This is a genomic window from Bradyrhizobium sp. UFLA05-153 (assembly GCF_054185185.1).
In genome coordinates this window covers 57,672-115,342 of the sequence record NZ_JBBIAM010000016.1, presented here as the reverse complement: position 1 = coordinate 115,342, position 57,671 = coordinate 57,672, and the positions used below count along the sequence as shown (strand labels likewise).

The following is a 57,671-nucleotide window of genomic DNA, read 5'->3' as shown; positions in this document are numbered from 1 at the left end:
GCAGCAGTTGATCGGGCGTCACCACCTTGCTGACCAGCCGGCCGGCGAGCGCTTCCTCCGCCGAGAATACCCGCCCGCTGTAGCACCACTCCAGCGCCTGCGCGATGCCGACAATGCGCGGCAGGAACCAACTTGAGGCCGCCTCTGGCACGATGCCACGCTGGGAGAACACAAAGCCAAAGCGCGCGGCTTCAGATGCAATACGGATATCCATCGCGAGCGGTATGGTGAGACCCATACCGATCGCCGGCCCGTTCACTGCGGCGATTATGGGCTTCAGGCATTTGAAAATTCGCAAGGTCAGCCGGCCACCGCCGTCGCAAACGTGGGGATCGCTGTAATCCACCGTGCCATTGGGTAGTCGCTTCACCGGCCCACGCTGCGCTTCGATGTCAAATATGTCGGCGCCTACGGAAAGATCGGCACCTGCGCAGAAAGCGCGGCCTTCGCCGGTAACGATCATGGCCCGGACATCATCATCGTTCTCGGCCCGATCGAAGGCGTCCACCAGCTCCCGGTGCATGGTGGCGCTGAAGGCATTGAGCTTCTCCGGCCGGTTTAAGGTAATTGTGAGGATCTGCTCGGCGAGCTCATATTTGATTGTCTCGTAGGCCATGGGGTTTCCTATTCTGGATGAACAGCAGGGCTCAGGTCAGTGCTGGCCTGTTTCAGTGTTTCGGCCAACGATTCCTCGAATATTTCAAGGCCTTGATTTAGTGTCTCAGTGTCGATCGTGAGTGCAGGCAGGAATTTTACGACCTGATCAATGGGTCCGCATCGCTCGACAATCAATCCTTTCTCAAATGCCTTGCGTGTCGTAGCCTCTGCGACTTCGGCCATTTGGCAATCAAACCCCAACGCCATGCCCCGCCCTCGAACAGCACAAATGTTTCCATGGTCTGATGCAATGGCCTCTAGTCGGCGCCGCATCAGTGCTCCCATACGCTGGACCCTCTCCGAGAAAGTACGGCTCCGCCAATAAATATTCATTGCTGCGGTTGCAGATACGAGTGCAAGGTTGTTTCCCCGAAACGTGCCCGTGTGTTCTCCTGGCTGCCATGCGTCGAACCCTTCTTTGATCAACAACATTGATAATGGGAGACCGTACGCACTTAGCGATTTCGACATTACGACAATATCTGGTGATAACTCTGCGAACTCGAAGCTAAAGAAGTCTCCCGTGCGACCACAACCCATCTGGATGTCGTCAACTATGAAAAGGGCACCAATATCTTTTGCAATGGCCTGAATTGACTGCAACCATTCTCTGCCAGCTATATTTATACCACCTTCCCCCTGCACAGTTTCGACGAGAATGGCAGCCGGACAATCGATGCCACTGCTCTCGTCCATCAATACCTTTCGCAGGTAGTCAGCCGTATCAACACCTGGTCCAAGATAACCATCATAGGGCATGAGAGTTGCGCCAGACAAAGCAACGCCGCTGGCTGTGCGGTAATAGCGATTACTGCTTGCGGCAATCGCTCCTAAACTCATGCCATGATATCCTCGCGTGAATGAAATGACGTTTTGACGTCTCGTGACTTTGCGTGAGAGCTTTAAAGCTGCCTCGATAGCGTTAGCACCTGTTGGTCCCGTGAATTGAAACCGGTATTGCAGATCCCGCTTCCGGAGTATGACAGAGCTGAAAGTCTCCATAAATTCGAGCTTTGCAGGAGTGGCCATGTCAAGCCCGTGGACTACGGCATCCGATGCTAGATACTTAGTAATAGCAGCTTTTATCTCGTGATTGTTGTGGCCGTAGTTCAACGTTCCAGCACCGGAAAGGAAGTCAATGATCTTTCGACCACCGTCCGTTAGCAGAATGGAGCCGCGCGCTCGACTGAAAATAGCCGGAAACGAACGTGAGTACGAGCGGACGTTCGATTCTAACGCGTCAACGTTCTGCATTTCACGCGACTCGCTAATCACCCCACCCATGATCGCCTCCTCCATAAGCTATTCAATTAACAAGCACCCTTCTCAGGTTGCGTGAGCTGTGGACATAGAACGTGCCTCGCATCTTGGAGGGGCCTTATGTTTCACGAGGCGCGTCTCCCAGAGCGGCGTCAGTCACTTACCTGAGAACGGGGAATAACGAACCTACCAACGCCAGTAGTATCGAATATGTCCTGGTCGTCGGAGCAATTGCCGAGAACAAGCCTTTGTCGTCTGGCCGCATCCAGGGCCAAGGACCGCTACTGCGCTCTCGTCCATGAACAGCGATCGGTTTGAGCAGGCGGTCGCCACCAGCAGTGCTTCCTCCTTGCCCAGCGAGCTTACACTCTGGTCCGGGAGACGGTTCTTCGCTCAGCGCTCGCTCCAGGTTGCCTTCGACAAACCGCCCCTTGGTCCGGTAGGCCGTCGAACCGCCAACCCCAACACTTGCAGCGATGTCCTCGTCGCTGACGCCGGCGTTGGCAGCCAGCAAGATCTAGGCTCGCTTGAGCTTGCGCGCCCCCTGCTTGCCGCCGCTCACGAGGTGCATGAGTTCTGCGCGCTCGATTTGGCTCGATCCGACCCGATAGCGTACATTCATCCGTGCCTCCTCGTGTTAAGGCACGGATCACCAGCTGAATCGGATGGCCGGCGTGAGTCGTTCGGGAAGAACCTTCACCACCAAGCAGGGCCAATATATGGCCTATATCCACCTGTACACGCGGTTACACCGCGGTCCCCCGGCCGAAACCGACATGCAGGAATACTTCCGCGGCAGCTCGCCATCGGTTCATCAGATGGTGCTGCTGACGCTCGAACGGGCAGGACTCATCCGAAGGCAGCCGAGGGAACCCCGCAGCATCGAACTGCTCGTTGATCCCAACCACTACCGGACCCACTCGGATCCAGCGCTCAACCGGTCAAATTCACTGTGCAGAGGTACTGGACAACGGTTACCTGCGGTCGGACTCGCCGGCAACGTCACTGCTGCAAGCCGCAGTCCCGGCGCTCAAGAAAGCGCTTTTCCGCCAGCGAATGCTGATGCGCGCCAACACGGCTTCTCGAAACATCGAATACAATATCCCTCACCAGAGTGGGTAGTGTCTCCATTCGTTGTTAATGCTGTACAATCAGTTGGCGACTCGCTCTACTCCGACGCCGCTCATCACGATAGCTAAGAGTGCAGCAATGACAAACGTAGTTAACGCGTTGCAAGTCTCACGATTCCTTCATTTGTATGATGATGCCGCCGCCGAAAAAGGCATCAAACTTTCGATAGGGTTCGATTTTAATGAGTATATCTCGATCACGGAGACGGCTCCAAACAAGAGGCGAACATATCCAAATTTCCGGCCAGATCGCTCACCAATCAACACAGGCGAGGGGTATTGGATCATAGGCGTCGATAAGAAGAACGAGCTCGCGCTTACAGATGCTGCTCGACTGTATGACCTTTCTCACAGCAACTTTGCAGAACATCTTCAATCCCTGAAAGCGTTTTACGCTACTCCGGCCATACACGCACATCCTGAGGATCGTTGTACTTGCAGAGCCCCCAGCGCGAAGAAGATGACCGGGAAAGTGGCCTATCACGGGGATCTTTGGATCCGCAGAGACTTTAGAGGACAGGGCCTAGCGAAGATTACAGCAGGAATAGCACACGGTGTATCTTTTGCCATGTGGGCCCCAGACTTCTTATGTTCGCTTGTGGCACGCTTTTCAGTGGATAAGGGGCTCATTGCGCAATACGAAATGCTGCATCATGAACCAGGCGGGTCGATATTGCAGCTGGTGGAAGAGGATATTGTGGACGACGATTGGCTTATTTGGCTTACAGGCGGGGAGTTGAAGGACCAAGTAGAGCGCCACGATAGAACCGAGTTGCTTCTAACCTTATCGTCTTCACCGTCACGAGCGAGCGGTACTTAACACTTGGTGCACGGGCGCAAGGCGGCCAAGACTTCGGGCCGACGACGGATGCTCGCCTCAAGAAGCGCGTTGTCGAGGTCGTGGCCGATATAGACAATGCGGCCTCCGAGATCGTCCTCATCGTCCACTGGGTAGGCGGCGTTCACAGCGAGATACGCCTGCCCGACGCCGGCGCGGGCGGCCGCGTAACAGCACCTACACCAACATCATCGAGGCCGTGCGTCAAGCTGGTGCTGATCCGCCAGCGATGATCAGATTGCCGGCCTCCTCAACCGCAACGGTCTCAAGACGGGCGATGGCAATCGCTGGACCTGCGAGCGCGTCGATCACTGCGCTCGAACTATCAATCCGAGCTTAATCCAAGTTGAAGTTCGCTCTGACCCAAGACAAGGGCCAGAGCATGAAAGCGCACCCGGTTTTCGGAAGAGCAGCTCATCGGGATTTTGAAGGAGCACGAGGCTGGCGTTTCCGATCTGCGCCGGAAGCACGGCGTCAGCGAGACGCTAGTATCTACAAATGGAAAGCCAAGTTTGGCGGGATGGAGGTCTCGGAGGCCAAGCGGCTGAAGATGCTGGAGGACGAAGAACACGCGGCTGATGCGGCTGCTGTCCGACGCCATGCTGGACAACGCGGCGCTGAAGGACCTATTGGGAAAGAACTGGTGACGCGCGCGGCCAAGCGGAAAGCTGTCGCGCATCTCATGGATGCCTACGGGATGAGCGAACGGCGGGCGTGTAAAGCCATCGGCTATTGCCGCATGACCATCAGATACCAGACGACCCTGGCGGCTGATGCCGCCCAGCGGCAAAGCATGAGGGCGATCTCCCAGGAGCGCAGTCGCTTCGGCTACGGCGCTTGCATCTTCTGCTAAGGAGGAAGGGCTATCTGGTCAGCCACAAGAGGCTCTTCCGGCTCTACCTGGAAGAGAGGCTCGCGGTTCGGCGCCGTGGCGGCCGCAAGCGGGCGATCGGGACGCGGGCGCCGATGTGGCGCCGAATGACCGCTGATCGCCCGACTTCGTATCGAGTCAGCTCACTGACGGCCGCCGCTTCCGCATCCTGACCGTTGTCGACGATTGCACGCGCGAGTGGCTGGCGTTGGTGGCCGACACCTCGCTTTCGGGCATCCGGGCGGCACGGAAATTGGAGCGGCTGGTGATTGAGCGCGGCAAGCCGAAGATGGTGGTCAGCGACAACGGCAGCGAGTTCACCAGCTACGCCAACCTGACCTGAGTCTATCAGAGCCGCGTCGCATGGCATTACATCGCGCCCGGCAAGCCCATGCAGAACGCGTTCATCGAGAGCTTCATGTACAGACGGCCCCGATGCAATGGATTTTGGCAGCACTTCGGATCACGGTCCGGTGCGTTCACGTATACGGCCTGTTAGTGCGACCGATGCCATGGCCGCTGGCCTTGATGGAGATCGCGGATCGAGGCCTCATCAACCGGTCGCGCTTGTTGTGCTTAAAGCTCTTCGGGCTTGCTCGATCCGCAGCTCCGCCGGTTTCCTTCATGCTGTCATTTGTCCTCACATCTTTCAGGTGGCAGGATACGCGGCAGCTCAGGCCGCGAACTTAGGCCGATAGAATTCCCCGGTCGTCATCATCGCCCAGACGATCCGAGCTAACTTGTTGGCAACAGCGATAGCGACGACCAGGGGCCGACGTCGTTCGAACAGAGCTTCGATCCAGCTGCCTCCGACCCGCGAGCATGCTTTTGGAAACTGAACGACGTTCGGCGCTCCGATGACAGGCAAGTGTCTGAGATAGGAATCGCCCTGTTTCGATATCCGGCCGAGCCGGTCCTTCCCGCCGGTGGAATTCTGCTTAGGCGTCAGGACCAGCCGCCGCGAACTCTCGTTCGGAGCGGAACATGGTCGGGTCCGGCACGGTCGCGGCGAGGGCCGTGGCCGTTATGAGGCCGATGCCGGAAATCGACTGGGATTACTCTCTGGATGTGAGCCAGCTCCCGTTCGATAACATCAATCTGGAGCGGGGCCGTCTTTCCTATCAACGGACTGCTGCGGGGCGAATTATTGAACAAGACGCTGTTCACTTCGCTGGCCCAGGTCCGCGTCACACTCGGATGTTGGCGGGCCGTTACAACAACACACGACCGCACTCGCAACTCGGATGGAAGACCCCATCCGAGTTCGCCATCACCTGCCAACCGCGCCGGGATCTGGCGCTGCGCTATGCCGAAGGCTCCGCGCCAGCTCCCGTCTCTCGTTCCGCCCAACCGGGCAAATCCAACGGCTTGAGCGAACTCAGGATTGGATAAAACCTAGGGGCAAGGTCACTTGGATCTTCGCCCGCGCCGCTCTCACAACGTCGGCTGCTCGATACATGACGGAACCGGCGCCGCTCAACCCAAAATACCCCGCAGGATCGCATCCCGACCAGCAAAACCTCTTCTCATCAACCAATAGCCAGATGGGTGTTCCGATGCACGATTGTAGACCTCAGCAATGAAGCTGTTGATGCGGCGGCGGGCGTAGTTGATGTCGAAGGCTCTGCCGTTGATCTCTTCGGTTCTTGAGGGCTTCATGAAGTTCTCGGCCTTGGGGTTGTCGAAGGGATTGCCAGGTCTGCTCATGCTAATGATGATACCGTGTTCTTCGAGCCGCTAGCGATAGCCGCTAGAGGCGCCTTGGGCGCCGCGATCGGAATGATGGATCAGGCTGCCGCTGACCTTTCGGCATTCACCACCAGACCCTGACGCCTGACGGCCGCTGCGGCCCATCAGCGAAGTGGCGGCAGTCTCAATGAGGTCCGCTCCGTGGTGCGAAGCGGGCTCGACTTGCTCGCGTTGAGTTCTTCGCATTTTGACCCGAATGAGACTGGCGCGGGACTTCTGTCCCGCGCTTAGGAACACGGCGGCTCGCCAAGTGCAATTGCTCGCAAAGGTGCTGAACGACAGATTGACCCGATCGTCAGTCTTGATCTGCTTTTCCTGCTACCATTTGTTATCCGACTAGGTAGCACACATGAAATTGGGGGGACGCGATTGGACCGCCCCACCAGATGCCGAGCGGCACTCGCCTCGACCGCCGCTTTTGACCGATGCTGTCGAAAAAGTCTTTTGCGGGTAACAAGCGAATTTTCTAAAGCTCCTGATGCGTTTCGTGCGCGGCGACGTGAGGGACCACATCGTGTCTTAGAAAAACGACAATGGACCTTCGTATCGGCACTACAGAGCAACGCAGCGGCGGAGTAGTCCAAAAATCACCATTTGCGAGATTTTTGGCGTCGTTCGACTTTCGACTTTTTCGACAGCATCGGCCCAGAACGGCCTAATGCGAGACGTCCGCTTCTCATGATCGTACAGTAAGGCTGCCCTAAATTCAGTTTTGAGCGTGGCCCCGTCAGTTAAGCTGTATCACAGGCTGGGCCAGTTGTAGGCGTCGGTGACTGAGAGACCAACGCGCTCCCGCCTGAGACGAGAGGGAGCGTGCCATGATCGACCAGCCTGATTTCGATTCATATTCAATCCAAGCACGTATCTGCCTTGGCGTTGCGATCTTCGGCGCTGCCCTCCTCGTGTGCTGTGGCGATGACGAGCGTCTACCTCGCGTGCCGCAAGCGGCTGCCTGAGAGCTCCACTTCAGTTTGTTCTGGCGTCGCTCCTATCCCGGGTGCATAATGGTTCCATCACCGTACGGCACCGTTGCTTCGGGCGGTGATGAGAACGCCGGTTGCGCTCCCGCCCAATTCACGTCGGGAAAGGAGAGTGCTGACGTCGCCGGGCCTATAACCTGAAGAATGAGGCCGCCTCAGTTGGCGGCCTCTTTCGTTCTCGTGATCCTGCTATGTCATCTGCTGGGCCGTCTGTAGCCATAGAAGCGGTGCTTGAGGCAAAGGCGCTGGATCAGATCGCGCAGTTCGCACTGATCCGCCTCATCGTCGCATCCGGCGAGGCGCCGGTAATAGGTCGCGCGCGGCAGCCCTCAGAGCCTGGACAGCCGCTGCACATCGGCTTGTGAGCCGGTTGCTTCTATCGCTATGGCTTCGATGATGCGGATGCGAGCTTGCCTTGCGTGATCGGCCGCTCCAAGGCGCAAGGCTTTTCGAAGAAAGTTGTTGTTCAGCTGCTCGACCAACTGCTGCAGCTCAGCGACGCGCACGTGGGCCTGAGCGAGCGCAGATCGCTTTTTTCCATTTTCCGGTGGCGGCTTGAGCCCGCGCTTGAGATTCAATTCCCCTGGCCAATGGGCCTTCCACGCCTTGATCCAGTCCTGCAGAAGCTTGCGGGATATCCAAGCTTGCGGGCCAAAGGCAGAACGCCTTCGCCTCCTTCAGCGCGCTTGATCGCCCTCAGTTTAAACACCGTCGGAAATTGACGGATCTTTCCCTTCGCTGCCACAGGTCATCCGGGAAATGCTTGTCAGAAATTATGGTGTCTCAGTCCAGGGGTGCAGTCCAATAGCGTCAACTACCAATACAGGCAATTGAATTAGATAACAGGACCATGTCATTCGTCGGTTCGATGGGTCGTTGGGCCAGTAAAACGTCACCAAGAAGTTCGAGTATGCAACATCGAGCACAATCTGTTGTCGCCAGACAACGAGTACAGGAACGTCGTCGCAAGGCGCCCTCGTCGAGGTCGTCGGTGACTGCGAAGAGTCGACCGTTCAGGAACACTGCTCTCCTTTGCGACCCGGCGCCCTGAACACGGTAGCGAGGATAATCTAATTCAGAGGTAGATACGACATGCGGCGCAGTGATGATATGAAGCTTGGACTGTTCCTCGGTCAGGCGGGATATAATGAAGGTGCATGGCGCGATCCGAGCGTGCCAGCAAACGGCGGAGTGGATATCGACCATTATGCTCATCTGGCAGAACTTGCCGAAGGCGCGGCATTTCACTTCGTATTTCTCGCCGACAGTCCAAGCGTAGCAGAACACGATGACGCAAGCATAGCTCGTGTAGGCCGAAACGATAGCTTCGAGCCAATCACACTGGTCGCGGCGCTTTCATCGAGAGTACAAGACATTGGCTTTGTCGCGACCGCGACCACGACGTACTATCAGCCTTATCACCTTGCACGCATGCTCGCCTCACTTGACCACCTATCGCGGGGACGTGCGGCCTGGAACATTGTCACCTCGGGAGGTAGGTTCGAAGCTCCAAATTTCGGCGAGACGGAGCTTCCAGATCATGACAGTCGCTATGCTCGAGCAAGAGAATTTGTGAAAGTTGTAAAGGGTCTTTGGGACACGTGGGAAGACGATGCTTTCATTCGCGACAAGCAAAGTGGCATTTTCGTTGACACCACGAAACTGCATTTGCTTAACCACCGAGGGGATCACCTGTCAGTCAGGGGCCCCCTGAACATCGCTAGGCCGCCGCAAGGGTATCCCGTCTTGGTTCAGGCTGGCGCGTCCGAGGCCGGAATTCGCTTCGCTGCAGAATTCGGTGAGGTCGTATTCACTGCCGAACCGATACTGGAGAACGGAAAACGAAACTACACAACTCTCAAAGAGAAGGCGCGCGCACTTGGGCGGGACGACGATCAGGTGCTAGTCATGCCCGGCATCATCCCGATCGTTGGGAGAACGCAGCAAGAGGCGTCTGATAAGCTTCAAAGGCTGCAATCGTATACGCATTTGGATGTGCAAATTGGACTGGCCGAACGTTGGCTGGGGTTTGTCACCGACCTGCGTTCATTGAATCTCGACTCATTGGTCCCCGACACTTTACCGCAAACGAATTTCATCCAAAGCCGCCAAAAGGTCCTCCTCGAGCTGGCCGCGCGCAAAAAATTCACCTGGAGACAACTGATCCGCTTGGTATCGGACAGCCGTGGCCATCTGATGGTTGTCGGAACGCCGGACGAAGTTGCCAACGCTATGGTGGATACATTTGATCAACGTGCGGCTGACGGATTTAACGTAATGCCGTCGACCTTTCCAAGCGAACTCAAGGATTTTGTCGAGTGCGTAATTCCCGAATTGCGCCGACGAGGCAAATTTAGATCCGGATATTCCGGACAAACACTAAGAGAGAACCTCGGTCTCAAGAGGCCACTCAATCAGTTCACCTAGGCAGGTGTAAGATTGATCGGGATGGGGGACCCTTGGCCCCCTCTCCCATCGACGGGCATACGGGGCCCGGAATATAGAGGCGGGGAAGCGAAAGCCTGGTGAACGCTGGGTGTCTGGATCCTCTGGGTTAACCGGCCACGACGGCCGTTGCGAATTTCGCTACGGGGCGTCGGCGCAGTTCCGTAAAGCAGTTTTGACGGCAAATCGGCCGATTGGGCCAGGGCTGAAGGATCCGAGGGTTTGGGAGGAAGTCATCAGCAAGCTTCGTAATTCGCTCGGAGGTTGTTTTTTCAGAAGGCGTGCAAGCACGCCCGGCCCACGCAAATTCGTACTAAGCACCGCAAGGCCGCGCGAAAATCAGCCTACGCGAGTGGGCCCATGCTTAGGCCTACAACACCTCAAAAGAATGTACCGCCGAACCACAATGATGGCTTCACCGCGCTTCAATTGGCATCCCCCTCCACGGCGGTCTCGGTTTGCGCCATAAATCAGCAGATTCGGCTTGGTCCCGAAAAACATCTTGAAGCTCCAATCTAGCCGATCGGGGCATTGATGGCCACGCTGTGACGTTTCGGATACGATCGTTCCGTCAGGTCTTGAACCGTTCAGGAAACAAGCCAGGGGCGGCAAATTCACCGACCGGTAAACGGCCACTAGGCTGTTCACGCTGCAACAGGCCAGTCGGCAAATGTGCACCGTCGCCCTTGCGTCCAACGGCAATCGCGATCTCAACTGCGAAACCTTCGGGCACTTTAAGCACGGTGCACGCCTTTTCCAAGTCAAATCCACTCATGCCGTGTGCGGCCCAACCTGCGGCCGTTGCCCGATTGGCAAAATTGGCCCAGGCAGCACCGCTGTCGAAGGAATGCGTGCGCGAGAATTGCGACTCGGTCTTCCCCGGTGAGATGAAGTCATTCCTTGACAACAAATAGATCAATGCCGCCGCGTCTCGCGCCCAACCCTGGTTGAACTCGATCAAAGGGGTAAGAAAGGCTTCGAATTATGACTGACCGCGCAGGGCATAGAGAAAGCGCCATGGCTGGGAATTAAAGGCGGACGGGGCCCACCGCGCGGCCTCGAAGAAGGTGTTCAAAACTCCTACCGGGATCTGATCCTGCGTGAAGCCACGCGGTGACCAGCGATCCACGAAGATTCGGTCTGCGGGATATTCGGAGACACGGATTTTGGAGCCAAGCTCTTGAATGATCACTCGCCGTCTCCTTCGTCTTTTTGGCGTTGGGCAGCGCCCGCCTGCGGTATCAGTCGAAATAATCTGGCAGGTTGAAAACGCATCCTAGAAGCGATCCGCGCGAATTGAAGTCTAGACTGTCGGCGATTTGCCGGCCGCGAGATAGCGCGCGCCAATGGTTGTCGGAGTTACACGCCTTCACCACCACGACATTGATATACTATGGTGCATCGTTTTCAGCTCAAAGTTGTTGGCTTTCACAGCGAGTTTGTCGTCCGAGGCTCTATCACAAGCGGGATAGTCGATTGGCGCTGAGGAACGGTATGTTCTGGCCTGGCACGCGACCACGACGTGCGGACCTTTTTTGGTAGAGGATGTCACGGGGTGGCGCCTCGGCCAAATCCGTCACCTGCGAGATCGATTTCCATGTTTTCGCTGCCCCACGATGCTCATACATCCAATTGAAGTCGCCTGGTAGTTTGAGATATGCTCCTCGTGGATGCAGCAAAAGCGCAGACACTCGACCCTCCTCAATCGCGCCGGCATATCAGGCCAGGCGGGTCGTGCAGGCCATCTGCGGATTGGCGGGAATATCGAGTTCGATTTCACGCGAGACCTCGACGACGGCTTCTCGGTGATGGCCATTCTCGAACAACGCGTATTTCAACGCTTCGGCGCGATTCGCGAACAGCCCGCCAAAAATACCGTTCCGTTCGCGAGCAACCCAGTCGCCACGACGATTTCTGCCGATAAACACAGTCGGTGTTACGCGGCTGCAGGAATGAGGTTCGACGAGCTTCACGTTCGTAATCCTTCCTTGGCCGACGCCTCCAAATTCTGTTGGGTCATTTGTCGCAGATCGTCGACTTACCGCGATCAAAGATCTGTCCCGTCGTCGAATATGGACTCGACGGTAACAACATCCTGATCTCAGAAGAGCATGGAACACCTCGTGGCGAATGTTCAGCGGCTCGGTAACTGGAGCGTCTGCGCGCCTTCCCGAAATTCGTGATCTTCCTGGATAGCACGCGCGCCGCATGCATGCGTGAGGAGGCTTTTCTATCGCGCACCATCGCTCGACCAGTTCCTCGGGGCGGGAGGCTCGGCGAGAGAAATACCGAGAACGGGGCGCTCCTTGCGTGATTTGTCTGCGAAGCTGTCCATTGCGCCGGAGTATTCTGTTTAAAAAGCGATAATGATCTCCTTCGGTTGGTGAAGTTCGCGGCAATCGCGTAATTGATGATCCCCGTTATGACAACGCGTCGTCGCCATTGGGATCAATCGAGTAAGCGTCATCGTTAGCTCCTGGAGCGATCGGTACTCTTTGGCGACGGCTCATCCTTCCTGATCCTAGCAATCGGCGTGCCATTTGCGGCATCCGCTGCGCGCCGATTGGACGAGAAAAACACGCGTGCGTACAACTTCCCCGTGGAATGCCTATGCCGCTCTTGTCGGCTTTCTAACGTGAGGGTCTTCGATCGGACATAGATGGCTCAACGAAGATGGAGGAAGATGATGCCGGTCGGCTCTCGTGCGCTGAGAATGACGGGCCCTGTGGTGTGTTCACTATGACGCGCTCGGCATCGTGCATCACCTGGCATCAGACGTCTCGCGATCCCATGGTGCCGCGCAGCAAAGGCCGTTGATGGTCAAGCCGAAAGACGTTGAGACCGCGATTGAGATCGACATTCCAAACATATACGCGGAGATTCTAGCCACGAGATATTGGAGAGCAAGGATCGGTGCATTAACACCTGCTCAGTGAGGATTGTATTAAGGCTCGGCCAACGGGGGCGATCGTAGCCAACTACGGGCGTCGCGCCGAGTTCGATGTCGGGGAGGAGAACTTCGCGTTAGATGCGACGTTTCTTGTTCTGGCCGTGGCACTATTCCTCGGGCGCACCCCCGCGAAAGCTACTTATGAAGCTCACCTTCACTGTGAAACATTCGCGCGGCATTCAACCCACTGGCTCTAGACCTGCCCGCCGGCCCACGATCTAGAGGCCGATCAATCCCGCTGCAGATGACATCAAGTCATTAGGGTGAGTCTGCCAAAGACGCTCGTGCTACCTCAATGGCAAGAGGAGCGCCGATAGCTTCAATGCCAACAAGCGCAACTAACTGCGCCGATGCGAAATCGTGCGGGCTCGAGAATTTAGATCGCTTCTTCCGGTATTCGGCGTCTCTATGGCATCGAGTGGATCTGAAACCTAAGAATGCGTTGCCCTTACTTCAAGTCAGCATGAACAGCGTAGACTCGCATTCTCGTCGGAACTGCGTCTCCATCGGAAAACAAGAAACGCGACGCGAAGTTGAACGAGGATTGAAGCGCCTTCACTAATTGATCCCATACTTGGATCGCGTATTAGGAATGGTCTGAAACGTCCAGGCGCGGGTGATCCAGCGCGTCCGGATCAATGACTTTCGATGAAGGGTCGGTGCCGTCTTCCTGAGAATGTCGTTCCATTGCTGCCTGGACATTTGAGTTGGAACGTCGTAACCAGCCTTCCACGCATCTAGAAAGCGTTCAGGGGTGAAGTTCTGCTCATGGCGAGCCTCCACGTAGCAATATTCGGAAAATAGCCCCTCCGTGTCGACCGCATCCATTATTTCCGCAACTGAAGTTTCAATTCTCTTGAGATCGGATACTTCACGTTTCACCATTTCCTCCATCTCAAGCTGAAGTTGATCTCGTCTTAAGTCTCTAACATTCCAGATAATTGTCAGGAAGCCGTACTCTTTGAGAATTCGGTGAGCTTCTCTGAACATCTTGGATGGATCAACAAGATGATACACGTTAGCAAGAAGCACCCAATTTACCGAATCGTCGAGCAATGGGCACGACTCGGCGGTACCTGAAACCCACTGGAATCGAGTCTCATGGGGAGCTAGGTGCCGGGCAACAGCGCGCATGGCGCCACTGGACTCGACAGCATAGCCATTAACTTTTTGGCTGCCGAATGATCGTAGCAGATTGCCGGTGCCAGCGCCAAGTTCGGCGACCAGCGCATCACCAAAGACGCTGGTAACGGTTCGGGTTAGCGAAGCTAGTACGATCCCGGAACATGGGAGCCGTTTGCCGTATTCGGTTGCATTGATGCTGAAATGGCTTTCCCTCGCCGCAAGGCGGTTCGAAGCTTCTGGCATTGAAACTCCGTTGATCAGCCACTGGAAGCTCCCGTTCAAAACGAGTTCGAAGCGCGAAGGCAGGGAGAGATGGTGGCTGGTAGAGCGTCTCCAAAATGAGTACGGTGGTGAGAAGTTTTAATTGTAGCTCCGCGCGGGAGAGTATCTAGGCGTCCTCCAGAATGAATTCGTCACTCCTTACAGCTCGACCACTCATCTGCGGGTAATATGCGGTTCAAAGTGGCAACCAGACCTGTGCAATAGAAGGGGTCTGGTTCGCGGTCCCTTTCGCGCGTGAGCAAGAATCGCTGACGGGCGCGGGAAGCAAGCGCGAAATTTTGTCTGGAGCCTCCTTGGCATCGCGGTATCCGAAGGGGCCGGAGATCGACAGGCCCGGTGCACATAGGCTTTGGGAATTCTGCGAGCTCTGGGGATCGTGCGGGAGATTCCATCCTACATTTCCATAAGGGAGGAGAAGTCGCTGCAGGAGCACACCCGGGCTCTTAGGCCTTCCGCGAGTCCCTGTATCGATCGTGGCCGTTTGCGAGAAAAGACTGTGGTTGATGTTGCGGTAATTGTCAGTCGATCGTTTCCATCTGTTCTTCATCAGCGGCAACTACTAACGGTGGTAGTTGACTTCGGCGTGCTTTGTACCTCGTTATGGAAGACGTCACTGATGCTAACGCCGCTCACCGCGCCGGGTACACAACGAAGTCTGCTGCGTGAAGACAACGATAGTTCCAATGATCGCAGCTCGGCGCTAGGAGGATCTACCAGGCCCGCGATACCAGCTCAGCTTGAGGAGTTCAAAGCATGCGATGCCGCTCAGGGCTGGCTTCGCGAGCTTACTCCACTCGAGCGCGGCCTAGCCTATCGAATTCGGTAGCTGCCCGAGTGACCTCGCCGAGGTTAACCTTGGGTGAGCTACCAAGGCGTCCACTACCAAGGCGTCCACTGAGCTCCACGCAGCCCGGGCGGATTTCGTCAAAACGCGTGACCTGCCTTCCCATTTAAACGGTCCGGTGCGCATTTGTGGCGGACCGAACGGAGACTGAAATGCAAATGCAGCAGCATACCGCGAATGATGGTCGCTCGACCGGACATTTTCGGAATACCGCGTATATGGTCAATAAAAGCCGCCCGTATTTCGATGCGGCGTATGACGCTGGTCTCATGGCCGTCCATGGACGTTCGACGACCGGACGCGCCTTTGTTTTGGGGGCAGGTCCACTTGACGGTCGACCGGAGATAATCGATTTCGTGCGATGCTCATACCTAGGGTTAGACAACCATCCTGCAATTGTCGCTGGCGCGATCGAGGCAATCGAGGCGCATCAGTCGTTGCACTGGTCGTGCGCACGAACGCGGCTCAATTTTGATCTTTTAGCAGAGCTTGAAGACGCCCTGTCGGAGATGTTCTGTTCACGTGTAATTACTTGTTCTACCGTCATGCTCGCCAATCTAGGCGTGATGCCTCTCCTTGCTTCGGGCCAATTGACCGGCGGAAGGAAGCCGGTCGTCGTCTTCGATCGCATCGCGCACATATCGCTTGCCTACCACAAACCGGTCGTCGCTGATGAAACGCAAGTGGAAACGATTTCGCACAACGACATCGATGCCCTTGAGCGCTTGTGCCGCGAACATCCAGTGGTTGCCTACGTATGTGACGGTGTTTACTCCATGGGAGGGAACTCGCCCATCGAGGAGCTGCGCCAGTTGCAGGAACGATATGGTCTGTTTCTCTATATCGACGATGCTCACGGCATATCGATCTTCGGGCGGAAAGGCGAAGGATTTGCTCGTTCTCAATTTCCGCCGGTACTAGGTGACCGGACAATCATAGTAGCTTCCCTGGCAAAGGGCTTCGGGGCATCGGGTGGCATGGTGATGCTCGGAACGGCCGACCACGAGGCGCTGTTTAGACGGTACTCCATTCCATATGCGTTCTCGGTGCCACCCAACCTAGCGGCGGTTGGCGCGGCGCTTGGCTCTTGTAAGATTCACCGCTCGGCAGAGCTCGACGAACGGCAGAGGCGGTTGGCGCAACGGATTAAGTTCTTTGATCGTCGTGTTGCGACCGCTGAGCAAGGCAATTCATTTCCAATCAGAATGATCGCAATAGGATCGGAGCCCAAGGCAATTGCAGTCGCTAGAGAGCTTCTCGACGCCGGCTTCTATACTTCGGTCACGTTCTTCCCGACTGTTGCGCAAGGAAAAGCAGGGATTCGGGTGTGCATTACGGCCGCTCATGAAGAACGCGATATAGAACGTCTGTGCGATTGCATTTTGGAATGGGTGCCGGACACGGCCAAGCCACGCAGGGAAAGGCTCTCTCCTGAGGTGATGACGGAGAGTCAGTGAGGAAATTCATGGAGCCGCCCTGTGCGACCAGGTTATCTCTCCTGCGGACATCGAGGACACAAGCTCACCAAACCCGTTTTCCGTCGGTGCACTTTAGGAGAGCATGCGATATCTGGGGCATTGGTCGAGGCTCAGACACCAGTATTGCGCCCCCGAGCGACGAGCGTTGGTCGCTCGACGCGACACACCCAAGGGAGCATCAAGAGCGCGTCTATTGTCAACACGATGGAATGCTCAAGCGTTGCGTGGCGCTAGAATTGTCTGGCAGTTTCGATCGTAAGCTCACCTTATTGCATGTTCGAGTACCGTGCAGTCAAAGTCCTCTACGAGAGGATGTGCCCGGCCAGTGCGCTCGAGGACCCGGTACCGTTTGCTGCATCGGGCAACGACAATGATATTTCCCCTGACTAGCGCCCCCCCTTTGCTTTCTTGGCGCAGTGGGATCGCTCGTCATGCCATTGGAGAGGCTTTGACGACTATGATCGCACCACAAAACAGCCGTTGTCGAACCAACGAGCGCATTGCTCTCGTGACCGGAGGAGCGCGCGGGATTGGACTGGAGATCGTCCGTCGGTTTTTGGCCGATGAATATCGAGTCGCCTTCGTCGCGACAAAGGCGGAACATGTGGAGCGAGCTCTTGACGTTCTCGGGCACCCGCAGGATCAGCTTTATGCAGAGAAGATCGACGTAACAGAAGACAACGCGGTGGCGGGGTTTCTTGACCGAATCCGGACACGGTGGGGCGAGATTGCAATTTTGGTGAACAACGCAGGAATATCCCCCAAGCGCGTCGACCAGGATGCACCGTGGTTTTCACAGACATCGTGCGAGGAGTGGGCACGGGTTATGGATGTAAATCTCACTAGCCCGTTCATTCTCACACGGCTTTTGTCACCAGCAATGATTGCGAGACGCTATGGACGGATCATCAATGTTGGATCACTCGCGGGTCGGGCTATGCCAATGATTGCGGGTCCGCATTATGCCGCATCGAAGGCTGGACTAGTCGGATTGACCCGGGCTGCTGCGCGGGATCTTGCTCCGTACGGTATTACCGTCAACTGTATCGCCCCCGGGCGCATTCTGAGCGATTTGACCGGACCACCCACCGCCGCCGTCAACCGCTCCGCTCTCGACCGAATTCCGGTTGGTCGCTTTGGAACTGCTGAAGAGGTGGCGCATCTAGCAGCATTCCTCGCTTCGCCGATTGCCGGATTTATCACCGGTGCAACCATCGATATCACGGGCGGCGAGTTCGCTGCCTAAGTCCAATGCATATGCACATCGTTCTCTTTAGGGCGCCTTGAATGTGTCCTTTGTGGTCGCCCTGCTCGATCTCGCAGTGCTTGTGGCTGCAGATGATGATACTCGTCCATTCGGGCTTGCTCAAAAGTAGGTATTGATCAAAAGTAGGGTGTTCATGCTTGGCGGAGACTCCAAAGCGCGCGTGAATATGGCGAAGAACGGCAGCGTTCGCTCTCTCTTCAGCTTTTATCCCTGCTACTTTCGTTACGGCCTGGTAGACCAGCAGAGTCGGCGGGTGGGGCTCGTGGCGCTCGGTATCCGTCGACCCGGCCCATCGCGTAGAATAATTCAGAGAACGAGTAGCGGGGCTCTGTGCCAAGAGCCCGGTCGTGTCGCTTGCTTCGACGCTCGAAAGCGAGAGCGTCATCGATCCCGTGGAGATACGGCGTTCGATCTTGGCGCATCTGTGCCAAATCCCAAGCGCCGCTACTCGTGCCGACGGCAAAACGCCTTTGTATCGCTACCTGGTAAGCAGAGCTGCGCTCCCGGATCATGAGCGTGGGTGAGAAAAGGAGCCGCCATGGGAGTGTTATCGCATCTGAGGGTCGTCGAGATTGGTAGCTCGGCCGCGACCAGCTATTGCGCGCGATTGTTTGCTGATTTCGGCGCAAATGTTCAAAAAGTGGAGCCGCCAGCAGGAGATCCACTTCGCCGCGCCGCGCCAGTCACGCGGAGCGGCCAGAGCGCATGGTTTGCATTCCTGAACTTCAACAAGTCAAGCCTGATCGTCGATGCCTCCGACCAGGACGCGATCACGCGGCTGACGGCACTGATCGAAGATTGCGACATTTTGGTCGATGGCCGCGATATTGATCCCGCAGATTGTCCGTCCATTGATATCGCGGCGATCCGGCAGCGACACCCCCGTTTGACTTACGTCGAAGCAAGCTGGTTTGGTCGCGAAGGGCCCTATGCAGGTTTCGTCGCAACCGATTCGACGGTCCGTGCGCTCGCTGGTGTCATCAAGCTGGCCGGACCTGCCCAGGGCCCGCCATTACACGCACCGGATTTCCAGACCGGTATCCTGGCCGGTCTGTGGGGCTTCATCGCCGCCGCTTCTTCGGCGCTTGCGGGAGTACATGGGCGTTCGTGGTCGCTCAGTGTGTTTGAATCGAGTCTAGCTCTCAGCGAGTATCAGTTGTTCGAGGCGTATGAGCGCGGGAGCGTCATGCACCGGATTGGCATAAATCGATTCTGGCCAAACTTTCCGATCGGAATTTACAAAACTAAGAAGGGGTGGCTCGGCGTCACGACGATCACTCCGATACAATGGCGCGCCTTCTGCGACATGCTCGATCTAACCGAATTGCGTGACGATCCGGCTCTCGTCCTCGGCGCCGACCGTTTGCAACACGTGGAACAGATCGAACGATTGGTCATCGCGAGGCTGAAGAAGCGGACGGCGCAGCAGTGGTTTGCAGAGGGACTAAGACGCAAGGTTCCAATCGTCCCGGTGCCCGAAATATCCGATCTGCTGCAGGATGCGGAGAAGACGAAACGTGGTGCAATCGTGCCCGTCCTGGTTGGCAAAGAAGAGGGCTCGACGGTTGGCTCGATGCAGAGGCTGACATTGACGCCACCACGCCGGGGAGGCAAGGTCCCGGCTCCGGGCGAGCAGCAGACTTTCGCGAGTACCCGAAGGCCGTCGATCAGCCTCAAGTCGGCATCGTCTGGCCCCAGCGATGCTGGCGGGCCGCCATTGCAAGGAGTTCGCGTCGTCGACTTCTCGATGGGCTGGGCGGGTCCATTGTGTACGCGCACACTCGCTGATCTCGGTGCGGACGTCATCAAAATTGAAGCGATCCAGTATCCGGACTGGTGGCGGGGCGTTGACCGACGAGCCGCTTACATCGAGGATCAGATGTATGAGAAGACGATGCGCTTCTGCATGGCGAACCGCAACAAGCGCGGCATCACACTCGATCTGACCCGGCGGCGGGGTCGTACTCTTGCCAAGCGGCTTGCAGCGGGAGCCGACATTGTCGTCGACAATTATTCGGCCGATGTGCTGCCGAAGCTCGGGCTTGGCTACGACGTCCTTAGAATACTCAATCCTCGGCTCGTGATGATGTCTATGTCAGCCTTTGGCACGAACAGCGTCCATCGCAATTGCCGGGCCTACGGTTCGACTCTGGAGCAGGGTTCCGGGTTACCAAGTGTGGTCGGAAATGCCGACGGGCCGCCTGCGATGAGCCACATCGCATTCGGGGATGCCGTCGGCGGATTGAACGGTTGCGCCGCAGTTCTGGTTGCGCTGATTCACGCGCGCGCGACCGGGCAGGGACAGTTCATTGATCTCGCGCAGATCGAATGCATGATGCCGTTCGCTGCACCATGGATCACCGTCCATTCGATCGACGGTGCGCCGCCGGTAAGATACGGCAATCGTCATCCGCAATTTGTACCGCATGGCTGCTTCCGGTGCGCGGGGGAGGACAACTGGATCGTAGTAGCCGCGACCAACGCGGATATGTGGCAGAGGCTTGCTAAGCTTATTGGTCGATCAGAGTGGGCCACGGACGCGTCGCTGAGATATATTGAAGCTCGCCGCAGCATTGAGGAGTTGATCGAGAGAAGCATCGAAATTTGGACGCTCACCCGCGATGCGGACCAAGCTATGTCCGAGTTGCAGGCTGTAAACGTTGCAGCCGGCGTGGCGCGCTTACCAATTGACCTACTCAAGGATAGGCATCTCAGGTGGCGTGGGTATCTGCAGGAAATCGAGCGGGCTTTCATTGGCTTGCACCCGCAGCCGTCAATACCGATCTGGGAAGGTGGGCGGCCCTATGGAATCCGTACCGCGGCCCCGACGCTTGGACAGCATAATAGAGAGATCTTATCAGGCCTTCTGGGGCTGGCAGATGCCGAGATTGCCCATTTGGCGAGGGAGGGCATCATAGGTACGAAGATGCTCTCGGAAGCGGAGCTCGTGAGAACAATCAAGTAGTCAGAGCAAAAAAATCAAAGCAATGGCCCAGATTGACGAGCTCTCAGCGCTTTACAGGTGGGTCTGTCCGCTGTCTGAGATTCATGGTGGCGCTCGGCTCATCTCCCGCCAGTGGTACGGCGCAGCACCCACTCCAACGCACGGAGTGATTAGCGTGACCAAGGCGGAGTGCTGGCGTCAACATCGCGCGGACAGCTAGATGGCGTCAAACCGGTGCGCGACTTGGCAAACTTTTGTCCGGCGCGACCTCACTGCTGATGTGTGGCGACAGCGCTCTCAGTTGTCAAAGCATCGTTCTCACCAGAGTAGGTAGTCGTTTTGATGCAGTGGCCGCGTGTACGATAAATTTGCAGTCGCCGTACAGGCAATGATGCGGCTCATTAAGGACACTAGCATGGCCCACGGTACCCGCTGGGGCGGCATGGTGCCCTCCCGCTACCCGAGGCTGCTGTGGCATTGCTTCTGCGTGAGGTGTGCATACGGCAGCTCTGCTACTGCCGAGGCGTTGTGCCGAGCGACGTTTCGGAAGTTGAGGACGCTGCTCCAACGTCAGCGGTTCGACACGGAATCAGCTAATTACACTTGTGTCCTATTCTCAAGTTCAGGTAAGCGCTCCGATGCTCCGATTGGCTCGAGATCACTTTGCTGAAATGCTCTGGCGCTCCGGACAACCCGCCGAATTGCAGGCGTTCCGAAGGTCGTTGGCTCTCCGAAGGATAGGATCGGCTCACTCAGCATAAATGGCAAAGAAATCGAAGAGGATACCGTGAACGAGAGGCTTGCAGGTGTCTCTGCGGCGGCTGAATTTCGGCTCGTCGGGCAGAGGTCTAAGGACAACTTTGACCGGGCGCGATTAGTTTTCCCTGATGGGACGTCGCGAGCAACCATTGAACGAGATCCGACTCCGCTCTATATCGAGCGTGGGACGGGCAGCTATCTATTCGATGTCGACGGCCGTCGGTTTCTCGACCTTAATTGCAACTTCACGACGTTGATCCATGGTCATGCCTTCGGGCCTGTGGTGGAAGCACTAACGGATCAAATCCAGTGCGGCAGCTGCTTCGCAAATCCGACGGAGGGCGAGATCGAGCTCGCTGAACTACTTTGCGATCGCATTCCGCGAGTTGATCGTGTTCGCTTCGTCAATACCGGGACTGAGGCCGTGTTGTTTGCGATTAAGGCTGCGCGGGCTTTCACCGGGCGATCAAAGATTGCCAAGCTCGAGGGCGCCTATCATGGCGCCTACGACTGGGTCGAGGTCAGTCAAGCGGCGACACCGGACAATTGGGGTGACCCCATCGCACCCAAGTCTAATGCTTTCTATCGCGGGATGCCCGCGAGCGTGCTCGATGAAGTGGTTGTGCTCCGCTTCAACGATGTCGAAGGCGTGCGCAGGTTGATGTCATTGCATGCACACGAGCTTGCCGCTGTGATTGTGGATCCGATGCCAAGCCGCGGTGGTCTAGTTGCGCCGAAGCCTCAATTCATTGCTGCTGTGCAGGAGGCTGCCCGCAATAGCGGTGCTCTGGTGATTGCTGACGAAGTCCTGAATCTTAGGCAGAGTTTCGAGGGGGCTTCCGCCCGCTACGGCCTTATTCCGGACCTCATCACGATGGGCAAGATTATCGGGGGCGGTTTGCCGGTTGGAGCAATCGGCGGCCGCGCCGACGTGATGAGAGTCTTCGATGCTTCAGCGGGGCGGCCACTTCTTCCGCAAGGAGGTACATTTTCCGCCAACCCTCTTTCGATGACGGCTGGGCTCGCTGCGATGCGGCATCTAGACCATGCGGCTTTTGCACATCTGGATAGTGTTGGAGACACTGTCCGGGAGGGAATTGGCCGGACCATTGCAAAATGGCGCGCCCCACTGTGTGTGACCGGAGCTGCCTCACTCTTTCGCATACATCCGCTGGCAGAAACCCCGAACGACTATCGCGAGATCTATCCTACCCCTACCGGAGCAACTCTAATGAAACAGCTCACGCGCTTCTTTGCGGAGAACGGCATCATCCTGCCGCTTGGCGCTGCTGCTTCGCTCTCGACGCCGATCATGCGCGCCGACGCCGAGTTCATTGTCAACGTATTCGCTGGCTTTATCGAAAGCCATCAAGGCATGCTGGAGGCGGTAGAGATGCGTAAATTGCAGAAATAACATCTGTGGTAAGCCTCACCCGTGCTTTGCAGCAGAGATCTGGGCTCGCGATCAGCGCAGCGGTTAGCTGGAGCAGCAGACCGGCAGCGCTGCTCCGGCCGGATGGGCGGTCACAAGGCGATTTCGGGCAAACATGCCGTCTGGCTGTCGGGAACGTCGATTTGGCATTATTTCAATTAAACGTTATCAATCTAGGCTCGTCGGTGTCGGGGCTTTCGGAACGGGCGGCGTATTAATACGATAGTGATCGCTCTTGTACGGACCTTCGGGCTTGACGCCGATATAGTCGGCCTGGTCCTTGCGTGGTCAGCTTGGCACCAATTTTGGCGAGGTGCAGGCGTCCGACCTTCGTGCGGCTTGATGTTGGCGCACTGCGGATTGCGCAGAGACGCGATGTGGATGTCGTTGTCGAAGTGACCGATTTTGCAGTAACGATGGCCCGATTCTTCATCACGCTCATTTGCTCGATGATGATGTCCTGGGTGTGCCGGTGTCAGTGACGAAGGTGCGGACGCGAGGCGCGGCATCTTTCAGTGTCACGACCTCGTAGCCTTCGCTGCCTGCAAAGCGCAGATCGCATCAACTTCCGACGCCATCACGCGGGAGTGCGCAGCGGCGTGCCGCCGCCTGCCAATCGAACAGCTTTGCGGTGCTGTCCCAGTGTTCGTCAGCGTCTCGCCCTTCACGGCGAAGACGGGGATGCCCGCCGCGGCAATCGCGGCGGCGGCACGATCCTGCGTCGAATAGGTATTGCAGGAGACCCAGCGGATCTCGGCTCTGAGCGTGGCGAGCGTCTCGATTAGGACCGATGTCAGGATTGTCATGTGCGGCGAGCCGGCGCGAGTGCTCTTCGGCGGCTGCTTCGGGCCGAACTCTTCACGAGCGGCCATCAGGTCGGGCGACTTGGCCTCGTCGAGCGAGATCTCCTTGCGGCCGAAATCGGCCAGCAAAATGTTCTTGGCGATGTAATCGGTGAAGCCGGGGTTCGCGTGCATGTCGAGCTTCCTGCATTATCCGGGCGCTCATGAAACGCGCGAACCCCGAATCCATAGGTTGGAGATTCCGGGTGAGGGCTCGACGATGTCGCGAATGGACGAGACGCCCTCGACCAGATGCTTGTGCGAGACCACGATTTCGGCGCACGCGACCGGCTGCCGTTCTCGTATTGCACGGTCACTAGGCTCTTGGAGTCCGGCCCAAGTCGTTCTCGCGACCGGAACGGCGCGCCTCGGAGATGAGCCGCAAGATCTTGTGGGCGTAGAAGATCGGCGCCGGCATCAAGTCGGGCGTGTCGTCGGTGGCAAGGCGAACATGAAGACCTGGTCGCCCGCGCCCTCTTCTTTGACCTCAGCCCGGCTCAAGCGCATCGACGCCCTGCGCGATGTCGGCCGACTGCGGGTGCAGGAGGATCTCGATATCCGCGGTCTTCCACTGAAACCTTCCTGCTCGTAGCCGATATCCTTGATCGCGCACAGCGCCAATCTGTCAAAATGCATCGGGGTTGTGGCGCATGAGAGCCTATTATTTTTGGTCATCAGGTTGGAGATATCGCGCTTCTGCTCGGGCGAGTTCGTCGTACCCCAACAGGTCGAAGACCTCGTCGAGGGTCGCAATATGGGGCTCAATACTCGCAATGCCTTCCTTAGCCATGATGCGACCGCAGACGCGGCGCATGGCGACTATTGCAGCTCGCATGGAGTGGTTGCCCCAGATCACCGTGGAGATGCGTGCGTCGCGGAATGCAGAGACCGGTGTTCGATAGTACTTTGTTGGGATGATCACGATGGGCAGTCGATTCTGCCAGGCACTCGCAAATGCAAGGATCTCGTCCGCGGTGCTCTTCCGTGAGTGAATGAGGATCGCGTCCGCGCCCGCATCAGCATAAGCGTGAGCGCGCGAAATCGCTTCGTCCATTGAACGACCAACAATAAGCGATTCGATCCGTGCCACGAGAACCAAGTCTGTTCCAACTGCCCGCAGACGGCCCGAGAACTCATCGATGTCGGCGAGGGCATGCCGCTCGCCAACAAATGAGTTCATTTTCGGAAAGCGGCTGTCCTGGAGCGCGAGCCCGGCGGCGCCACGTTGGCGGACTTTGCGTGCGAGGAGACGCGCATTACTGAAAGTTCCGACGCCGCTATCGCCATCAACGAGCACCGGCAGATCGGTCGAGTCCACGATGCGTTCAACCACGTCGACGAGTTGGCTCCATGAAGCCTCATTGGCATCGCGGTAGCCGAGAGAAGAGGCAATTGACAGGCCTGAAGCCCACAAACCTTTGAAACCTGCGCGCTGAGCGATTGCTCCTGAAAGCCCATCATGAGCTTCCATGAGAAAGGAGAGGTCGTCGTTCAAGCAAACAAGAGGTAGAAGCAGATCGGCAGGCGGCGTGTTCGCGGCTCGATCGGGTCCGTCTCCGCGAACAGATCCATATTGCATGCCGAATTCCTTGAGGCGTAACCCGCGCGGCTTTGTTTAAGCATTTGATTGGCACGTCTCCGTAATCTCAATCAACTGCTAACGTTGGTAGTTTACTCGAGAGCAAGGCTTTGGATCTCGACATCCGAGGGGCAGAGAATTCCAAGCCTTGTGCTGGTCGGAGACCATCATGTCTTTCGTCCGAAATGGATTGATGCATGCATCGTCCGGCGCGCGATTGGTGAAAGTGGTGATCGCTCGCGACCATGCGGCACCCAGCTTCACGCGGTCGGATTGCCAATACGCGAGGAGGAAATCGTATGCCTAGATCGCGAGGGTCTTGAGCCAGATCCACGCATAGTTGTGGCTGGTGCAGACGGCGTTGTCGTAATTCCGACGTATGTCGCAGTGCTTCAATTCGGTTAAAGCTTAGCAATCCCTCGAAGTTATTGTCTCAAAAACTGAGTTTCGCGTGGGTGCGATTGGTATGACACTTGCTGCTCTCATCTCAGTCCCTTGGAAGATTCTTGGAGAAGCGCATGCACAGCGTCATCTGCATCAAACAAGTTCCCAAATCCGCTCGAATTCGCCTGCGGCCTCCCACCAACATCAGCGAGCGCCAGAGCGATGACCATCATCAATTGCCTCGAACGGCTCCTGCTCGAAGGGAGGCTGGACTTGAACGAGGAGTTCGATGCCGAGATCATCGTCCTCACAGTAGAATCTGCAGACGGATCGGAGTCCTTACCCAAGGCCATGTCCCTAGCCGAGCCCGCCGTGCTCTTCGCAGATCCCGGGCTCGCCGACACGAGCTCACTGCCGATCAGCTATACGCTGGCGGCTCCGATCTGCAAGAATTTGCCGCAGATATAGCCCGGCCATGCTTATCCTCGCTCTCCAACAGATCGTCGAGGTTGAGTTCAAGCAGCTGGAGCCCGGCATCAGGCGGACCTGCGCACTGCTGCTCACGTAATTGCCCAAAATCGGGACGCAGAATCTTGCCGCACGGGCTATCGAGCAGCCGGCTGACGCGTGATGGGCGGATCATGGAGAGGACCAAGGGCATTCGGTGTGTGCGTAGTACGGATGCAAGCGTTTCCCGCGCGATTCACCATCGTTGGGGCGTAGAGAGAACCAATCTGGATACCGTCGTGCAAACCGGCGGAAACGCGCGGACGTTCCGATGTCGCCTGTATGGCCACCGTGTGCAGCTTTCAGCTACGCTGACAATCGCTTTCGTTCCGCAGGTATCACCGCATTCGCCCGGCCGCAATGTATGCTGGAGCAGTGCGGGAATACAACCAACCTCGGTCTGAAACAAGTTCAGTCGAACGGCGCAATAGCGGCCTTCTGCCGATCGCGTGAGGCGCCATATGAATCTCTTCAGCTTCGTCGAATGCGCCAATCAAACGCAATCTCTCAAAGCGCTGTTTGATCTGCTTGTGAGCTGTGCAAGCGAAGAGGGCTTCACTGAAGTCGCTTACGGAGCACTCACCTTCGCGGAGCCGCTTCGTTTGCCGGGGTGCCCACCGCCTCTGATAGCCATGAAGGTTCCGCCAGACTGGCGCCAGCGCTATTTAGAACGCAAGTACTACACGGTCGATCCGGTGGTCCGGCGGACACCAATGTATACAGGGCCGTTTCTATGGGACCAGCTCGCCAAAGAATACCAGCTTCAGGCGTGCGAGCAACGTGTACTCGAGGAGGCCAGAGAGGCAGGCCTCAAGCATGGTATCAGCGTGCCACTATTTGGGCCATCAGGCCGTATATCCGTAGTATCGTTCGCGTCCCGCTTTGAAGATGCCGATCCTCAGGGGAATGTGATGCGGCTCAACGCTCTGGCTTGGCATTTTCATGTTGCGTTTGCGGAGGTCGCAAGACCTTTGGACAGCGCTTGCGATAGAAAAGTGACCTTATCAGAGCGCGAGAAGGATTGCCTGCGATGGGTGGCGGAGGGCAAATCGTCCTGGGAAATCGGGAAGATACTGAGCGTGAGCGAAAATACGGTGAATTTCCATCTTAAGAACGCAATACGAAAGCTCGGGACAGCGAACCGGACTCAGGGTCTTGTAAAGGCCCTTCGTCTTGGTCTTATTGAATTTTCGGTGACTGCAGCGGCAACACCGATGGTCGCGTAGCTAGTGTGGCGTCCGCTCGCAGGACCACCTTGGCATCTGCAAAGGAGCGGGCCTCGCGGCGGTATGGCCTCAAGCGGCTGCGCTTGTTGCCATGAATATCGCGAAATCTACTGCGTCGTGACGGAGACTGAAAGGCGATGCTATTCCATTGGTCGTTGCCGGCAGACCAGCTCTGCCTCGGCCGGTGAATACCTGGCGCGCTCGACAAGATCGCTTAGCGGGAGATGCATTAACTGATTCTGATTGGTCCCATCTACTTCTACACAAAGGTAGGCGCGTGCGAATGGCTTTTGAAATTGATTACCAAGGTATTCATTTACTTTGCGAGAGAAGCTTCTGCAGAAAACTGGGACTTGAAAACCGCGATAAAGCTGCCGCTTTTGCCGCTGAATCCAGTCTCAGCATGCCTTGGTACATGACTTATTGGGCAGCTGTTGCCGAGCGCGACTTGGCGCAACACATCGAGCACAAGGAGCATCGGCAGGCCGATCGACCTATGCTCGGTTATTTCGGTCTTCATGTGTGCAAAATGTGCCTGCGCGATGTCAGCGATTTCGCTGAGCGACGCCAATCGATGATGCTGCCGAGAAATCGGCGGCGCGATCCATCTGATTTTCGCGAGCCATTGAGCAAGATACCCCTCGTAGTAGCCGAGCGCTGCGGGGGACATTGAGAGGCACGCATCATCGCGACGTTCCAGATCATGCCGAAGAGTGGTGTAGGAGTGGTGCCTCGCCGAGCACAACGGGAGATTGCCTGCCTCTCACGGCGCCTTGATTTCCGAACGCCAAAGCATTGGTGTTCGAAGCTTTCAAAGTCAAAGTCGGAACACGGGAGCACGGGGGTGGTTTAGGCGATGGTTCGAGACATTGGATCACTGAAGGCGAGACGAATCTACGGTCTAGACCGAAAATCTTCCGAACCGATCAAACGCTGGCGATCTGCGCAGTCGGTGTCGCTCAGCACTGCCTCACAGACGCATCCGTGGGCCGTCAGAACGACCTGAGTTACGTTAACGCGGGAATTCTCGCCAGCACAAAAGGTACTTAGGTGACCGTTGCCCGCAGACGAATGTCTCGACAAAGAACCCCGGCCAAGGGCCGGGGCTCTCGATCGCCGATTGAAGATCAGGAGATCCTTACTTGAGAACCAGCGGCCAGCCAAACTTGTAATTGACCCGCGCGGTCACGAGATCAAAATCCTGGCGGATGCGATCGTTCCCAAGCGCACCACCACCGGCGGCCGTGAAGTTCACGTCGCTGGTCGGCATGAACACGTGGTCGTACTCGACGCCAGCTGACCAGTTCGGCGTCAGGTTGACCTCAAGCCCGGCGCCAACGGCGCCCCCCCAACGCGTAGTGCCCGCGCTCCCAAGCTGGGTCCCTGAGGGAACGGAGTTGATCTGATAGCTGCTGCCCACGACCGCGGCGCCCCCTTTGGCGTATAGCAGTACGTTGCTGACGGCATAACCGATCTGACCAGTGAGTAAGCCGAACGCATCTATCCTTGTGTGATTGCTGTTGGTCGGAAAGGCCGCGCTGACATTGGAGCCGTTGAAATCGGCCCAGTTGCCTTGGCCTTCGATGCCAAGCACTGTCTGGCCGATCTGCCAGCGATATCCGATCTGCCCACCGACCGTGCCGCCGCTTGCATCGTGGGATCCCTCAGGGGGCGTGCCTGCGAAGTCCCAGGAGTTATGGCTCGAACCCCAGCCGCCGTTGATGCCAGCATAGAAACCGCTCCAGTCGTAGGCCGCGATCGCGACCGGTGCGGGTTGCGGCGGCGCCTTGGTGTAGACAGGCTGTGCAGCGAGATCGGCGGCGAATGCAGGCGCCGCAGCGCTGAGTGCGACGATGCTCGCAGTCATAAGCAACAAGTTTTTCATTTCGAGCTTCATTTCCTTAGAGTGCCCCGCCTCGCGCGTCATAACAGCACCAACACAAATTGCTGTAACTGCAACGCAACATTCACTTCGAAAGAATCGACTTGAATCTGACGTTGCGTGAAGTTGTACGCTTGAGCGCCAATAGCAACGCACGCATCGAGACTAGCGGGCGGATCAATGCGACAACCGGAGTAAATGGCTGTGTGTCGAAGCTCGTTAATCGAGGATGGCCACGTGCATCCCGTCGCTGATGGGATCAGCAACTGGAGTCGGGCACTGGTCGCCAATAGATGCGCAAGACGAGAAAGACGTCTTCCTGAAAGCTGTCGTGTTCATGCGAGCGAGAATAAGCGCGCAGGAATGCTGCCTTGGCAAGTTCTCCATGGGGAGCGGCACGTCCATTTCTACGACTTCTCAGGTGCGGAAACTGCCGGCGCGCTGAAGCAATTCGCTAAGCTGGGCCTGATACGCAGGTCGGTCCGGACGGCTCGCGACGTCCGCACCCAAAAGATGGAGCGTAAAGATGAATAGGTGGTCGAGCGCATCTGAACGGTGCCAAATGACGGACGTCGATGCAATGCTAGCCGAACTGCGGCTGTGCGAACTGCCGCACGATGTGGAGGTGTGCGGCATGCCCTTACACATTCTGCCGGGCGTTCTGTCACCACGCCTAAGTCACGGTCCGGACGCCTTAATGTCGAAGTGGCGCATCGAAAATGACGCAACGGTACTCGATCTCGGATGCGGATCTGGTGTGCTGGGGCTTGCCGCGCTTCGTGCCGGCGCAGGGCGCCTCGTGGCTCTCGATATAAATCCGCAAGCCGTTCGCACGACCGAGATAAACATCGAGCGGCTAGGTTACGCGAGCAAAGCCGACGTACGCCATAGCGACACCTATTCTTCACTGCAATCCGGTGAGAAATGCGATGTCATTCTCTTTGCTGCCCCCTATTGGAATCGCGAAGCAAGGGATGACCTGGAGCGCTCGTGTTTCGATCAAGATCACCAGGTCATGGCAGCAGTTCTCGCAGGAGCGCACCTCCGCTTATATGATAAGGGCGTAATGTATGTCCTCTTCTCTGACCAGGGAGATGTTGGGCGCGTTGTGAACTTGATCGATGAGAGTAGGCTGCGTGTCAGAGATATGCATATTTTCCGACCAACGAGCCCAGGGGGCCACGTCCGGATCGTTTGGGAACTCGCGCTCCGATAACGTCATTGAATCTCATGCCGAGTTGCTTCTGATGATGCGCGGTTAGAATATTGCCGCTCCCCGATCGGAGCTTTCGCGATATGGCTCAAGTCTATCGCGCCGCCTCCGTCGCTTGGATGGTTCATGGCAGGGGGTGCGCGAACAGGCCATCGCAGCTCGTTCATTGGGGCGGACTTGCATCGGCTATACATTGCTGCATGGGGCGAACTGATGCCGAGAAGCGGCACCTTCTCTGACATAGAGCTGCTGGGGGTGGGTGTTTCGCCTTCAGATCCTACGGAAATCAGGAGCTCGGTGACGCACGGTCGGAAGATATGAGTATCTTCCCCTCTCGGCTTTGATCGTCTACCCCGATTTGCGCCAGGGGATGAGCATGGAGACGTGCCTTCTGTATTGGCGATACCGGTTCCCGAACAGATGAAGGAGGTCCCGCTCTTCGAAGAAAATTCCGACAAAGATGTAGCCGGTGGTCCCGATTGCAAAGAACAGATGCCCGATCGTCATGACGGGCGCGGCCCAGAAAGCGATGATAAAGCCGAGATAGATGGGATGGCGCACGAATTTGTAGTACAGCGGAGTCCGGAGTTGCGGCTCCGGTTGGCCGCGGCCCGTGAGATTGGCCGCGACTTGCCGTAGTCCGAACAAATCGAAATGATCGATCAAGAACGTGCTGGTAAACATCAGCGCCCAGCCAATGAATGCTGCTGTCCCAATCATGACCGACACATCGGGGTCCGTAACTTGCCAAACGATTGCCGGTACGGAACGCCACTGCCAGAACAGCAACAGCAAGCAGAGGCTCGCCATTAGCACGTAAGTACTCCGTTCAACGCATTTCGGCATATATCGCGTCAGCCAATTCTTGAAGCCTTTCCGTGCCATGCCGGTGTGTTGGATGGCGAACAGAACGATCAAAAGCGTATTTATGGAAAGCGCTTCGGCGAGCGAGGTGCCAGGCCCGGTGTCAATCGTTTTCGGTACGACTAGGCCGCTTACGAAGCCTACCGCATATAGAATTACGAAGAGGAAAACCATGTAGGCGAGGAGGCCGTAAAGAAATGCGGCCCATCGTGACAATCGACCCTGGGAAGCCGGGTGGCTCGTGGGCTTTATCTGGAGCATGGTCTCTCCGCTCGCGGTAACGGCTTGCCCCACGCAGTGGGGCGCTGAAGAATCCGGAAAGGCACGCGGTCAAGGCTTCGTGGCCCGTCCGCAGGCGCCGAAGATGCAGCCGGTAGCTTTCGCACCGGCAAATGTCTCGCTGATCGCGATCATCATGAAAGGGTCCCTCGATCGTATGCGCAAGCCAAGCACCGCGGCCAAGGGGAGAGCTGGCCTTACTAGGCGCGGAGTAATGTGACAATTAAGCGAGTTTCATCGTGAACTCCTAGCGTCGTCGGCTGCGTGCAGTCTCGTGCCGGGCTTTCGTTCTTATCTCAGCAAAGGACGTGCCGACCACGGCATACGGTGCGGACCTTGCTTGTCGCGAGAACTCGCGTCGCTAACGGCGTGCCATTCGGAATCATGCTGCCAGTTGTTGGATTTCTGACATCGCCGTAGTGACCGGGACACGTTGGCAAGATGGACGTCTCTATGATGCCAGCCGCCCCTTGTACCGGGTTTGCACGAGACCTTGACGATGATGCGTTCTCCGAGACCCGGTCTCTGGAGCTCGGCTATCTCTGTGTGAGGCCACGCATTCCTGCACAGGATCCTGCAGGATTGCGCCCGGCGAGGACTGGGGCGAGCGATCTGGCTGCTCAGTAATGGAATCAGTGCCCTAAATTTAATTTGGGGCCGGCTCGCTCGGAGTTCTGCGCGTCTCACCACGATGGCAACCGCGCCTACCTTATCAATCACTGTCGGCCACGGTGCGCTTATTCATAGGCCCGAATAGATACAGAGGGTGCTTTTTGAAAAGCGATTGGAGGTCATGCGTTACATAGGAGGTCGGACTTGCATGGAACGCACGACGAATCCGCCGAAAACGCTCCCGATGAATTTATGTCAGAGGCAAATGTCGACGTTTTGCGGTGGCACAACACTCTGGACAACCCCCGTTGCTTCGCAGGTTTGGTGCAGATAGCGTCAAGTTGACGCTGAAGAAATCAGAATATCAAGGGAGTTCGTTGCGCGCTTAGCGAAAATCCAAGCCAATAGGTTCCTACCACATCAAGCGGTTTTTAGGAGGGGCGGGCTTTGTTAGAGTCAAATCCAGCGCGTGAGGGGGCTAGGCGGATAGGAAGTCTGCCCGTCGGCGATCTCACATAATGTGGCGATCTGAACAAACTGGATTGCCTGCAGCCTTCTTCCAAATGCGGAGATGCGTCCAGGTTCTCGGACCGAGCAAAGCCCCAAGCCGCGGACAATTGCTGCGCAATTGTAGTTCAACAGAATGAGCTTGAATCTAATGCCGCGTCAGGTTGCAGGCTGGGAACAATATGATGCGGGCCTCGATGGCGTGTCAAAAGTGCGGTTGATGCAGATATTGGAGTGAACGGTGTCTAAAGCGCGCACGCCGTCAGGGCTAAGGGGTGGAAAGCCAACGCTTTCCGCTCCTGATGATGATCCCTATCTCTGGTTGGAGGAAATAGAGGGCCGGGAAGCACTCGAATTTGTCGAGCAACAGAACGGCAAAACTCTGCAGGTGTACGGGGGCACGACATTCACGCGGGATCGCGACGAGCTGGCTTTGATCTACGACCGGCCGGACAATATTCCCCATGTCAGCCGGCATGGCGAATATCTCTACAACCTTTGGAAGGATGCCAAGAATCCGCGGGGTCTCTGGCGTCGGACCACTCTAGAAGAATTTCGCAAGTCTGAGCCATCATGGGAGCCTTTACTTGATGTCGATCGGCTCGCGGCGACAGAGGATGAGGACTGGCTTGTGAGCTGGACCGCGGTGCTATCCGGTAGCTCGCACGTCATGATCGCTCTATCGCGGGGCGGCAGCGATGCCGTGATGCTGCGCGAATTCGACCTGGCTACGAAGAGCTTTGTGGCTGACGGTTTTATACTGGCTGAAGCGAAGAGTAGCGCCAGTTGGGTTGATCCCAATACGCTGCTGTTGTCCAGCGCCTATGGCGAGGCCATGGCGACCGTGTCGGGCTATGCGCGGACCGTGCGATTGTGGCGCCGCGGTGAACCCATCGAGCGCGCGGCCGTGGTGTTTGAGACGTTGCCCGATCGCATGGGCGTCAGCTGTGGGATCGATCGTACCGGCCAAGAGCAGCGCGTCTGGTACAGCGAGCAGCTGGATTTCTTCAATTTCCACGTATGGCTCGGAACCGAGTCAGGGGCGCATGTCAAGCTCGACCTTCCGACCGATATCTGGCTGGAGACGCATCAGGACTGGCTCACGGTGAAGCTCCGCTCAGCTGCGACAATTGCCGGCGTGATCTACCCGGCGGATACCCTGATTGGCGTATCATTGACCGCTTTTCTTGCCGGGAAGCGCAATTGCGTGGTCCTTTTTGTGGCGAGGCCGCGACGAGCACTGCAGGGATTTTTCTGGGTCCATGGCAAACTCGTCCTCTCCATCCTCGACGAACTGCGGCCGGTGTTCGAGATCTGCACGCCATCCGCCACCACCTGGAGCCGCGAGCAGCTCAACGCGCTTCCCGATATCGGCGTCGTTGATGTCTGGCCACTTGATCGCGATCCATCTGAGGGCAATGGTGACCTTCTGGCCACGATCCAGGATCCGCTCACGCCTCCCTTCGTGATGCTCTTGGAGCGGGGCGTCGCCAGTCCAGCCTTACTGAAGGAGGCGCCGAAGACCTTTACCGCTGATGGTCTCGTGGTCACCCAGCATGAAGCGATCTCAGTCGACGGCGAGCGTATTCCCTATGTGCAGACCGGCCCCAAATGTGAAACCGGCGAGGCGCCCGTCCATATGAGCGGTTATGGCGGGTTCGGCATCTCGGTGAAGCCTTACTACAATTCCGCGCTTGGAAAGCTGTGGCTCGAGCGTGGGGGTACCACGGTGCAGGCACATTTGCGCGGCGGTGGCGAGTTCGGCACGCGATGGCACGATGCTGGACGCCTCGCCGGCAAGCGGCTCTCGCATGATGATTTCGCAAGCGTCGCGGCCGATCTCGTCCGCCGCGGTGTCACACAGGCAAAGCGGATCGCGGCCGAGGGCGGATCGAACGGCGGCATTCTCATCAGCAATATGCTAACGCGGTACCCTGAGCGTTTCGGCGCGCTGTTCTGCACCATCCCGCTGATCGACATGCGCCGCTACACCAAGCTGCTCGCGGGCGCGAGCTGGATTGCGGAATTTGGCGATCCCGACAAGCCCCAAGAATGGGAATGGCTCAAGACCTATTCCGCATACCATGTTGCCAAGCCAGGGCAAGACTATCCGCCGATCCTGATCGCCACCACGCGGCGGGACGATCGCGTCCACCCCGGACACGCCCGCAAGATGGTCGCCAAGCTTCAGGGGATGGGGTATGAGGCTTACCTTTACGAGCCGGTCGGCGGCGGCCACGCCTATGGCAGGGACAACAAGGAACATGCCGGCTTTCAGGTGCTGGGCTTCCAATTCCTGAAACGCAAGATTGGCTGGCTGGACGAGAAGACTTAAAGCGAGATTCCCCCCGATCTCGCAAACACCACGGCTGAAATTGCTGGCCTCAATTTCGGCGACCTCGACCAGCGCAAGATCGGGACCGAACGCAAGCTTCTCGTGATAGGTCTTGCCAACGCTTATACGGCATTGCGCTCGTGCAGAATCAATCGGTTGCGCCAGATTTCTACTTACGGATGATATATTCGCCGCGGCCCAGGGGCGAGATTAGCTTCCATCTAGGGGCAGCACTCTTCCAAGCTCAAAGTAAACTTTGGGATACTTGAGTACATCGGTACATCCAGAGTCGTTGTGCATGCAACCCACGCGCGCTTGGCAGTTTCATTTCATTCCTGCTAGATGTGCGTCAGAATGCCAACGGAGTTGTTATGGCCAAGACGCAAAACAAGAAGGTTGTCCGTCGCGAGTACACGAAGGCGGACGTGAAAGAACTACGCGCACACTCGAGGGCGAGGACACCCGTTACGAAAATTTCAAAGCTTACAAAGCGAAGCGTCGGTTCATTGCGTCAGAAGGCCCTAAAGTTAGGCATCCCGCTCGGACATCGGCGGTAGTGCGCGCACAGCAAAAAGCAGCGTACGGAACTACCGGAGATCGAGTACTCAGCAAGAGGAAGCCTCAGCCACATCGGTTCGGCGTCAAATCACTCCATCGTCACCATCTCGGGCTGCGCCCCCTTGGGCCAGCCCGTGCTGCACCTTAGGTGTGCTCTAAGCAACCGTTTGATGGCCACAGGTTCGGCGGCATCGTTGAATTGCCGCCGAGATCTCACCAGTTGCTCATCGCGACCGATTATGTTGACGAGGAGCCATCTCGCCGGAAAACTCGCGTCCTGTCGTAATCTTCGGTCGGGTGCGCGGCCTTTTTGTCGAATCAAGCGCGAGCTCAGGCGCCACTTCGCCATCGAGCCTGTAGATTGGTCGCATGAAGGCCGACGGCCATCTTGGCCGCTGACATCTCGAGCGCTATGAGGCTGGCGTGACTATGTCATCCTCGCCACCATCGGCTAAAGTCTCGGCCTCGTCTTGGCCTGGCTGGAGTTGCTGGTGCGCTCGGTCCTCAACGATTCGCGCGGCTGGTCGTCACTTGGGCCGCGCTCACGACGGATTTTTAATGGCCAGACGTTAAAGGTCATCCCACCGGAGTGCCGTTCGGGTGCTCAAGCTCGAATGCATGTTGGGGGCATGTCGGAGCTAGCCAGAGAATGGGCGTATCTTACCAGTTCGAACCATCAATCTTCGAAAGATGCGCGTGACGATGATCCGTACAGCTTGGCATGCAATTTATCCAATCTCGCTAGCCCGTCTTCAATTAGACTTGTCGGGAGATAGCTGAAGCACAGGCGTACATAATGGCCGCTTCGTGGGCCATAATCACGGCCGAGGCTAAGGTGCACGTCATGCTCGCAGCGCGCAGCCTTAATGAAAGTCTCAGCCTCAATTCCTGCAGCTAGCCGTACCCAGAACGAAAAACCTCCGTTTGGAAGAAGATAGTCTAAATCGCAAAAGTGGTTACGCTGCAGCAGCGCATGCATGCTGTCTCGCTTGGCACGATAGTGCTGGCGCAATCGCACGATGTGCGCATCAAGCGCGTCCGATTGCAGTAACGATAAGACGATATTGCTGACGATAGGGCTGACGCCGCCGTCGCATTTGAGGCGCGCCAGTCTGTTGATAACATCCGAGTCTGCAAGCACCCAGCCTACCCGTAACCCCGGTCCGGCGACCTTGGAGATGCTATGAATATTAATGACGTTGCTGCCCGGCGGCAGCCAATCAGCTACACCATTGTACGGCAACTCCGAATAGACGAGATCCTGTACCAACGCCACGCCATACTGGGCTAGCATCGCTGCAAGGCGGGCCATATGGGGGCGCGACATCTGGCGGCCAGTCGGATTGTGAAATGCTGGCGTCGTGTAGAAAAGTTTTGCGCGGGCATTATGACGCAAAGCCTGTTCAAGCTCGTTCAGATCGACGCCATCGGCGCCCATCCCAAGCTGGAGGACGGTTGCTCCCGCGATCGAAAAGATGCGCAGTGCACCCAGATAGGACGGGTCCTCGGTCAGGACGACATCACCGGGGTCGAGGCAGACGTCGCCGACCAATTGCAGAGCCTGTGAAGCACCGGCGGTCAGGATAATCTGGTCCTGCTGCACATTATAGCGTTGTGCGAGCCTTGCTCGGAGCTTGGGCAAACCCACAGCGTCCGTATACTGCAGCAGATCGGCGGTGGCGACACCGGTATTTTGGCTCAACGCATCAGGCCAGGCCAGCTCTGAGAACATTGCCGGATCTGGGAGCCCATACCCGAAATGGATGGCGTTCTTTGCAGTTGAGTAGCTAAAAGGCGCAAAGCTCTGAGCCAGAGAGCTGCGGTTAGAGACAGGTGGTTTCATGGCTTTGTCGTTCAAATTCCGCTATTCTGCTTAGGCCGGTCGGGGCGAAAACGTTCGTTGTAAGCTGCGATGAAGTTCGCGGGTATCGCCGTGCTGACACGCGGGAAGTCCACCTTTGGTGGCAGGCCAGCTTTTGCAGCAGGTTTGCCGAAGGATGGCTGCCACGCCGCACCAAAGAAATGGCGGCCATAACGGGTCGCTAGCTCGGGAACCATAGGATACAGAAGGCTCAGGAACAGCGAGATCTGCGCTGGATTCCACATGCCGCTGTCGTCACGCGCAAAATCGGCTACCTCGAAGTAGCTATCAACGACATCAAGCGCATCCCAGAATCGGAGCTCCTCGATCGCATCAGCGTAACGCTGAGCGAGGATTTGCAGACGAGATCTGAGACGCCTGCTGTCCAATGTGCGTGCGTTGTTGGCATGCTGGCGCAATGCCTTCTCCCAGTCCCGAAGATGTGATGCGGCCCTGATCAGCTGATCGACGTCGAACTCGTTTTCATCTCTGCCGAATGGCCGCGCAATTCGAGCGAGCGCATAGCGAAGCACATTGGGATCTATCTCGCGCGCGACTTCATCGGCCCAAAGCGCATGGTTCCGGCTGGTGGAAAACTTCTCCCCCTCGAGCTTGTAGAAATCCTGGACGGAGTGATTGGTGGGGATCGGGTAGCCGCGCGCGAGCAGGGCGCCGGTGACACCTACCGTATAGTAGAAGCGGTTGTCCTGGCCCATGAAAAACACAAGCCGGGTGCTAGGGTCGCGCAAGGTTGTTTCTGGTTCCAGAAAATCATTGGCGCATTGCTCGCGAATGCCGGTGTCGAAGCACCACAGGCCCTCAAACCATGTGAGCAGGGTTTGGCCGAACAGCGGTTCGGGCTCCAGTAACTCCACACCATGACTGAAGTGGCGCGACATCGGCAAACCATGCATATCGCTGGATAGCCAAGCGCGCGCCTTGTCCCGAATGACCTCGGGCCAGGCACTTTCTGCGATAGCTGTGTCCAGCGCCTTTGCAAGGCGAGGCGTATCGAATACGGCCTGCTCAATCGGTCTAAGTACAAGATTGTGACCGCAGGTGGTGTGCCGGGCATTGGATAAGGCGTCGTGCCGAATGGCCAGGCCACAGTTCTCACACAGGTTACTGTCGGTCGCAGAGCCGCACGCGGGACAATTCCCAACTGCCAGCGAGTCTGCGACAAATTCGTCGCAATGCTCACAATAGAGTTGGACACCCTTGCGGACCTCGACATAACCAGCTTCCTGCAGCTCGCGGAAAATCGCGAGCGCGTTTTTCTTGTGTATATCGCTCGATGTGCGAACGAAGACATCGGGCGTGATGTGCATCGCACGCAGGCACTGCAGGATCTCGTCAATGTGCTTTTGTGCGACGTCGCCAACGGGTTGGCCGAGCTTTCGTGCCTTTACAAGCGTATAGGTGCCGTGCTCATCCGCGCCCGTGATATAGTGCGCGCGGTGGCCGGCCAAGCGCTGAAAGCGTACGAAGATGTCGGCGAGCAAATATACGCCGCCAACGTGACCGAGATGTAGTTTGCCGTTAGGACAGGGGGGAGCGGGACATACGAAATAGGTGCGCATGTCAATCCCACCAGATGGAGAGGAACTTAAGAGTACTCTCCTGGCTGACATTGCGGATAGCGTGCTTCTGGTGTGGCGGCATGTAGAACAATGTCACCTCGTTCACTGACCGCGTCTGCCCGTCAGCTTCGAATTCTCCCTGGCCTGAAATCAACAGCCATAGCTCGTGCTCGTGGTGGGCGTGCAGATCGACCGCGCCACCGGGGGCGACCTCAACGACAGAGGCGCCGAACTCGGGGCTGAGATCATCAGGTAAATGCTCCAGCAAGCGGCAAACCAGCACGCCATATTCGGTTCGCATGAGGGAGCGATCGATCTGCTTGGTGTACACGTGGTCTTTCCTTAAGGGCTGCGATCACTCGCGATAGAATATGCCGTTAGGCATCTTTAGGTTTTCAAGGTCGGCGACCTTGCCTTCTGGCGGGTTGTAGGCGCGCTTCATCCGATTGTATTCGGCACGATCAGGACCGCCGGTAGAGGCGCGTTGGAACACCAAATAAAGTGTGCGGCGAGAGCGATCGCTCTTATTCGGTAGTGAGTAGTGGGGCGCATAGTCGTCGAAAATAAAGACGTCACCCGCCTTCCACGGCACTGGTTCCCATTCAAAGCTCTCGGCCACGTCCGGATTTATGACGCCGCCGGCATCCATGGGAAAAACTCCCTCCTTATGGCGGCCCGGTGTGAAGAATAGGCCTCCATTGTCCGGAGCCGAATCGTCGATGGCAACGGCTGCTATGGCGTGCACCATTCGCTCGGGGAGCTTGTGGGGGATATGATATATGTCCTGATGAGGGCGATACCCGCCGCTATCAGGATATTTGAAGATCAGAAGCTCCTTTAGCATCCGCGTGTCTTCATCGAGTAGCGTCTCTATCGCGTTGCAAATGCGGCCGTCGGCCAGCAGCGTCTCGCGTAAAGCGCCATGGTAGTCCAGGAAGTTCTCGACCTTTGAGATGATCTTGCGATCATGGGCCGTTTTCTCGAACCACATCATCCATTTGTCGACGCTCACATCCCAGCGCGCGACGCCCTCCACGAAGTCAGAGATCTTGTCGCGCGTAGGCGCATCAAAGAAGCCTTCAAGCCGAAGATATCCATCCTGATGCCATTTTGCCTTCTGTGCCTCGGTCAGCATGTGCGAGCTCCTTTTTTGAAGATTACGGAGAGTAGGTTGTTGCCTTTGGCCGGAGTGCAATTGCCAGCACCCCGTTAAAGGCGGTCGCGCCCAATAGCGTGAGCAACATCGCGTCAACGCCAAATCCACCGATCAACTGCCCTCCGAGGGACGGAAAGCCGAACAACCCGAGGAAATAGGCTAAGGTGAAGAGTTGTGAGGTAACTGGTACGGAGAGCCCACGCTCGCCCGCGAGATTGACGGCCATTCCGATAAGGGCGGAATAGCTAAGCCCGTAGCCTGTGGCGAAGATTGCGGCGGCCAACAGATACAGCAGAGTGTCGCCAGGATTGATAATGAGCAATGCCAATGAGGCGCCGGTAGCGACAAAGAGCGTGAGCGCAAGCCGGTGTACGGGCACTCGGTCCAGCATATGGGCGACTGAAAAGCGGAGCGCTACGCTGGTAACGGTGAATACGAGGAAGAAGATGTCAGGATTGAGCTGACGTGACGCTGCATAGGCGCTCTGATATGTCGATAGCCCGGAAAAAATGCAGGCCGCAACCGCGATCATGAGGATCGGTGCGGCTGTTTCGTGTCGTAGCAGGGCAACGGTTTCGACCAGGGTGACCTCGATGTGAGGCATGGGGACCGAGGGGATGCTCAACATGGCATGTCGTGCCACCCCTACGCAGATGGCTGCAATGGCGCAGGCCATCGCGAAAAGTGCGAACATCATCGCCATTGAACCCGTGCATTCTGTCAGAAGGTGGCCGAGTGGGGCCGCTAGTCCAAGTCCTGCCATCTGGGCGCCGGACAGGATCGTCAGATGCTCTATACGGGCTGCGGGACGTAAGTGACGGATAATCTGCAGCGGCGAGAGGATGAACAACACCGACCATCCTGCACCGACGAGCATGCCGCCCGCATATGCTATTCGCGTGTCGTACGCTGCAGCAGCGAAGGCCGCCATGGCCAGCGCCATCACCAACGATGCGGCAGCAATCGTCGGCATGATGCCAATGCGCTGGGCAACTCGGCCTGCCAGGCAACAGCACACGATCGTTGCAACCATGCCACTGGAGATAACGGTACCCGCGGCGTCGCCCTCCATACCGAGCGCTTCCATATATTCCGGCAATATGAAGCTCGTGCCATAAGCTGCCGCAATGATACTGGATGCGACCAAAAATGGTCCAAAGGCGCGGTAGGGCAGTTTGCAAGACACCCGATCCGCAGCTGAAGGGGGCACATCGACAATACGTAAGATGGAGGATCGGGCCGCACTCATGTGATTGCGCTCATATGTTCTGCGAGTGGCGTTGCATCCGGCACGGCGCTCAGATCGATCCCGTCTGGGGACTCGTAACCATCGAGCACCCGCTGGCCTGATTGTTCCAGATAGAAGGGACGTCCGAGGAGGCTGTTGATGATGAGACTGTTGCGGTACGCCACCAGTGACAAGTTTGCGCTCTGCAATCCGTGCTGCAGACGGCTTTGATTTTGGAGATATACCGGTCCTGGCATATGCTGATTGAAGCTAACCGCGTAGTCCGAGCCCAGCACGGGTAGGCCATCCTCCATGTGCGCGCCGCCCAGGAGCTGTCTCTTATACACATGATGTGTATAAGAGACAGTTACAACGACGCTGGACAGGAGAAGGAAGCTGTCAGACGGCGTACCCGCCACGTTCCTTTCGTACAAAATGTCGTAGAGGCGATTGCACAATTCGGCAGAAACGCCGTCACTTGTTAGCTTTTCACGCTCGATGATTGCGCGGCGGTGCTGGAGCGGCAGGGCATGAAAGCGCCGGCTGTAGCCCGGCCCATAGGCCTCATTGACGAAACTGGTATCGTCCATCGCAAACAGGTTTGAGCGCGATGTGACCCAGGTCATCCGGGGAGCGTTGGGACGATTGAGGATGTGCTCGACAATCTCGGCGCCGCTCTGACCACCTCCGACCACGAGCACATGCTCGTCTGTTCCAGGTGAGTTCTGGTCGAGATAGTCAGCGGCGTGATAGACGGTGTTGCAAATGAAGGGTCTGGCGCACGGGGGGATCGTTGGCTCAACGCCAATCGCTATCACGACGGCGCGCGCCAGGTAGGTCGTTTTGCTCGTATTGACGCGATAGCCGTCCCTGAAGGGCGCGACGTCGACGACCTCTTCGTTGTAGCGCAGCGTGCGCAGTTGTCGTGCGACCCACTGGTAATAGTCAGTGAACTCCCGCCGCGAGGTCGAACCATTGCGTTTGTTGAGAAAGCCATAGAGCCGTCCGTGTCGTGCCAGGTAGTTCAGGAAAGAATAGGGACTGGTGGGGTCTACCAGCGTCACGCAATCCTTGAATGGCGACACTTGTAACCGGCTGTTCGGAAGCGCCAGGCCTGGATGCCAGCAGAATGCCCCGCGCTTTTCCAGGAATAGTGCGCGTAGCGGGGTAGGTTCGATTAGGGCTGCCAGGCTGAGATTGAAGGGACCGATCCCGACGCCAATGACATCCAGCGTATCCACGAAGGTCTCTCTCACGACTGTAGTAAGGTCGAAGGCGGTCGGTTGCTGCGTTTGGAAGCCTACAATCTGACGCCGCGTGAGATACAAGACGTTTTATGGCCTGACCGGGCCGCGCCATTTAGGTGAGCTGCGTCTTCTCGCCGCGCACAGAAATCCGCCCCTCCTGCCGAGCAGTCTCATGGACGGTGAAGAAATGGTGGGGATTGCCGTCAATCGCTGGTCGGCAGTCGCGGATGTGTGATGACCGGCCGTGCCCGGGCGAGGTAGCCGCCCTTCGCGTCGTCTGAAAGCGCGGTCAATAGGCTGCTGGCAGCCGGAGGGCAGAGAAATGCGATACGACTTAAAGAGTCACGGATGCCGCCGACGCCTCATTGCGGGGAGGCGTGCGACATAAAAGTCCATCCTCAGGCTTGGAAACTCGTTGCCAGTCGTAAAAAGTTTGTCAGCAGAGCGTCTCCTTGTTGGGTCAGTATCGATTCAGGGTGGAATTGCACGCCATAGGTAGGCTGGTCGTGATGCGCAAGGGCCATGATCTCGCCCTCGTCCGAGCGCGCCGTGACCATAAGACGCGACGCACGTGATTGATCGATCTCAACAACGAGGGAATGGTAGCGCCCGACGCAAAGGGGAGAGGGGAGTCCTTCGAATAGCCCGCGGCCGTCATGCGCAACCGATGAGGAGCGACCGTGCATGGGCCGACGTGCACGTGTCACGCGTCCGCCGAAAACACTCCCGATGCACTGGTGTCCAAGGCAGATACCGAGAATCGGGACGCAACCTGAAAGCTCGCGAACGATTGAGGTCGATATTCCCGCCTCTGTTGGGGTGCAGGGACCGGGGGAAATGACCACGGCGCGCGGCTTGAGACGAACAATATCATTGAGGCTGATCGCGTCATTTCGGACCACTTCCGTCGCTTCACCAAGTCGGCGGAAATAGCGGGCAATGTTGAAGACGAAGGAATCGTAGTTGTCGATGATGATAATCAAGGTTCACCGGTAGAATTGGTGCGAAATGCGTCAAAGATCAGCTGTGCCTTGGCGAGAGTCTCACTATATTCGGCCGCTGGATCCGACATCGCCGTTATCCCGCCTCCTGCGTGAAAGACAGCCAAGCCGTCGTCGATCGTGACGGTGCGGATCGCAATATTGGTATCCATATGCCCGTTGAAGCCGATGAAACCGATCGCTCCGCAATAGACGTCCCGCGAGACTTGCTCGAGTTCCGCAATGATTTCCATCGCCCGCACCTTCGGCGCCCCGGTAATGGAGCCGCCCGGAAAACAGGCGCGAACAAGGCCGACCGCGTCCTGGTCCCCTGCAAGCTCTCCCGTTACGGCCGACACGAGATGGTGCACCGAGGCATAGGTTTCGAGGCTGCACAGCGCTGGAACGTCGACCGAATGTGGGGTGCAAACACGAGACAGATCGCTTCGTAGGAGGTCGACGATCATGATGTTCTCGGCACGGTCTTTATCCGACGCGGCCAGGAGTTGCGCGCGACGCTGATCTTCCCTGGAATCCGTTGAACGCCCGATCGTGCCTTTGATGGGGCGCGTTTCGACGCGTCGTCCGTCGAGCTTCAGGAATCGCTCCGGCGAGCTCGATGCAATGGTGAGATTGCCGTAGCGCAGGAGCGCTGCAAATGGCGCGGGGTTCAATGATCGTAGTTGGCAGTAGAAGGCAATAGGATCAAATGCGGTCGGGAGCCTGGCGCTAAAGCGCTGCGCAATGTTGGCCTGAAAGACATCGCCAGCCAGAATCAGGTCGATGACGCGCTGGACCGCCACAATGTAGCCTGCGCGGCTGAAGTTCGAGTGCCATGGTCCGACCGCGCCATGGACATCATCCAGCGGCAAGTGTGGGCCAGCAAGGAGAGCTGCAAACTCATTGGCCCTTTGGCGTGCACGCGCGGCCCGGCGCGCGGGATCCTGCTCCGGCCATCCCGTCGACACAATCCAGCATCTGTCGTCGCGGTGATCGTAGCTAACGACGACGTCATAAAAATGCAGAATGGATTGAGGCAGCCGGTGACCGGAACTTGCCGGCACCGGCAATCGCTCCAGTGTCCTGTTCAGATCGTAACCAAAGAATCCGGCCACTCCTCCCTGAAATGGCGGGACATCAGGACGATACTCTTGCGGATACTTGGCGAGAAGGGTGCGAAGGGCTTCCCAGGGGGCACCGTCAATGCGATGGCCGTTCCAACTCGCCTGCCCGTCCGCGATGATGTAGGTTCCGAACGGATCGCAGGTCAGATATGAGTAGCGCCCAAGGAGCTCGTGGCTTGCCGCGCTATCGAGAAATGTAAGATGGGGGCAGCCGGCGAGGCGCCGCATTGCTGTGACAGGGGCAATCCATGGCAGTTCGCGGACGTACATCGGGCTATCACTCTACCGGTGAGCGGCGTCCGCGCGCTTCCGATGATAGCTCGCCAAATGAGCGCAACGTTCGATCGGAACTTGCAAGATCGTGAGTCCGACGGTCAGCTTAGCCTCAGCCCGGCCGATACCGCGCGGCGCGTGAGGAGCCGCACATCCGCCGACACACAATAGTCTGCCGCGAACCGCAGCTCGCGCAGTGGCCGTACCCGCCTGATTGATTCCTGGTAAAGATCGTGCGCCTTGTAGGCTGCGAGTTCCGCCTCGTTCTCGAACTCACCATAGACAACGACGTCGATGTCGTTGCCGAGCTGGTCGCTCTTACGGTTGCGAGCGACCTCGAGCCGGCGTGCATGCGGGATTTTCGTGAGAACCGACAGGCCTTCGATGATACGGTCGATGTCGGCCTCATCTTTTGCGCTGAACAAGACAATGTGACGAATCATGGATGGCCTTAGGGAGTGCTATCAGGGTTGGGGCGCATAACTAGCTTGGGATCGAGATCTCTGCAACGCTTCGCTGCTGCGTCGCCGATTGATGATCGAATTTTTGACGCTGTTGCGCCTCGCAGTCTGCAACTGAGCTCACAAAGGCGTTTTCCTGGTCAAGAGGTGGAAAGCGCCAGGCGCTCAATGCTCTGAATGTGACGTGTGAGTAGATTACAGGCTAGGTCGAGGTTGCGCGCTCGCAGGGCCTGCAGAATCAGACGGTGATCTTGGTTGGACCGTGGACGCCAGCCGGCCGTCCGTGCCATCGCGAATACCAGCCGAGAATTTGCAAGCTGGAGTTCGTCGAGGCTGGCGAGCAGGCGGGGCATCGCGCAGGGCGCAACCAGGGCGTAATGAAAGGCCCGGTTGGCCATCTCAAAATCCTCAATCGTCTGAGCGCTGTCTCCTTCAATCAGCGCAAGTTCAATGCGTGCCAGGTGGACCGATGAGAGCTTTGGAGCTGCATTGCGTAGCGCGACCACTTCGAGCGCTGCACGCATCTCGGCGATCTCCTTCACCGAATTCGCATCAAGCGGGGCGACCCGCACGCCGCGGCGCGGTGCACTCACGACAAGATGCTGAGCCTCGAGCTGCCGAAAAGCCTCGCGCACCGGGACATGACTTGAATTGAATTCCCGCGCCACATGATCCTGCCGGAGTTTTGAATCTGGCTGCAGCGCGCCGTTGATAATGCGCTCACCGATTGACTCCGCGATGCGTCCGGCAGTCGTTCTGTTCTCACTCATCATAGATTATCTATCGGAAAAATGGGTGCGCCCCGATACCGCATCGATTAGCATCGATCCAATGTCGATGACGAGAGATAATTCGCGCGATTATCTATGATTACGGACTTGAGGCCTATGGGTGTTGCAGTTGGAGTTGACGGGAACGAAAGCTATGAACGCGAAGAGCTCGGTGGAAAGTGGAAACGTACCGAGGCCGAAGCGCTCTATGGTCTGCCGTTCCCTGAGTTGATGTTTCGAGCGCAAAGCGTTCACCGCGACAATTTTGATCCAAATCACCTCGAAACAGCAAGCCTCCTCAGCATCAAGACGGGTGGCTGCCCGGAAGATTGCGGCTATTGCGCGCAAAGCGCGCGTTACGAAACCGGAGTGAAAGCGACCCGTCTGATGGATCGCGCCGATGTGGTTGCCACCGCGCAGCGTGCCAAGGAGGCAGGTGCGACCCGCTTCTGCATGGCAGCGGCCTGGCGCAGTCCGAAGGACCGCGATCTGGATCGGGTTTGCGAGATGGTCAGCGCCGTCAAAGAGCTTGGCATGGAAACCTGCGTCACGCTGGGCATGCTGGCGCCGGAACAGGCAGCACAGCTTTCCGAGGCTGGGCTCGACTTCTACAATCACAACATCGACACATCGCCTGAATTTTACGACAAGATCATCACCACCCGCGCGTTGCAGGATCGAATTGACACGCTTGAAAACGTGCGCGAGGCGGGAATCAAGGTCTGCTGCGGCGGCATAATCGGCATGGGCGAGCGCGTTGAGGACCGCCTCGACATGCTCGTCCTGCTGGCTAACCTGCGAAAACCTCCGGAAAGCGTACCGATCAATCTATGGAACGAGGTCAAGGGGGTTCCGGTCAACGATACTGCGGAGCGCCCCGATCCGATCGCGCTGGTGCGCCTGGTCGCCACCACCCGGATCATGATGCCAACGAGCGTGGTGCGGTTGTCGGCCGGACGGCATGACATGACCGACGAATTGCAAGCGTTGTGCTTTTTGGCCGGCGCGAACTCAATTTTCATCGGGGACGTGCTCTTGACGACCAAAAATCCGAAGACCGAGCGCGACGCAAACTTGCTGTCCAGGCTCGGCATCACGTCCGGACTTGCCTGAACCAACAGGGCGGCGAGCTCTCACGAAACTCCTTAAATCTTAGGTGCGGAATGCAAATTACCTTGATGAAAGGCAAGATCCACTGCGCATCGGTGACTGAAGCCGATCTGCACTATGAAGGTTCTATTTCAATTGATCGTACACTGCTGGACGCAGCAGGGTTCCTGGTTAACGAACGCGTCGAAATTCACAACGTCGAAACCGGCGCGCGTTTTGCCACTTTCGTGACCGAAGCGCCTCCCGGCTCGGGTGCCATTGACTTGAACGGTGCGGCCGCGCGACTGGCGTTACCCGGAGACAAAATTAGCGTCATTGCATACGCCTCATTTGGTGAGGTGGAAGCCAAAACGTTCAAACCCCGCATCGTGTTGGTTGATCGCGAAAATCGAATCGCGCCGGTTTAGTGGCCGAAAAACGGACCTAAGGCCGTTTTTCTTCGCGCCAACTGGAATTTTGCGTGATTTCGTTACCCGAGAAATGAGAATGAATTCAAACCACGCGAAAAAAGTTGCCGGATATGCCGCGGCGTTGCATGTTCTGAAAGAAGACCACCGGTTGCGCCGCCTCAATCCGCGTGAAGGAATCGATTTCACGTCGAACGACTATTTGGCGCTCGCGAGCGCGCCGCGCATGAAAGCGGCTGTTTTGGCGGCGATCGAGGCCGGCACACCGATCGGCGCCGGCGGCTCGCGGCTTCTGCGCGGCAATTGCGAAGAGCATGAAAGTCTGGAAGCTGAGGCTGCGAGGTTCTTTGGGGCGGAGACAGCGCTCTTCTTTGGCGGCGGTTATGTCGCAAATTTTGCTGTCCTGACGACGGTGCCGCAGAAAGGCGATCTGCTCGTTCTCGATTCTCTCGTGCACGCGAGCATTCATGAAGGCGCGCGAGCAAGCCGCGCTAATTTTTGTATAAGCGCACATAATGACCCGGAGGCGGTCGAACACACGATTCGTGATTGGCGGGCAAATGGCGGGGTAGGCCGCATCTGGATCGTGGCCGAAAGTCTCTACAGCATGGACGGTGATTTTGCGCCGCTCAAAGAGCTGGTTGCGCTCGCGGACCGGCATGATGCCTTCCTGATGGTCGATGAGGCCCATGCCACTGGTGTTTACGGCGAGCAGGGACGGGGGCTTACCGCGCCTTATGAGGGACGGGAAAATCTCCTGGTCGTTCATACCTGCGGCAAGGCGCTGGGCGCTGCGGGCGCGCTCGTCACTGCGTCCGGCGTGCTACGAGACTTCCTGGTCAATCGTTGCCGTCCGTTTATCTTTGCCACCGCACCCTCGCCGTTGATGGCCGTCGCCGTGCACGAGGCGATTCTGATACTTCAGCAGGAACCCGAGCATCAGCGGCGTCTCACCGAGCTGGTCGCGTTCACGCATCGGCAGATGAGAGAGCGCGGTTGGAAAAGTCCGTCCGATTCGCAAATCGTGCCGTACATCGTGGGCGACAACGCGCGTGCGATGCGGCTCGCCTCTCGACTGCAGGCTCGCGGGTTCGATATCCGGGGCATCCGGCCACCAACCGTGCCAGTGGGCACGGCCCGTTTGCGAATATCACTAACTCTCAACGTCAGCGAGGACGACGTGCGTGCAATGCTCGATGCCTTGATCGAGGAGACGAGAGGTGGACTTCTATGAGCCCAAGCATCGTGGTGACGGGCACAGATACCGGAATCGGAAAGACGGTGTTTGCCGCAGGGCTTGCGAAGCTCCTTGGCGGGATTTATTGGAAGCCGATTCAGGCGGGCCTCGGAGAAGAGACCGATACCGAGGCTGTGGCGCGGCTGGGCGGCCTGTCGGCCGACCGCGTCCTGCCAGAGCGTTACCGCCTTCGAACACCCGCCTCTCCCCACTATTCTGCCGAGCTTGACGGAGTACGCATCGCTCCAGAATCGCTCGAAGTGCCTGATACCGGGGGGCGGCCATTGGTTATCGAGGGCGCGGGCGGGCTGATGGTGCCGCTGAGCGGCGACACACTCTACATTGATGTGTTCGAGCGATGGCGGCTTCCGGTCGTGCTTTGCGCGAGCACAGCGCTGGGGACCATCAATCATTCGCTGCTGTCGATAGAGGCCCTCCGAAAGCGCGACATCCCCCTTCTCGGGATGGCCTTCATTGGCGAAAGAAATGCCGAAACCCAGACCATCATTCGCGAAATGGGGCGGGTGCGTTGGCTGGGCCGATTGCCATGGCTCTCTCCCCTCACGGCGGACACGCTAGAGGCAGCATTCAAGGCCTCATTTCGTGCAGATAGCTTCAAGTTGTATGCCAAAGAATAAGTCGCCGATCTGGCATCCCTTCACGCAACACGCTCTTCAAGACGAGATGACGAGGATTGTTCGGGGCGAGGGCGCCTATCTTCACACCGCGGATGGTCGCCGCATCATCGACGCAATCTCATCCTGGTGGGTGGTGACGCATGGTCATTGTCATCCATATATTGTGCGCGCAATCCAGGAACAGGCAGGCAAGCTCAACCAGATCATCTTTGCCGGGCATACCCACGATCCGGCCGAGGACGTTGCGGCGCAACTTCTGAAACTCGCGCCTCGTGGGCTCGAGCACGTCTTCTTCTCCGACAGCGGCTCTACAAGCGTCGAAGTCGCGCTAAAAATGGCGCTCGGCTATTGGCATAATGTCGGCCAGCAGCGAATACGCATCATCGTGATGCAACATTCGTATCACGGCGATACGGTTGGCGCGATGTCGGTCGGGGCTAGGGGCGTGTTCAACGCGGCGTACGGGCCCTTGTTGTTCGACGTCATCTCAGTCCCGTTTCCCGCAACAGGTCATGAACAGGACACGCTCGATGCCCTCGAGACCGCTTGTCGAAACGAAATTCCGGCAGCCTTTATTGTGGAGCCTCTGATATTGGGGGCTAGCGGAATGCTGATGTATCCTGCCTGGGTGCTCAGAGAGATGAAGCGCATCTGCGAGGCCTCGGACGTCCTGTTCATTGCCGACGAGGTCATGACGGGGTGGGGCCGTACCGGAACACTCTTCGCGTGCGAGCAGGCCAATATTACACCCGATATCGTCTGCTATTCCAAGGGAATTACGGGAGGAGCGCTTCCCCTCGCGGTAACTCTCTGTCGGGCGGATATTTTCGATGCGCATTATTCGAAGGATCGGACCCGCACGTTCTTCCATTCGAGTTCATATACCGCAAATCCCGTGGCCTGCGCGGCCGCAAGAGCCAATCTGGATCTTTGGCAAGATCCCCAAACTCACCAACGCGTGACGGCGATCGCCGCGATGCAAGAACAGGCAATTGAGCCATTCCGGGTCGATGCGCGCTTTGAAAACGTTCGCCGAACCGGCACGGTGACAGCACTCGATCTGAAGACGAGCGATCCGGGTTATCTGGCGGACATGGGTCCAAAGCTTCACGCCTTCTTCAAGAAGCGAAATCTGCTGCTACGGCCGCTCGGCAATACGATCTACGTTATGCCGCCCTATTGTGCGACAGCGGCAGACCTTGATGAAATCTATGCTGCCATCTGGGATGCTGCCAATGCGCTGGCTGGAAGGGACGCTTTGCGTGCATAGGCAGTCGGAGCTCCAACTTCTTATTTGTTCCGACGATAGGGCGAGTATCGCGCTCGCCCTATCGTGAGTCCGCGGTGGGCTTTGACGAAGGAGCCGATAGACGTTTGTCACGCGCGCAAGATTGAAAAGGGGCGTCGGTCTGCGCGATGGGTAGCTCTCGTCTGTCCGGGGGGCGCGGCGAGATCCAGCGTCTCGGCCATGTCAGTATAGTAACTCGTCCTCGAAACTGAGGCGCAGCTGCAGCGCTTTAAACAAGCGGAATCTATTACCGCCCAATTGAGGCGCTGCGTAGCACCCCGAAGGGCTGCTGCAGTTGAGCATCAAGGCGGGAAGCGCTACCTACTGAAAATCTGCCATCACTTCGTTGGAATGGTATTGGTGAAGTACCAAAAAGGCGCGAAGTCGTTCTTGTCGAGTGCGGAGGATCACGGCGACGACCCTTCTTCACTTGCTCATTGCAAGGCAGCATAGGAGTCAGGGGATTCGACCATCATCAATCGTCCATCCGCATTCGCCCAGTCGGGCCGATACCACTCTCGCCGCTCTCAAGCTTATCGAGCCGCGCCGAGAGGCTTTTTATCGCGCTCTCAGCGGCGCGGGCTATGGCTAGGACTTCGTCTGCGAATTCCTGTCCGCTGAGCTTGCTTCCGACTCTCGTTCGATCCGCCAGCTTCGTTATTGCATCTTCGAGTTGTATCAGGCTGAGTCGCATTCCTTCATTCCTAATGGTAGCACTGGGTCCGATGTCTATCCACGGGCCAAAAGCGCTCAACCCGCTAGAGACTTGGCGTAGTAGTCGAACAACTGTGTGCACGTGAGTTTGTTTTCGATGCGGATGTTGGGCGTCCCGATCACGGGAAGGCGGGTCGCAAATGGGGGATTCTCTAGAGGATCGTCCTCGATGTATGGGAACAGGGAGCTGAGCTCATCGACAACCTCACCCACATCACTGTCAGACATTCCAAAGGCCGTCCCGTAAATCTGCTTGGTCTCGCGTGATCCAGGATGCTTGAGTAGCGCCATGTTCTGCTTATGGTACGCAAAGCCAAGGAAGACGATGCACTGAGCCTCGCGTATTGTCGTCTGCATATTGTGCAGCACAGCCTCTTCCTCTATCCGCTCCGTGTAGGTCTTGATCGCCTTTGTTAATTCACGGAAATCCAACCGCGCGTGGTCTATGCCGCCAAACTGCACTTTCTCGAGCGGGCCGACCGACCCGTATGGGTGGATGATGTTGGCCTTTGAGACGATGCCTGCGGCTTGTTGCGGCCCGATGCCGTAGAGAAGCTGGAAAGCGTGGCCGAGGAAATATTCCAGGCATCGATCGTAGTTGAAGTTGATAAACGAAATGTCGCTCAGAATGCTCGCGACATCGGGCGCCTTCCTTCCCGGCCCGAGAATCTGCATGAATTTGACGAACCAGGAATCCCGAACGTTTGCCACGTCTAGCTTGTTGTGGATGTTCGACTGGTCCACGTAGAGCTTACAGCGTCGCTCCGCATTGAGGATCGCGCGGACAATCGCGGCCTTGCCAACGGTAACGACCTCGAGAGAACCTTCGTGTATATTCAGGAAATCATCTATCGAATTGGCAAAGAGCACGCCTTCATGGATGCGGCGGAAGGCGCCGTAGTACGCGTTCCAGTTCGGGGCGCCACGTTCAAAAAAGCTGAGAGCTAGGTCCTCATCGCGCGTGGTTCGCCCGATCTGCCCGTGATCAAGAACAACCCTCGTACGGTCCGCAATGTCTTCCGCTAGTTGTCTGCCGACCGGCAAGCCGATGTCATGCCCGGCACCTGCGCCGATAACGAAGAGTGTCTTGCGGTTGAACATTTGCCGAGCTTATCACGATTCGCGAAACAAATCGTATGCCGACGAATTTTAGGGTCACTTCACGCGAGGGGAGGGCCTGAAGGCTGCGTGCGCGACTTCCCGATAGTGTCTCAGTTTGAAATCGCGCTATTTCGAACAGCCGAGCTTTTGCATCATTTCCTGTATCGGTTCGGCCTCGGTCGATGAGTGGCCAGCTTTGATCGAGGCGGCTGCTTCTATTGCGAGCTTGGCGCAAGTTTCGGCAATAGGGTTTTGCACCGCCCCACTTGAAACGGCTGGGGTCGCCGGAGTTTTTGATGCATCAGTGATGACTGGCGCAGCGGTCAAGGTATAAACTTGTCCTTCCAGTCGTTTGACGCGACCATCCAGGCTGAAGGACACTACCAGACTTCCCCGTGGCCCTCCCGACCGGCCCGGCCCCTGGAGGTGCGAGACGCTCGGGCCACCGAAGCGCTGAGGCGAGGGCAGGGGGAGAGAGCGAGCGAGAGACGCTGTCGGCGCCTCAAGCCGCTGCCTCCAGGGCCGTCCGCTTGACACCCGCAGGCGAAACAGCTCAGGGCGAGCGAGCTTGGCGCCGCTTTCGTTCTCCACCTAACAGGATGCAACCTTGAGGCCGCGCTACAGTGGCGAAGGCCTTGAGTTGATCCTTCGCGGCGTGCGTCCACTCCGAGGTGGAAGCGCGACTTTTCAATGGCTTAGATTGATGCTGGCGCTCCCTAGTGTTCTGTCCCGGAAATTCGCCGACAAAGTCGTGCGAGTTTCTGGAGGATGGAGTCGGCCGTGAATCTGCATTGTGGGGGCAGATAAAGCGGTCGATTTTTTTGACGAGGCCGGAATCGAACTATCCCCGTCGGATTGCGCGTTGGGTGATGAGTGCGAAGAAGCGTTCGACCTGGTTAAGCCAGGAAGCGTAGGTTGGTGTGAAGTGAATGTGCCAACGCGGACGGCGGCTAGCCAGGCCCTGACCTTGGGATGCTTGTGGTTGGCGTAATTGTCGACGACGAGATGGATGTCGAGTTGCGCCGGCACATTAGCTTCGATGTGACGCAGGAAGGCGAGGAATTCCTGGTATCGATGGCGGGGTTTGCATTGAGCGACGATTGCGCCGTCGAGCACGTTGAGGGCGGCGAACAGGGTGGTCGTGCCATGACGCTGGTAGTCCTGGGTGACAGCTTCGATGTAGACGAACCCCATAGGAAGCATCGGCTGGGTTCGTTCGAGGGCCTGAATTTGGTCTTCTCATCGACGCAAAGCACCACGGCCTTTTCAGGCGGATTGAGATAGAGCCCGACCACGTCGCGCAGCTTCTCGACAAAGAAGGGATCGGTCGAGAGTTTGAAGCTGCGGGTGCGGTGAGGCTGCAGACCGAGAGTTGGAACAGGCGATGAACGGTCCTTTTTGGCAATCCCGGTCTTTTTGGCGATCGCGCGCACACTCCAATGGGTTGCGGCTTTGGGCTTGCGAGCGAGTGTCTTGGTGATCAGCTCGGCCACAGTCTCATCCTCAACCGTGCGGGGCCTGCTGGTACGCATCTCGTCGTAGAGCCCCTCGACCCGATTTGCGATGAAGCGATTGCGCCATTTGCCGATCGTATGGGCCGACACCAAGCCACGTCGCAACGACGGCATTGCTCGGCTCACGTTCGCAGGCCAGCACGATCTTTGCTCGCAGCGTCAGCACCGCAGGGAGCGAGCGCGATCGTGTCCTGCCCGTGAGCTACGTGCGCTCGTCGCTGGAAATCGTCAGCTTCGACTTCAGGCGCCGGTGCGCATCGGGTATCTTCTTCGATAAGGGCACCCGAAACCCGTGCAGCTATTATGCTACGAACTTACGGGGCAGAACACTAGCGGAAACTGAGAACGTGAGCGCAGCGCATTGAAAAGTCTAGGATTTAACCACCCGATTGCAGCGCTGTGTAGCACCGGGAGGGGCGCCGGTCGAGGCCCTGCGTTGCGGGTCCCGATTTCCGGCTATTATTGTCCGAATCGTTGCTCGGAAATTGCCATGCCAGATTGGGCGCAGAGTTTACTCCAAGCCATTTCCAACACTAGATGGTTGCGTTGGATCGGACTCAGGCAGCTTGCGAGCTGGTTTCTCGCGCGTCATGGACGAGCGATGATCGGCTTTGGTGCCAACTTCTTCGCCTCTCGGACGGCCTTGGAGCAACACAGGAGCTTCGACGATCTTATCGGAAGCACTGAAGCGGTAGATGCAATCTATATCACGGGGCGATCCTTTATCCGAAACGACTCGAAACGATTTCGACGCATCCGGAGATTGATTCTCCCCGATCCACGTAGCGATTCATTCCGATTTTATGAACAGAGCACGGGCGAACCGAATTTGGTCGACTCTGTGCTGAGAGCAACAGCGGTTTGCCGTGACGATATCAAGATAGAGGTTCGGTGGTGCGAAGTGCTCGTGCAGCAGTCAGTGCTTATCGGCGACTCCGACAAGAGCACCGGTTGGGTCCATGCCGAGTTGGCCGTGCCGTTCTCGAAGGCTAACTCACGACCAAGCTTTACGGTTACGAAAAGACGTTTTGAAAACGTCGTGAACTCCTATCAGGAGACCTTCAACCAGCTTTGGGCAGTCAGCTACACTCCCGACGCTTCGCCCGAACCACCTCGCAAGCCGTTGCGGATACTTCCCAAGCCGCCGCCGAAGATCGCGGCTCGGCTTGAAAGCAGGTTGCTAGAAGAGAATTGGATGCTGACTTTTGATCCGACTAGGGGGAGAGGTAAGCCGCTGGTCTTCTTGGATGGCGGTTCGTTTGGCGAGGGCGGGAATCACAACGAAACCCGATGGGAGCTGAAGGGGGACATCCTGCAAATCTACCGAGAGACGGGCGTGCTCCAGAACAGATTCCGCTATGATCGAACGGGCGACCGTTTCATCTGGATCAAGGACCCATCGGCAAAGGGCATTGATCATCAGGTGATCTACAACGTTCGATAGTCCGGCGGTGGCGTTTCACGCACGTCATCCGTTCTTTCCGCATCAGCTTCTCTGTCCACGATCCATCTTGAACGAAGCTTTAACGTGGCTCTGTCTCCGCATTTGCAGCTTATGTCCAATCCTTCCCGCGCCATACTTTGCAGGATTTCTTGCTTCTCACCGCAGAGCTTGCAATCCCAACTGAACGAGTGCGCTATAAAGGCATAACTACCGTTCCTTCGTGGCTCCACGTCATAGAGTTGACCACAGTTGCCGCACTCGATTGGACCGCTGGCCAGAGCCGCGATGCGTCGCTTGATCGCAGCCTCACACGTGCAATGATAAGTCACACTCTCAGAAAAATTAGCGTTCCAAATGGATGGTTCTAGTATGCGTTTAAGCTCGTCATGGATCAGCGTCGAACGCTCACGGCAGGCTGCTGCATCAAAGACTAGCCCGTTGCGCTGCTGCCTGACTGTTGGCACGTGCAGAAAGCTACCGAGTTGATGATATGACTTGGTGACCCATGCGGCTTTAGGGCGGCGGTCCTCGCCAAGATTTCTCCGTTCTCCATCCGGCTCCCCGCCAGAGCCCTCTCGCCGCCATCGAAGAAACGAACTCTGATCGGCCCAAGGATCAATCCTCACCAACTCCTTCATTACCTTGTCGGGCTGCCACGTCTCTATCACCTTGAGGGAAGCTTCCGCCAAATAGCCGGTGAGTATCTCATAGGATAGGGCCTCGATGCATTTGCGCAGCTCAAGACAGACATACGTCAACCGGTCAGAATCGCCAGCGGCCAAGAGCTTGCCTGCGTTTTCGAGATGTTGCTTTGCGAGCCATCTGTACTGCATTCGTCAAGTATCCCCTTTGGGTCCAGGCCAAAATTAAGGGTCACGAACGCAACAAGTACGCCGTGGAGATTGCTGCACGACTTCCCCCCGTGTACCCCGGGCCAGCCCGGCCCCAGGAGGGTGACGACGCAAGCACCTCAGCTTATCAGCGATGCGAGCCTCTGAAGTGCAGCAGCGAGGGCGGCGGCGCTGGCCGCATAAGCGCTCCAACGAGATTGTGCCTGCGCAGTGCCCGTCACGTCATACAGGCGCCGTGGCGCAGCCTGACCATCAGCCCAAACCTCAACCCGGGCTGAATAAAGCCAGAGGCGAGTCACAATGAATGCGCACACGGCTGAGGCCTTCCTCATCATTGGCAAGCATGGTGGCATAGTGGTGCTCGGCCATGCGTTTGATCTGGGCGTCGGAGAGCGTGGGAGTGACCGGCCGCTCGACGAGCAGCGCCTCAGCCTTCGCAATGGTCCGGTCGAAGTCAGCCAGCACGTGCGTTGCAGCCACGTTGGCAGCCTTGAGGCTCTTCGTGCCGAGTGACTTCTTAAGGAAGACTCGGCGAGGTTCATCGGCGTTGAGTACGCGGGCAACGGCCTCTTGCAGGCGCTCCGGTACCCTTGCGCTGAGCATAGTAGTTCCGTGGCGGTCCTTAATTACTCCCATCAGTGCGCGCGTCGAAAAGCTACGACCTTCTGCTACCACTTAGACAGCAGAAAAGCTAATGATTGCGCTATGTTACTGAGGTATCAGTACTTCTTGCGCCGCTAGCGCTCCCTAGCGGAGGGAGTGAATCCTGCGCAATTGCGCCAAAGTTCGCTCGATTTATGCGCGAGCTGCTACCTGAGGTGCGAGTCTGCGGCGAGAGGGCATGATATGCGGATCTCGCAATCGTTCTTGGGACAGTCGACGATCGGT

42 protein-coding genes and 7 pseudogenes (1 of these 49 only partly in view) are annotated in these 57,671 nt (G+C 57.3%); 20 read left to right on the top strand and 29 right to left on the bottom strand.

Annotation, left to right across the window (positions count from 1 at the left end):
• Both Q2941_RS12550 and ectB read right to left on the bottom strand, forming a co-directional pair.
• On the bottom strand, window positions 1-616 hold the 5' portion of the coding sequence (locus Q2941_RS12550; protein ID WP_458192679.1) for a crotonase/enoyl-CoA hydratase family protein. It extends 275 nt beyond the left edge of the window; only the first 616 of its 891 coding nucleotides appear in the window; the start codon lies at window positions 614-616; its stop codon lies beyond the left edge, outside the window.
• 8 nt (window positions 617-624) lie between these two features.
• A complete protein-coding gene (ectB, locus tag Q2941_RS12545) occupies window positions 625-1,941 on the bottom strand; it encodes a diaminobutyrate--2-oxoglutarate transaminase (protein ID WP_458192678.1) in 1,317 nt (438 codons plus the stop codon).
• Window positions 1,942-3,126: 1,185 nt separating this feature from the next.
• On the opposite strand from ectB, the gene Q2941_RS12540 reads away from it, so the two are divergent.
• Together Q2941_RS12540 and Q2941_RS12535 are read left to right on the top strand one after the other, a co-directional pair.
• A complete protein-coding gene (locus tag Q2941_RS12540) occupies window positions 3,127-3,867 on the top strand; it encodes a hypothetical protein (protein WP_458192677.1) in 741 nt (246 codons plus the stop codon).
• 434 nt (window positions 3,868-4,301) lie between these two features.
• Window positions 4,302-5,174, top strand: a pseudogene (locus Q2941_RS12535) (IS3 family transposase); the annotation flags it as partial.
• Between the two features lie 255 nt (window positions 5,175-5,429).
• Here Q2941_RS12535 and Q2941_RS12530 read toward each other — a convergent pair.
• Window positions 5,430-5,805 (bottom strand): annotated as a pseudogene (locus Q2941_RS12530) (transposase); the annotation flags it as partial.
• 74 nt (window positions 5,806-5,879) lie between these two features.
• On the opposite strand from Q2941_RS12530, the pseudogene Q2941_RS12525 reads away from it, so the two are divergent.
• A pseudogene (locus Q2941_RS12525) lies at window positions 5,880-6,148 on the top strand (integrase core domain-containing protein); the annotation flags it as partial.
• Window positions 6,149-6,232: 84 nt separating this feature from the next.
• Here the strand turns inward: Q2941_RS12525 and Q2941_RS12520 are convergent.
• Window positions 6,233-6,469: a hypothetical protein gene (locus Q2941_RS12520; RefSeq protein WP_458192688.1), complete on the bottom strand. Its 237-nt coding sequence runs from the start codon at window positions 6,467-6,469 to the stop codon at window positions 6,233-6,235.
• Window positions 6,470-7,323: 854 nt separating this feature from the next.
• Here Q2941_RS12520 and Q2941_RS12515 point away from each other — a divergent pair.
• The gene (locus Q2941_RS12515; RefSeq protein ID WP_458192676.1) at window positions 7,324-7,461 is read left to right on the top strand and encodes a hypothetical protein; all 138 of its coding nucleotides are present in this window, start codon (window positions 7,324-7,326) and stop codon (window positions 7,459-7,461) included.
• Between the two features lie 353 nt (window positions 7,462-7,814).
• Here the strand turns inward: Q2941_RS12515 and Q2941_RS12510 are convergent, their stop codons facing one another.
• Window positions 7,815-8,063 (bottom strand): hypothetical protein, encoded by a 249-nt coding sequence (locus Q2941_RS12510; protein ID WP_458192675.1) that lies wholly within the window; start codon window positions 8,061-8,063, stop codon window positions 7,815-7,817.
• A 514-nt stretch (window positions 8,064-8,577) separates the two neighbouring features.
• Between Q2941_RS12510 and Q2941_RS12505 the strand changes: the two genes are divergently transcribed.
• A complete protein-coding gene (locus Q2941_RS12505; RefSeq protein ID WP_458192674.1) occupies window positions 8,578-9,912 on the top strand; it encodes an LLM class flavin-dependent oxidoreductase in 1,335 nt (444 codons plus the stop codon).
• Between the two features lie 589 nt (window positions 9,913-10,501).
• Here Q2941_RS12505 and Q2941_RS12500 read toward each other — a convergent pair.
• From Q2941_RS12500 to Q2941_RS12490, 3 genes and pseudogenes are all read right to left on the bottom strand, one after another.
• Window positions 10,502-11,119, bottom strand: a pseudogene (locus tag Q2941_RS12500) (nitroreductase family protein).
• Window positions 11,120-11,648: 529 nt separating this feature from the next.
• The gene (locus tag Q2941_RS12495) at window positions 11,649-11,903 is read right to left on the bottom strand and encodes a hypothetical protein (protein ID WP_458192673.1); all 255 of its coding nucleotides are present in this window, start codon (window positions 11,901-11,903) and stop codon (window positions 11,649-11,651) included.
• A gap of 1,535 nt (window positions 11,904-13,438) precedes the next feature.
• On the bottom strand, window positions 13,439-14,248 hold the full coding sequence (locus Q2941_RS12490; RefSeq protein ID WP_458192672.1) for a class I SAM-dependent methyltransferase: 810 nt from the start codon (window positions 14,246-14,248) through the stop codon (window positions 13,439-13,441).
• A 1,041-nt stretch (window positions 14,249-15,289) separates the two neighbouring features.
• On the opposite strand from Q2941_RS12490, the gene Q2941_RS12485 reads away from it, so the two are divergent.
• The 4 genes from Q2941_RS12485 to Q2941_RS12470 all read left to right on the top strand — a co-directional run bounded on the left by Q2941_RS12485 (window position 15,290) and on the right by Q2941_RS12470 (window position 22,993).
• On the top strand, window positions 15,290-16,588 hold the full coding sequence (locus Q2941_RS12485) for an aminotransferase class I/II-fold pyridoxal phosphate-dependent enzyme (protein WP_458192687.1): 1,299 nt from the start codon (window positions 15,290-15,292) through the stop codon (window positions 16,586-16,588).
• 478 nt (window positions 16,589-17,066) lie between these two features.
• Complete coding sequence (locus Q2941_RS12480; RefSeq protein ID WP_458192686.1) at window positions 17,067-17,855, top strand: SDR family oxidoreductase; 789 nt, start codon at window positions 17,067-17,069, stop codon at window positions 17,853-17,855.
• 559 nt (window positions 17,856-18,414) lie between these two features.
• On the top strand, window positions 18,415-20,841 hold the full coding sequence (locus Q2941_RS12475; protein ID WP_458192671.1) for a CaiB/BaiF CoA-transferase family protein: 2,427 nt from the start codon (window positions 18,415-18,417) through the stop codon (window positions 20,839-20,841).
• 766 nt (window positions 20,842-21,607) lie between these two features.
• On the top strand, window positions 21,608-22,993 hold the full coding sequence (locus Q2941_RS12470; RefSeq protein ID WP_458192670.1) for an aspartate aminotransferase family protein: 1,386 nt from the start codon (window positions 21,608-21,610) through the stop codon (window positions 22,991-22,993).
• A 186-nt stretch (window positions 22,994-23,179) separates the two neighbouring features.
• On the opposite strand, the pseudogene Q2941_RS12465 reads toward Q2941_RS12470, so the two are convergent.
• From Q2941_RS12465 to Q2941_RS12455, 3 genes and pseudogenes are all read right to left on the bottom strand, one after another.
• Window positions 23,180-23,988, bottom strand: a pseudogene (locus tag Q2941_RS12465) (adenosylhomocysteinase).
• Window positions 23,989-24,063: 75 nt separating this feature from the next.
• Window positions 24,064-24,501 (bottom strand): annotated as a pseudogene (locus tag Q2941_RS12460) (methionine adenosyltransferase); the annotation flags it as partial.
• Between the two features lie 13 nt (window positions 24,502-24,514).
• Window positions 24,515-25,324 carry an isocitrate lyase/phosphoenolpyruvate mutase family protein gene (locus Q2941_RS12455; protein WP_458192685.1) on the bottom strand — a complete coding sequence of 270 codons (810 nt, stop codon included), beginning with the start codon at window positions 25,322-25,324 and terminating at the stop codon, window positions 24,515-24,517.
• A 714-nt stretch (window positions 25,325-26,038) separates the two neighbouring features.
• Between Q2941_RS12455 and Q2941_RS12450 the strand changes: the two genes are divergently transcribed.
• The 3 genes from Q2941_RS12450 (at window position 26,039) to Q2941_RS12440 (ending at window position 28,222) form a co-directional block, all read left to right on the top strand.
• On the top strand, window positions 26,039-26,284 hold the full coding sequence (locus tag Q2941_RS12450; RefSeq protein WP_458192669.1) for an adenine nucleotide alpha hydrolase family protein: 246 nt from the start codon (window positions 26,039-26,041) through the stop codon (window positions 26,282-26,284).
• Between the two features lie 500 nt (window positions 26,285-26,784).
• A complete protein-coding gene (locus Q2941_RS12445; RefSeq protein WP_458192668.1) occupies window positions 26,785-27,549 on the top strand; it encodes an autoinducer binding domain-containing protein in 765 nt (254 codons plus the stop codon).
• A 283-nt stretch (window positions 27,550-27,832) separates the two neighbouring features.
• The gene (locus Q2941_RS12440) at window positions 27,833-28,222 is read left to right on the top strand and encodes a hypothetical protein (RefSeq protein ID WP_458192667.1); all 390 of its coding nucleotides are present in this window, start codon (window positions 27,833-27,835) and stop codon (window positions 28,220-28,222) included.
• A gap of 465 nt (window positions 28,223-28,687) precedes the next feature.
• On the opposite strand, the gene Q2941_RS12435 is transcribed toward Q2941_RS12440, so the two are convergent.
• Window positions 28,688-29,434 (bottom strand): outer membrane protein, encoded by a 747-nt coding sequence (locus Q2941_RS12435; RefSeq protein WP_458192684.1) that lies wholly within the window; start codon window positions 29,432-29,434, stop codon window positions 28,688-28,690.
• Window positions 29,435-29,993: 559 nt separating this feature from the next.
• Here Q2941_RS12435 and Q2941_RS12430 point away from each other — a divergent pair.
• Window positions 29,994-30,647, top strand: a complete 654-nt coding sequence (locus Q2941_RS12430; protein ID WP_458192666.1) for a 50S ribosomal protein L11 methyltransferase — start codon at window positions 29,994-29,996, stop codon at window positions 30,645-30,647.
• A gap of 345 nt (window positions 30,648-30,992) precedes the next feature.
• Here the strand turns inward: Q2941_RS12430 and mddA are convergent, their stop codons facing one another.
• Window positions 30,993-31,769, bottom strand: coding sequence for a methanethiol S-methyltransferase (mddA, locus tag Q2941_RS12425; protein ID WP_458192665.1), 777 nt, complete (start codon window positions 31,767-31,769; stop codon window positions 30,993-30,995).
• Between the two features lie 1,378 nt (window positions 31,770-33,147).
• Here mddA and Q2941_RS12420 point away from each other — a divergent pair.
• The gene (locus Q2941_RS12420; protein WP_458192664.1) at window positions 33,148-35,241 is read left to right on the top strand and encodes a prolyl oligopeptidase family serine peptidase; all 2,094 of its coding nucleotides are present in this window, start codon (window positions 33,148-33,150) and stop codon (window positions 35,239-35,241) included.
• Window positions 35,242-36,475: 1,234 nt separating this feature from the next.
• On the opposite strand, the gene Q2941_RS12415 is transcribed toward Q2941_RS12420, so the two are convergent.
• The 10 genes from Q2941_RS12415 to Q2941_RS12370 form a co-directional block, all read right to left on the bottom strand.
• Window positions 36,476-37,657, bottom strand: coding sequence for an aminotransferase-like domain-containing protein (locus Q2941_RS12415; protein ID WP_458192663.1), 1,182 nt, complete (start codon window positions 37,655-37,657; stop codon window positions 36,476-36,478).
• Window positions 37,654-39,240: a class I tRNA ligase family protein gene (locus tag Q2941_RS12410; protein ID WP_458192662.1), complete on the bottom strand. Its 1,587-nt coding sequence runs from the start codon at window positions 39,238-39,240 to the stop codon at window positions 37,654-37,656. Before Q2941_RS12410 ends, Q2941_RS12415 begins: the two co-directional genes overlap by 4 nt.
• A 1-nt stretch (window position 39,241) precedes the next feature.
• The gene (locus Q2941_RS12405) at window positions 39,242-39,571 is read right to left on the bottom strand and encodes a cupin domain-containing protein (RefSeq protein WP_449382492.1); all 330 of its coding nucleotides are present in this window, start codon (window positions 39,569-39,571) and stop codon (window positions 39,242-39,244) included.
• Between the two features lie 24 nt (window positions 39,572-39,595).
• On the bottom strand, window positions 39,596-40,375 hold the full coding sequence (locus tag Q2941_RS12400) for a phytanoyl-CoA dioxygenase family protein (RefSeq protein ID WP_458192661.1): 780 nt from the start codon (window positions 40,373-40,375) through the stop codon (window positions 39,596-39,598).
• Window positions 40,376-40,397: 22 nt separating this feature from the next.
• Entirely contained in the window at window positions 40,398-41,645 is a 1,248-nt protein-coding gene (locus Q2941_RS12395; RefSeq protein ID WP_458192660.1) for an MFS transporter, read from the bottom strand.
• A complete protein-coding gene (locus tag Q2941_RS12390; protein ID WP_458192659.1) occupies window positions 41,642-42,865 on the bottom strand; it encodes a lysine N(6)-hydroxylase/L-ornithine N(5)-oxygenase family protein in 1,224 nt (407 codons plus the stop codon). The genes Q2941_RS12395 and Q2941_RS12390 overlap by 4 nt, the downstream gene beginning before the upstream one ends.
• Before the next feature lie 404 nt (window positions 42,866-43,269).
• Window positions 43,270-43,854: an anthranilate synthase component II gene (locus Q2941_RS12385; protein ID WP_458192658.1), complete on the bottom strand. Its 585-nt coding sequence runs from the start codon at window positions 43,852-43,854 to the stop codon at window positions 43,270-43,272.
• Window positions 43,851-45,245 (bottom strand): aminodeoxychorismate synthase component I, encoded by a 1,395-nt coding sequence (gene pabB, locus Q2941_RS12380; RefSeq protein ID WP_458192657.1) that lies wholly within the window; start codon window positions 45,243-45,245, stop codon window positions 43,851-43,853. The genes Q2941_RS12385 and pabB overlap by 4 nt, the downstream gene beginning before the upstream one ends.
• 104 nt (window positions 45,246-45,349) lie before the next feature.
• Window positions 45,350-45,691 (bottom strand): Dabb family protein, encoded by a 342-nt coding sequence (locus Q2941_RS12375; RefSeq protein WP_458192656.1) that lies wholly within the window; start codon window positions 45,689-45,691, stop codon window positions 45,350-45,352.
• 158 nt (window positions 45,692-45,849) lie between these two features.
• Window positions 45,850-46,482 (bottom strand): GntR family transcriptional regulator, encoded by a 633-nt coding sequence (locus Q2941_RS12370; protein ID WP_458192655.1) that lies wholly within the window; start codon window positions 46,480-46,482, stop codon window positions 45,850-45,852.
• Between the two features lie 114 nt (window positions 46,483-46,596).
• Here Q2941_RS12370 and bioB point away from each other — a divergent pair, with 114 nt between their 5' ends.
• The 5 genes from bioB (at window position 46,597) to Q2941_RS12345 (ending at window position 51,141) form a co-directional block, all read left to right on the top strand.
• Window positions 46,597-47,592: a biotin synthase BioB gene (gene bioB / locus Q2941_RS12365; protein ID WP_458192654.1), complete on the top strand. Its 996-nt coding sequence runs from the start codon at window positions 46,597-46,599 to the stop codon at window positions 47,590-47,592.
• A 50-nt stretch (window positions 47,593-47,642) separates the two neighbouring features.
• Window positions 47,643-47,996, top strand: coding sequence for an aspartate 1-decarboxylase (gene panD / locus Q2941_RS12360; RefSeq protein WP_458192653.1), 354 nt, complete (start codon window positions 47,643-47,645; stop codon window positions 47,994-47,996).
• A gap of 79 nt (window positions 47,997-48,075) precedes the next feature.
• On the top strand, window positions 48,076-49,230 hold the full coding sequence (locus Q2941_RS12355) for an 8-amino-7-oxononanoate synthase (protein ID WP_458192652.1): 1,155 nt from the start codon (window positions 48,076-48,078) through the stop codon (window positions 49,228-49,230).
• Window positions 49,227-49,871, top strand: a complete 645-nt coding sequence (bioD, locus tag Q2941_RS12350; RefSeq protein WP_458192651.1) for a dethiobiotin synthase — start codon at window positions 49,227-49,229, stop codon at window positions 49,869-49,871. The genes Q2941_RS12355 and bioD overlap by 4 nt, the downstream gene beginning before the upstream one ends.
• The gene (locus Q2941_RS12345) at window positions 49,858-51,141 is read left to right on the top strand and encodes an adenosylmethionine--8-amino-7-oxononanoate transaminase (protein ID WP_458192650.1); all 1,284 of its coding nucleotides are present in this window, start codon (window positions 49,858-49,860) and stop codon (window positions 51,139-51,141) included. Before bioD ends, Q2941_RS12345 begins: the two co-directional genes overlap by 14 nt.
• A gap of 493 nt (window positions 51,142-51,634) precedes the next feature.
• Here the strand turns inward: Q2941_RS12345 and Q2941_RS12340 are convergent, their stop codons facing one another.
• The 4 genes and pseudogenes from Q2941_RS12340 to Q2941_RS12325 form a co-directional block, all read right to left on the bottom strand.
• Window positions 51,635-51,853: a hypothetical protein gene (locus tag Q2941_RS12340; protein WP_458192649.1), complete on the bottom strand. Its 219-nt coding sequence runs from the start codon at window positions 51,851-51,853 to the stop codon at window positions 51,635-51,637.
• A 56-nt stretch (window positions 51,854-51,909) separates the two neighbouring features.
• Window positions 51,910-52,974, bottom strand: a complete 1,065-nt coding sequence (locus Q2941_RS12335) for a hypothetical protein (RefSeq protein WP_458192648.1) — start codon at window positions 52,972-52,974, stop codon at window positions 51,910-51,912.
• A gap of 126 nt (window positions 52,975-53,100) precedes the next feature.
• Window positions 53,101-53,355 (bottom strand): hypothetical protein, encoded by a 255-nt coding sequence (locus Q2941_RS12330; RefSeq protein ID WP_458192647.1) that lies wholly within the window; start codon window positions 53,353-53,355, stop codon window positions 53,101-53,103.
• Window positions 53,356-53,690: 335 nt separating this feature from the next.
• Window positions 53,691-54,753, bottom strand: a pseudogene (locus tag Q2941_RS12325) (IS630 family transposase).
• 225 nt (window positions 54,754-54,978) lie between these two features.
• Between Q2941_RS12325 and Q2941_RS12320 the strand changes: the two are divergent.
• Window positions 54,979-55,932: a hypothetical protein gene (locus Q2941_RS12320; protein ID WP_458192646.1), complete on the top strand. Its 954-nt coding sequence runs from the start codon at window positions 54,979-54,981 to the stop codon at window positions 55,930-55,932.
• Here Q2941_RS12320 and Q2941_RS12315 read toward each other — a convergent pair.
• Together Q2941_RS12315 and Q2941_RS12310 are read right to left on the bottom strand one after the other, a co-directional pair.
• The gene (locus Q2941_RS12315) at window positions 55,917-56,765 is read right to left on the bottom strand and encodes a hypothetical protein (RefSeq protein WP_458192645.1); all 849 of its coding nucleotides are present in this window, start codon (window positions 56,763-56,765) and stop codon (window positions 55,917-55,919) included. The two genes, Q2941_RS12320 and Q2941_RS12315, sit on opposite strands and share 16 nt — an antisense overlap.
• A 282-nt stretch (window positions 56,766-57,047) precedes the next feature.
• The gene (locus Q2941_RS12310; RefSeq protein WP_458192644.1) at window positions 57,048-57,386 is read right to left on the bottom strand and encodes a hypothetical protein; all 339 of its coding nucleotides are present in this window, start codon (window positions 57,384-57,386) and stop codon (window positions 57,048-57,050) included.
• Window positions 57,387-57,671: the final 285 nt, after the last annotated feature.

Excerpts from the sequence above, each read along its gene's own strand:
- ectB (WP_458192678.1), bottom strand. The coding sequence starts at position 1,941 with ATGGGTGGGGTGATTAGCGAGTCGCGTGAAATGCAGAACGTTGACGCG.
- Q2941_RS12540 (WP_458192677.1), top strand. The coding sequence starts at position 3,127 with ATGACAAACGTAGTTAACGCGTTGCAAGTCTCACGATTCCTTCATTTG.
- Q2941_RS12515 (WP_458192676.1), top strand. The coding sequence starts at position 7,324 with ATGATCGACCAGCCTGATTTCGATTCATATTCAATCCAAGCACGTATC.
- Q2941_RS12505 (WP_458192674.1), top strand. The coding sequence starts at position 8,578 with ATGCGGCGCAGTGATGATATGAAGCTTGGACTGTTCCTCGGTCAGGCG.
- Q2941_RS12490 (WP_458192672.1), bottom strand. The coding sequence starts at position 14,248 with ATGCCAGAAGCTTCGAACCGCCTTGCGGCGAGGGAAAGCCATTTCAGC.
- Q2941_RS12485 (WP_458192687.1), top strand. The coding sequence starts at position 15,290 with ATGCAGCAGCATACCGCGAATGATGGTCGCTCGACCGGACATTTTCGG.
- Q2941_RS12480 (WP_458192686.1), top strand. The coding sequence starts at position 17,067 with ATGATCGCACCACAAAACAGCCGTTGTCGAACCAACGAGCGCATTGCT.
- Q2941_RS12475 (WP_458192671.1), top strand. The coding sequence starts at position 18,415 with ATGGGAGTGTTATCGCATCTGAGGGTCGTCGAGATTGGTAGCTCGGCC.
- Q2941_RS12455 (WP_458192685.1), bottom strand. The coding sequence starts at position 25,324 with ATGGAAGCTCATGATGGGCTTTCAGGAGCAATCGCTCAGCGCGCAGGT.
- Q2941_RS12450 (WP_458192669.1), top strand. The coding sequence starts at position 26,039 with ATGACCATCATCAATTGCCTCGAACGGCTCCTGCTCGAAGGGAGGCTG.
- Q2941_RS12445 (WP_458192668.1), top strand. The coding sequence starts at position 26,785 with ATGAATCTCTTCAGCTTCGTCGAATGCGCCAATCAAACGCAATCTCTC.
- Q2941_RS12440 (WP_458192667.1), top strand. The coding sequence starts at position 27,833 with ATGGCTTTTGAAATTGATTACCAAGGTATTCATTTACTTTGCGAGAGA.
- Q2941_RS12435 (WP_458192684.1), bottom strand. The coding sequence starts at position 29,434 with ATGAAAAACTTGTTGCTTATGACTGCGAGCATCGTCGCACTCAGCGCT.
- Q2941_RS12430 (WP_458192666.1), top strand. The coding sequence starts at position 29,994 with ATGACGGACGTCGATGCAATGCTAGCCGAACTGCGGCTGTGCGAACTG.
- mddA (WP_458192665.1), bottom strand. The coding sequence starts at position 31,769 with ATGCTCCAGATAAAGCCCACGAGCCACCCGGCTTCCCAGGGTCGATTG.
- Q2941_RS12410 (WP_458192662.1), bottom strand. The coding sequence starts at position 39,240 with ATGCGCACCTATTTCGTATGTCCCGCTCCCCCCTGTCCTAACGGCAAA.
- Q2941_RS12400 (WP_458192661.1), bottom strand. The coding sequence starts at position 40,375 with ATGCTGACCGAGGCACAGAAGGCAAAATGGCATCAGGATGGATATCTT.
- Q2941_RS12395 (WP_458192660.1), bottom strand. The coding sequence starts at position 41,645 with ATGAGTGCGGCCCGATCCTCCATCTTACGTATTGTCGATGTGCCCCCT.
- pabB (WP_458192657.1), bottom strand. The coding sequence starts at position 45,245 with ATGTACGTCCGCGAACTGCCATGGATTGCCCCTGTCACAGCAATGCGG.
- Q2941_RS12375 (WP_458192656.1), bottom strand. The coding sequence starts at position 45,691 with ATGATTCGTCACATTGTCTTGTTCAGCGCAAAAGATGAGGCCGACATC.
- Q2941_RS12370 (WP_458192655.1), bottom strand. The coding sequence starts at position 46,482 with ATGATGAGTGAGAACAGAACGACTGCCGGACGCATCGCGGAGTCAATC.
- bioB (WP_458192654.1), top strand. The coding sequence starts at position 46,597 with ATGGGTGTTGCAGTTGGAGTTGACGGGAACGAAAGCTATGAACGCGAA.
- panD (WP_458192653.1), top strand. The coding sequence starts at position 47,643 with ATGCAAATTACCTTGATGAAAGGCAAGATCCACTGCGCATCGGTGACT.
- Q2941_RS12355 (WP_458192652.1), top strand. The coding sequence starts at position 48,076 with ATGAATTCAAACCACGCGAAAAAAGTTGCCGGATATGCCGCGGCGTTG.
- bioD (WP_458192651.1), top strand. The coding sequence starts at position 49,227 with ATGAGCCCAAGCATCGTGGTGACGGGCACAGATACCGGAATCGGAAAG.
- Q2941_RS12345 (WP_458192650.1), top strand. The coding sequence starts at position 49,858 with ATGCCAAAGAATAAGTCGCCGATCTGGCATCCCTTCACGCAACACGCT.
- Q2941_RS12340 (WP_458192649.1), bottom strand. The coding sequence starts at position 51,853 with ATGCGACTCAGCCTGATACAACTCGAAGATGCAATAACGAAGCTGGCG.
- Q2941_RS12335 (WP_458192648.1), bottom strand. The coding sequence starts at position 52,974 with ATGTTCAACCGCAAGACACTCTTCGTTATCGGCGCAGGTGCCGGGCAT.
- Q2941_RS12320 (WP_458192646.1), top strand. The coding sequence starts at position 54,979 with ATGCCAGATTGGGCGCAGAGTTTACTCCAAGCCATTTCCAACACTAGA.
- Q2941_RS12315 (WP_458192645.1), bottom strand. The coding sequence starts at position 56,765 with ATGCAGTACAGATGGCTCGCAAAGCAACATCTCGAAAACGCAGGCAAG.
- Q2941_RS12310 (WP_458192644.1), bottom strand. The coding sequence starts at position 57,386 with ATGCTCAGCGCAAGGGTACCGGAGCGCCTGCAAGAGGCCGTTGCCCGC.